General features: G+C 69.7%; 52 protein-coding genes, 2 pseudogenes and 1 riboswitch (2 of these 55 running past the window's edge). Of the genes and pseudogenes, 25 read left to right on the top strand and 29 right to left on the bottom strand.

Translation table 11 applies throughout. The features are described 5' to 3' along the window. Nucleotides 1–11, bottom strand: partial view of a hypothetical protein gene (locus tag AB0E90_RS28220; protein ID WP_360412029.1) — the 5' end (the start) only. It extends 181 nt beyond the left edge of the window; 11 of the gene's 192 nt are visible here — the first part of the coding sequence; the start codon lies at nt 9–11; the stop codon falls past the left edge of the window. Nucleotides 12–146: 135 nt separating this feature from the next. Here AB0E90_RS28220 and AB0E90_RS28215 point away from each other — a divergent pair, with 135 nt between their 5' ends. Further along, nucleotides 147–884: a helix-turn-helix transcriptional regulator gene (locus AB0E90_RS28215; protein ID WP_360412026.1), complete on the top strand. Its 738-nt coding sequence runs from the start codon at nt 147–149 to the stop codon at nt 882–884. Here AB0E90_RS28215 and AB0E90_RS28210 read toward each other — a convergent pair. Next, the gene (locus AB0E90_RS28210; protein WP_360412023.1) at nt 876–1922 is read right to left on the bottom strand and encodes a LacI family DNA-binding transcriptional regulator; all 1047 of its coding nucleotides are present in this window, start codon (nt 1920–1922) and stop codon (nt 876–878) included. The two genes, AB0E90_RS28215 and AB0E90_RS28210, sit on opposite strands and share 9 nt — an antisense overlap. A gap of 208 nt (nt 1923–2130) precedes the next feature. On the opposite strand from AB0E90_RS28210, the gene AB0E90_RS28205 reads away from it, so the two are divergent. Then, nucleotides 2131–3549 (top strand): DUF1996 domain-containing protein, encoded by a 1419-nt coding sequence (locus tag AB0E90_RS28205; protein ID WP_360412020.1) that lies wholly within the window; start codon nt 2131–2133, stop codon nt 3547–3549. Between the two features lie 53 nt (nt 3550–3602). Here AB0E90_RS28205 and AB0E90_RS28200 read toward each other — a convergent pair whose 3' ends face one another. Continuing rightward, nucleotides 3603–4163 (bottom strand): DUF305 domain-containing protein, encoded by a 561-nt coding sequence (locus AB0E90_RS28200; RefSeq protein ID WP_360412017.1) that lies wholly within the window; start codon nt 4161–4163, stop codon nt 3603–3605. A 129-nt stretch (nt 4164–4292) separates the two neighbouring features. Further along, a riboswitch (guanidine-III (ykkC-III) riboswitch) is annotated at nt 4293–4362 on the top strand. A 13-nt stretch (nt 4363–4375) separates the two neighbouring features. Here AB0E90_RS28200 and AB0E90_RS28195 point away from each other — a divergent pair. Beyond that, a complete protein-coding gene (locus tag AB0E90_RS28195; protein WP_360412014.1) occupies nt 4376–4690 on the top strand; it encodes an SMR family transporter in 315 nt (104 codons plus the stop codon). A gap of 13 nt (nt 4691–4703) precedes the next feature. Here AB0E90_RS28195 and AB0E90_RS28190 read toward each other — a convergent pair whose 3' ends face one another. The 3 genes from AB0E90_RS28190 to AB0E90_RS28180 all read right to left on the bottom strand — a co-directional run bounded on the left by AB0E90_RS28190 (nt 4704) and on the right by AB0E90_RS28180 (nt 9251). Beyond that, nucleotides 4704–4967 (bottom strand): hypothetical protein, encoded by a 264-nt coding sequence (locus tag AB0E90_RS28190; protein ID WP_360412011.1) that lies wholly within the window; start codon nt 4965–4967, stop codon nt 4704–4706. A gap of 96 nt (nt 4968–5063) precedes the next feature. Then, nucleotides 5064–5771 (bottom strand): DUF3800 domain-containing protein, encoded by a 708-nt coding sequence (locus tag AB0E90_RS28185; protein ID WP_360412008.1) that lies wholly within the window; start codon nt 5769–5771, stop codon nt 5064–5066. 66 nt (nt 5772–5837) lie between these two features. Next, the gene (locus AB0E90_RS28180) at nt 5838–9251 is read right to left on the bottom strand and encodes a discoidin domain-containing protein (protein ID WP_360412005.1); all 3414 of its coding nucleotides are present in this window, start codon (nt 9249–9251) and stop codon (nt 5838–5840) included. Nucleotides 9252–9653: 402 nt separating this feature from the next. On the opposite strand from AB0E90_RS28180, the gene AB0E90_RS28175 reads away from it, so the two are divergent. From AB0E90_RS28175 to AB0E90_RS28155, 5 genes are read left to right on the top strand one after another with little or no spacing between them, the layout of a single operon-like run. Further along, nucleotides 9654–10004: a YciI family protein gene (locus AB0E90_RS28175; protein WP_360412555.1), complete on the top strand. Its 351-nt coding sequence runs from the start codon at nt 9654–9656 to the stop codon at nt 10002–10004. Between the two features lie 23 nt (nt 10005–10027). Beyond that, entirely contained in the window at nt 10028–11245 is a 1218-nt protein-coding gene (locus tag AB0E90_RS28170; protein WP_360412002.1) for a sigma-70 family RNA polymerase sigma factor, read from the top strand. Between the two features lie 21 nt (nt 11246–11266). Then, nucleotides 11267–11950: a response regulator transcription factor gene (locus tag AB0E90_RS28165; RefSeq protein WP_360411999.1), complete on the top strand. Its 684-nt coding sequence runs from the start codon at nt 11267–11269 to the stop codon at nt 11948–11950. A 4-nt stretch (nt 11951–11954) separates the two neighbouring features. Further along, nucleotides 11955–13295: a HAMP domain-containing sensor histidine kinase gene (locus AB0E90_RS28160; RefSeq protein WP_360411996.1), complete on the top strand. Its 1341-nt coding sequence runs from the start codon at nt 11955–11957 to the stop codon at nt 13293–13295. A 41-nt stretch (nt 13296–13336) separates the two neighbouring features. Continuing rightward, entirely contained in the window at nt 13337–13828 is a 492-nt protein-coding gene (locus AB0E90_RS28155; protein WP_360411993.1) for a hypothetical protein, read from the top strand. 46 nt (nt 13829–13874) lie between these two features. On the opposite strand, the gene AB0E90_RS28150 is transcribed toward AB0E90_RS28155, so the two are convergent. Beyond that, a complete protein-coding gene (locus AB0E90_RS28150) occupies nt 13875–14651 on the bottom strand; it encodes a DUF5995 family protein (RefSeq protein WP_360411990.1) in 777 nt (258 codons plus the stop codon). Nucleotides 14652–14809: 158 nt separating this feature from the next. Further along, nucleotides 14810–17626: an AAA family ATPase gene (locus tag AB0E90_RS28145; protein WP_360411987.1), complete on the bottom strand. Its 2817-nt coding sequence runs from the start codon at nt 17624–17626 to the stop codon at nt 14810–14812. Nucleotides 17627–17803: 177 nt separating this feature from the next. Between AB0E90_RS28145 and AB0E90_RS28140 the strand changes: the two genes are divergently transcribed. From AB0E90_RS28140 to AB0E90_RS28120, 5 genes and pseudogenes are all read left to right on the top strand, one after another. Then, nucleotides 17804–18433: an adenylate/guanylate cyclase domain-containing protein gene (locus tag AB0E90_RS28140; RefSeq protein WP_360411984.1), complete on the top strand. Its 630-nt coding sequence runs from the start codon at nt 17804–17806 to the stop codon at nt 18431–18433. 146 nt (nt 18434–18579) lie between these two features. Next, nucleotides 18580–20631: a DNA topoisomerase IV subunit B gene (locus AB0E90_RS28135; RefSeq protein ID WP_360411981.1), complete on the top strand. Its 2052-nt coding sequence runs from the start codon at nt 18580–18582 to the stop codon at nt 20629–20631. A 13-nt stretch (nt 20632–20644) separates the two neighbouring features. After that, nucleotides 20645–20905: pseudogene (locus tag AB0E90_RS28130) on the top strand (DNA gyrase subunit A); the annotation flags it as partial. A 171-nt stretch (nt 20906–21076) separates the two neighbouring features. Continuing rightward, nucleotides 21077–21706, top strand: a pseudogene (locus AB0E90_RS28125) (LAGLIDADG family homing endonuclease); the annotation flags it as partial. A 39-nt stretch (nt 21707–21745) separates the two neighbouring features. After that, nucleotides 21746–24457: a DNA topoisomerase (ATP-hydrolyzing) gene (locus tag AB0E90_RS28120; protein ID WP_360412552.1), complete on the top strand. Its 2712-nt coding sequence runs from the start codon at nt 21746–21748 to the stop codon at nt 24455–24457. Here the strand turns inward: AB0E90_RS28120 and AB0E90_RS28115 are convergent, their stop codons facing one another. Next, complete coding sequence (locus AB0E90_RS28115) at nt 24458–24799, bottom strand: response regulator (protein ID WP_360411978.1); 342 nt, start codon at nt 24797–24799, stop codon at nt 24458–24460. A 113-nt stretch (nt 24800–24912) separates the two neighbouring features. Between AB0E90_RS28115 and AB0E90_RS28110 the strand changes: the two genes are divergently transcribed. Then, on the top strand, nt 24913–25563 hold the full coding sequence (locus tag AB0E90_RS28110; protein WP_360411975.1) for a zinc ribbon domain-containing protein: 651 nt from the start codon (nt 24913–24915) through the stop codon (nt 25561–25563). Here AB0E90_RS28110 and AB0E90_RS28105 read toward each other — a convergent pair whose 3' ends face one another. Both AB0E90_RS28105 and AB0E90_RS28100 read right to left on the bottom strand, forming a co-directional pair. After that, nucleotides 25564–26214 carry a response regulator transcription factor gene (locus tag AB0E90_RS28105; protein ID WP_360411972.1) on the bottom strand — a complete coding sequence of 217 codons (651 nt, stop codon included), beginning with the start codon at nt 26212–26214 and terminating at the stop codon, nt 25564–25566. It abuts the gene before it with no gap. Further along, nucleotides 26211–27266 (bottom strand): histidine kinase, encoded by a 1056-nt coding sequence (locus tag AB0E90_RS28100; RefSeq protein WP_360411969.1) that lies wholly within the window; start codon nt 27264–27266, stop codon nt 26211–26213. Before AB0E90_RS28100 ends, AB0E90_RS28105 begins: the two co-directional genes overlap by 4 nt. A 9-nt stretch (nt 27267–27275) precedes the next feature. On the opposite strand from AB0E90_RS28100, the gene AB0E90_RS28095 reads away from it, so the two are divergent. Further along, a complete protein-coding gene (locus AB0E90_RS28095) occupies nt 27276–27935 on the top strand; it encodes a hypothetical protein (RefSeq protein ID WP_360411966.1) in 660 nt (219 codons plus the stop codon). On the opposite strand, the gene AB0E90_RS28090 is transcribed toward AB0E90_RS28095, so the two are convergent. Together AB0E90_RS28090 and AB0E90_RS28085 are read right to left on the bottom strand one after the other, a co-directional pair. Continuing rightward, complete coding sequence (locus tag AB0E90_RS28090; protein ID WP_360411963.1) at nt 27868–28413, bottom strand: DinB family protein; 546 nt, start codon at nt 28411–28413, stop codon at nt 27868–27870. The two genes, AB0E90_RS28095 and AB0E90_RS28090, sit on opposite strands and share 68 nt — an antisense overlap. Nucleotides 28414–28445: 32 nt before the next feature. Continuing rightward, nucleotides 28446–29165: an alpha/beta hydrolase gene (locus AB0E90_RS28085; protein ID WP_360411960.1), complete on the bottom strand. Its 720-nt coding sequence runs from the start codon at nt 29163–29165 to the stop codon at nt 28446–28448. A gap of 54 nt (nt 29166–29219) precedes the next feature. Here AB0E90_RS28085 and AB0E90_RS28080 point away from each other — a divergent pair, with 54 nt between their 5' ends. Further along, nucleotides 29220–29633: a MarR family transcriptional regulator gene (locus AB0E90_RS28080; protein WP_360411957.1), complete on the top strand. Its 414-nt coding sequence runs from the start codon at nt 29220–29222 to the stop codon at nt 29631–29633. Between the two features lie 56 nt (nt 29634–29689). On the opposite strand, the gene AB0E90_RS28075 is transcribed toward AB0E90_RS28080, so the two are convergent. Then, complete coding sequence (locus tag AB0E90_RS28075) at nt 29690–29899, bottom strand: hypothetical protein (protein ID WP_360411954.1); 210 nt, start codon at nt 29897–29899, stop codon at nt 29690–29692. Between the two features lie 1104 nt (nt 29900–31003). Here AB0E90_RS28075 and AB0E90_RS28070 point away from each other — a divergent pair. Then, the gene (locus AB0E90_RS28070; protein ID WP_360411951.1) at nt 31004–31585 is read left to right on the top strand and encodes a hypothetical protein; all 582 of its coding nucleotides are present in this window, start codon (nt 31004–31006) and stop codon (nt 31583–31585) included. A 300-nt stretch (nt 31586–31885) separates the two neighbouring features. On the opposite strand, the gene AB0E90_RS28065 is transcribed toward AB0E90_RS28070, so the two are convergent. Beyond that, the gene (locus tag AB0E90_RS28065; protein ID WP_360411948.1) at nt 31886–32716 is read right to left on the bottom strand and encodes a class I SAM-dependent methyltransferase; all 831 of its coding nucleotides are present in this window, start codon (nt 32714–32716) and stop codon (nt 31886–31888) included. Between the two features lie 114 nt (nt 32717–32830). Here AB0E90_RS28065 and AB0E90_RS28060 point away from each other — a divergent pair, with 114 nt between their 5' ends. Beyond that, entirely contained in the window at nt 32831–34036 is a 1206-nt protein-coding gene (locus AB0E90_RS28060; RefSeq protein ID WP_360411945.1) for an ROK family protein, read from the top strand. A 130-nt stretch (nt 34037–34166) separates the two neighbouring features. Here the strand turns inward: AB0E90_RS28060 and AB0E90_RS28055 are convergent, their stop codons facing one another. The 9 genes from AB0E90_RS28055 to AB0E90_RS28015 form a co-directional block, all read right to left on the bottom strand. Then, complete coding sequence (locus AB0E90_RS28055; RefSeq protein WP_360411942.1) at nt 34167–34706, bottom strand: hypothetical protein; 540 nt, start codon at nt 34704–34706, stop codon at nt 34167–34169. A gap of 121 nt (nt 34707–34827) precedes the next feature. Continuing rightward, entirely contained in the window at nt 34828–36228 is a 1401-nt protein-coding gene (locus AB0E90_RS28050; RefSeq protein WP_360411939.1) for a GH1 family beta-glucosidase, read from the bottom strand. A gap of 63 nt (nt 36229–36291) precedes the next feature. Then, nucleotides 36292–37299, bottom strand: a complete 1008-nt coding sequence (locus AB0E90_RS28045) for an ABC transporter ATP-binding protein (protein ID WP_360411936.1) — start codon at nt 37297–37299, stop codon at nt 36292–36294. Further along, the gene (locus AB0E90_RS28040; protein ID WP_360411933.1) at nt 37299–38357 is read right to left on the bottom strand and encodes an ABC transporter permease; all 1059 of its coding nucleotides are present in this window, start codon (nt 38355–38357) and stop codon (nt 37299–37301) included. The genes AB0E90_RS28045 and AB0E90_RS28040 overlap by 1 nt, the downstream gene beginning before the upstream one ends. A gap of 3 nt (nt 38358–38360) precedes the next feature. Beyond that, the gene (locus AB0E90_RS28035; RefSeq protein WP_360411930.1) at nt 38361–39341 is read right to left on the bottom strand and encodes an ABC transporter permease; all 981 of its coding nucleotides are present in this window, start codon (nt 39339–39341) and stop codon (nt 38361–38363) included. After that, on the bottom strand, nt 39338–40384 hold the full coding sequence (locus AB0E90_RS28030; RefSeq protein ID WP_360411927.1) for an ABC transporter ATP-binding protein: 1047 nt from the start codon (nt 40382–40384) through the stop codon (nt 39338–39340). The genes AB0E90_RS28035 and AB0E90_RS28030 overlap by 4 nt, the downstream gene beginning before the upstream one ends. A gap of 73 nt (nt 40385–40457) precedes the next feature. Further along, nucleotides 40458–42143, bottom strand: a complete 1686-nt coding sequence (locus AB0E90_RS28025) for an ABC transporter substrate-binding protein (RefSeq protein ID WP_360411924.1) — start codon at nt 42141–42143, stop codon at nt 40458–40460. 152 nt (nt 42144–42295) lie between these two features. After that, on the bottom strand, nt 42296–43297 hold the full coding sequence (locus AB0E90_RS28020) for a LacI family DNA-binding transcriptional regulator (RefSeq protein ID WP_360411921.1): 1002 nt from the start codon (nt 43295–43297) through the stop codon (nt 42296–42298). A gap of 180 nt (nt 43298–43477) precedes the next feature. Next, the gene (locus AB0E90_RS28015; RefSeq protein ID WP_360411918.1) at nt 43478–44314 is read right to left on the bottom strand and encodes an NAD-dependent protein deacetylase; all 837 of its coding nucleotides are present in this window, start codon (nt 44312–44314) and stop codon (nt 43478–43480) included. A 124-nt stretch (nt 44315–44438) separates the two neighbouring features. Between AB0E90_RS28015 and AB0E90_RS28010 the strand changes: the two genes are divergently transcribed. From AB0E90_RS28010 to AB0E90_RS28000, 3 genes are all read left to right on the top strand, one after another. Beyond that, nucleotides 44439–44831: a hypothetical protein gene (locus AB0E90_RS28010; RefSeq protein WP_360411915.1), complete on the top strand. Its 393-nt coding sequence runs from the start codon at nt 44439–44441 to the stop codon at nt 44829–44831. Between the two features lie 174 nt (nt 44832–45005). After that, a complete protein-coding gene (locus AB0E90_RS28005) occupies nt 45006–45716 on the top strand; it encodes a hypothetical protein (protein WP_360411912.1) in 711 nt (236 codons plus the stop codon). 138 nt (nt 45717–45854) lie between these two features. Beyond that, nucleotides 45855–46856 (top strand): phosphatase domain-containing protein, encoded by a 1002-nt coding sequence (locus tag AB0E90_RS28000; RefSeq protein ID WP_360412549.1) that lies wholly within the window; start codon nt 45855–45857, stop codon nt 46854–46856. Here AB0E90_RS28000 and AB0E90_RS27995 read toward each other — a convergent pair. Then, nucleotides 46830–47009: a hypothetical protein gene (locus tag AB0E90_RS27995; RefSeq protein WP_360411909.1), complete on the bottom strand. Its 180-nt coding sequence runs from the start codon at nt 47007–47009 to the stop codon at nt 46830–46832. The genes AB0E90_RS28000 and AB0E90_RS27995 overlap by 27 nt on opposite strands. Before the next feature lie 17 nt (nt 47010–47026). Between AB0E90_RS27995 and AB0E90_RS27990 the strand changes: the two genes are divergently transcribed. After that, nucleotides 47027–47662 carry a hypothetical protein gene (locus AB0E90_RS27990; RefSeq protein WP_360411906.1) on the top strand — a complete coding sequence of 212 codons (636 nt, stop codon included), beginning with the start codon at nt 47027–47029 and terminating at the stop codon, nt 47660–47662. Nucleotides 47663–47840: 178 nt separating this feature from the next. Here the strand turns inward: AB0E90_RS27990 and AB0E90_RS27985 are convergent, their stop codons facing one another. Further along, complete coding sequence (locus AB0E90_RS27985; RefSeq protein ID WP_360411903.1) at nt 47841–49400, bottom strand: DEAD/DEAH box helicase; 1560 nt, start codon at nt 49398–49400, stop codon at nt 47841–47843. A 179-nt stretch (nt 49401–49579) separates the two neighbouring features. Between AB0E90_RS27985 and AB0E90_RS27980 the strand changes: the two genes are divergently transcribed. Then, complete coding sequence (locus tag AB0E90_RS27980) at nt 49580–50431, top strand: sigma-70 family RNA polymerase sigma factor (protein ID WP_360411900.1); 852 nt, start codon at nt 49580–49582, stop codon at nt 50429–50431. A 59-nt stretch (nt 50432–50490) separates the two neighbouring features. Here AB0E90_RS27980 and AB0E90_RS27975 read toward each other — a convergent pair whose 3' ends face one another. Continuing rightward, on the bottom strand, nt 50491–50997 hold the full coding sequence (locus AB0E90_RS27975; RefSeq protein WP_360411897.1) for a hypothetical protein: 507 nt from the start codon (nt 50995–50997) through the stop codon (nt 50491–50493). A gap of 185 nt (nt 50998–51182) precedes the next feature. On the opposite strand from AB0E90_RS27975, the gene AB0E90_RS27970 reads away from it, so the two are divergent. Further along, nucleotides 51183–53480, top strand: coding sequence for an AAA family ATPase (locus AB0E90_RS27970; RefSeq protein ID WP_360411894.1), 2298 nt, complete (start codon nt 51183–51185; stop codon nt 53478–53480). Between the two features lie 63 nt (nt 53481–53543). Here AB0E90_RS27970 and AB0E90_RS27965 read toward each other — a convergent pair whose 3' ends face one another. Beyond that, entirely contained in the window at nt 53544–54446 is a 903-nt protein-coding gene (locus AB0E90_RS27965) for a FliA/WhiG family RNA polymerase sigma factor (RefSeq protein WP_360411891.1), read from the bottom strand. A 171-nt stretch (nt 54447–54617) separates the two neighbouring features. Between AB0E90_RS27965 and AB0E90_RS27960 the strand changes: the two genes are divergently transcribed. Then, the gene (locus tag AB0E90_RS27960) at nt 54618–55118 is read left to right on the top strand and encodes a DUF456 domain-containing protein (protein WP_360411888.1); all 501 of its coding nucleotides are present in this window, start codon (nt 54618–54620) and stop codon (nt 55116–55118) included. On the opposite strand, the gene AB0E90_RS27955 is transcribed toward AB0E90_RS27960, so the two are convergent. Then, on the bottom strand, nt 55105–56013 hold the 3' portion of the coding sequence (locus tag AB0E90_RS27955) for a D-alanyl-D-alanine carboxypeptidase (protein WP_360412546.1). Its footprint extends 366 nt past the window's final position; 909 of the gene's 1275 nt are visible here — the last part of the coding sequence; its start codon lies off the right edge, out of view — the gene reads right to left on this strand; the stop codon is at nt 55105–55107. The genes AB0E90_RS27960 and AB0E90_RS27955 overlap by 14 nt on opposite strands.

Below are 56013 nucleotides of genomic sequence, written 5' to 3'. Positions count from 1 at the left end.
ATGGGTTCCATTCCGCCACCTCCCTAATGGATAGATACGGGGAACAGAATGTCGCCGGAACGTGGCCGTGTGCGACGGCGTTGAGGGCGACGCTCCGGCGACATTCAGGGCGACATTCCGACGACATTGGGAGTACGCTCACGGCCATGGAGATCCGGCCGAACAACGCGCTGCGCGCCGTTCGCCTCGCCATGCGCCTGAGTCAGGACGAGTTGGCCGAGCGGATGCGGGAGGCGGGCGCCGCCAGCACCACCAAGCGAACGATTCAGCGCTACGAAAGCGGCGAAACCGCCATGCCTCGTCCTGCCAGCGCTCGCGCGCTGGAGGTGGTCACCCGGTTGCCGCTCCAGTCGCTGGGCTTCCCGGCCGAGGCGGGCGCGGTAGTCGTCGATGACGGCCGGGGCGGTCACGACCTGGAGGTGCGGCAGGCGCCGTTGCCGTCGCCGACCCCGAATCGCGCACCCGGCGGCTTCTCGGGCGTGTGGCTGTCCCGCTACGAGTACTTCTCGTCCGGCCGGGACGAGGCGCTGGCGAACACCCACTACGTGGTGGTCCTCCAGCACGGCGATCGGCTCACCGTCCGTAGTGTTCACGGTCCAGAGAAGTCGCTGCTGACGATGGACCTGGTGGTGGACGGCTCCGTCATCACCGGCACGTGGGCCGAGGAGACCGAGGTCGAAAGCTACTACCGGGGTGCCCGCTACCACGGCGCGATACAGCTCCTCGCCGAGCCGACCGGCCGCCGGCTGGCGGGCAAGTGGGTCGGCTTCGGCAAGGAGATGGACGTCAACACCGGGCCATGGGAACTGGTCTTCCAGGACGCCAGCACTACGAAGGCGACCCTGGGGCGCTACGCCGTTCCACCGCAGCCGGCGTCAGGCTGATTGGCGGCGCACCAGCGTCGGCTCGTAGATGACTGAGGAGGCTCGCATCCCGGGGTCCTCGATGCGGGCCAGCAGCAGGCGCGCGGCCTCGGCTGCCATGTCCTCCAGTGGGTGGCGCACGGTGGTCAGCGCGGGTGCGGCCGCGACGGCGGCGCTGCTGTCGTCGAAGCCGACAATGGCGACGTCGTCGGGGACGCGGCGGCCGGCGTCGCGCAGGGTGGCGAGCGCGCCCACCGCCATCAAATCGTTGGCCACGAAGACGCCGTCCAGGTCGGCGTTGTCGGCCAGCAGCGCGCGCATCGCGTCCTCGCCGCTCTCCTTGGTGAAGTTGCCCGCGATGATCGGCACCCAGCCGTGCCCGTGCTTGGCCATCGCCCGGCGGAACCCCGAGATCCGGTCGTGGCTGGCCGGCACGTCGGCCGGCCCGGAGATCATCGCGATCCGCTGGCAGCCGCGCCCGAGCAGATGCTCGGCGGCGAGGGTCGCGCCGGTCTCGTTGGCCAGGTCGACGTAGTTGATCGGGACCGCCTCGGCCGGGCGCCCGATCATCACGGCCGGCACGCCACCCTCGGTGAGCATGCGGGGGAGGGCATCCACTGCCGGTAACGACAGCACGATCACCCCGTCGGCCTGCCCGTTGCGCAGATCGCCGACGAGTCGCTTGCGCCCGTCGTCGCTGCCGACGATCTGCAGCGCCAACTGTATCCCGGCCTGCCGCAACACGCTCATCAGCCCGCCGACGACCCGCCCGAAGTAAGGGTCTGCGAAGAACCGGCCCATGAACGGATCGTCGTCATGCAACTCAGAATCGGAGACGACCAGAGCAACCGTTCCCGTACGCCGGGTGACCAGCGACCGGGCCATCCGGTTGGGCACGTAACCGGTCTGCCCGACGGCGTCCCAGACGACCTCGTGGATCTGCGGATCCACATTCCGGATCCCGTTGATCACCCGGGACACGGTCGCCCGCGACACTCCGGCCACCCGCGCCACATCCTCGAGCGTGGGCAGCCGCTCCCCAACCGGTCCGCGTTGCATAAGGCTTTATAGCACAAATGGAGAGCGCTCTCCGATCGTGCCCATGGCAAGGGGTCAGCAGCCCGGCAGAGCGGACAAACGTGGTTCCGGAACCCGAACGCATTGACGGCTGCGACATCCTGGCGTAACACTTCGGAAAGCGCTCTCCACCCTTGGCCGCTCGGCGTTCCCCGCGCCGGCGAACTCGTCTAATCCCCTGGAGATCCGAGTGAAGACTCCCACCGAACAACGCCATCGCCGCGGCCTGCGGCGAATCGTGGCGCCTCTCGCGGTCACCGCCGTCGCGGGAACACTCACCATCGCCGGCCTCCAGTCGGCGCATGCGGCGGACGCCTTGCTCTCGCAGGGCAGACCCACCCTCGCCTCGTCGAGCGAGAGCGGTGGCGCCCCGGCCGCCGCGGCCGTCGACGGCAACGCCACCACCCGCTGGGGCAGCGCCTGGAGCGACCCGCAGTGGTTGCGCGTCGACCTGGGCGGCACGGCCACCATCACCTCGGTGCAGTTGCAGTGGGAAACCGCGTACGCGAAGGCGTACCAGATCCAGACCTCGGCCGACGGCAATGCCTGGACCACCATCTCGTCCAAGGCCAACGGCGCCGGCGGCACCGAGACGCTCACGGTGAGTGGTTCCGGGCGCTATGTGCGGATGTACGGCACACAGCGCGCCACCGGCTACGGCTACTCGCTGTTCGAGTTCAAGGTCTACGGCACGCTGGCCAATCCGCCGGCCTCCGACGGCCCCGGTTATGTGATGGCGAACCCGCCGGTCACCGGCGTGGTTCCGTCGACCGCGACGCCGCCGGACACCAACCCGCCGACCACTCACCACGAGTTCCAGGCGAACTGTTCGGTGAGCCGGACCAACCTCAACGACGACCCGATCGTCTTCCCGAACATGCCGGGCGCCTCGCACTCGCACACATTCATGGGAAACACGACGACCAACGCGGCCACCACCCTGGCCAGCCTCCAGGCGGGCGGCACGGCGTGCATCACACCGGGCGACAAGACCGGTTACTGGATGCCGACCCTGCTCAACAACGGAGTCGCGGTTCAGCCGGTCGGCCGGCAGGTCATCTACTACAAGAGTGGCGTCATCGACTACCGCAGCGTGCGGCCTTTCCCGGCCGGTCTGCGCTATGTGGTGGGCAGCCCGCAGGCGACGATCGACGATTTCCGGAACAGCCCGGGCGCGGTCGAGGGATTCGAATGCGGGGACAGCTCGTTCAACTGGGACATCCCGGCTAACTGTCCGGCCGGCACTCAGCTGAATGCGCGCATGCAGGCCCCGAGCTGCTGGGACGGGCTGCACCTGGACACTCCGGATCACAAGAGCCACATGGCGTACCCGGTGCTCGGGGTCTGCCCGAACGACCACCCGGTCGCGGTTCCGATGATCGAGTTCAAGATGGCGTGGCCGGTGAGCGGAAACATGAGCAACGTCGCGTTCGCCAGCGGGCGCGGCTACAGCTTCCACTACGACGTCTACAACGCGTGGGACGCGCCGACGCTGGCCGCTCTCACCACCCACTGCATCAACGGCGGGCTGCAGTGTGACCCGCGCGGTTTCGACCTCTACAAGCCGGACCGCGGCGCCGCCCTGAACGAGAACTACGTGCTCCCGTAACAAACCAAGAAAGTGGGGCGCCGTCCGGGACGGCGCCCCACTTTTCGGCTAATTCAGGAAGCCTCTTTGGACGCGCTATTCAAAGTGGACTCGGCCAGCGTGCGAGTGCGCAGAATCTGTTCGGCCAAGGAGCGGGTCTGCGGTTCGACTCCCGATTTCTCTTCACTCTCGGCCAGGCTTTCGCTCTGATCGAGGTGCGCTTCGATCGCCTTGACCACGAGGACGTCGAACTTCTTGCCGGTGAGCGAGGTGGCCTCGGTCATCAGCTCGGGCGTGACCATGCCCGGCATCGGCATGCCCTCGTGCGGGTTTTCCGACGGCAGGGCGGCCTGGTTGTGCAGCGCGCGCAGGGTGCTCAGCTCGGCGGTGGTGAAGCCCTGCACCTGCAGGGCCAGGGCCTGCACTTTGTCGCTGCCACTGCGGTTGCGGACCAACTCGAGCAGGGGCAGCAGTTCCTCGTCCATGGCGATGTTGATCTCGATCCAGGCAAGGTCGGTGCCGCCGAACTGGCTGGCCGCCTGCGCCGCCGGCTTGGACGTCGGATCGGCCCCCGAGTTGGCGCAACCGGTCACCAGCAGCAGGCCGGCCAGCGTGACCCGGGCTATCGCTTTCACGCGGGTTAGTCTGGTCTTTTACCGTTACGTATGTCAACGATTAGATATCGATGGATCGCAACGCTCCCGTAACAATTAATGGGGTTCGATGAAGGCGGCCTCGGCGCGATTATCGAGCTAGCATTGTCGGAGATGCCCGTTTATGCAGGCATCCCGGACGAGGGCGCGTCGTACCCGGCCAGGACAAGACGACCGCGAAGAGGTGACTCGTCGTGGCATGGGCCTTTCTTGTCGTTTCCGGGGTGTTGGAGACCGTCTGGGCGATCGCGCTCGACCGCAGCTCCGGGTTCAGCCGGTTGCTTCCGAGCGTGGTCTTCGTGGTCGCGCTGGCACTCAGCATGATCGGGCTCGGCTACGCGCTGCGTACCGTCCCGATCGGCACCGGTTACGCGGTGTGGGTGGGCATCGGCGCGGTCGGCACGGCCACCGTGGGGATGGTTGCGCTCGGTGAGCCGGCCACCCTCGTACGCCTCATGTGTCTTTTGATGATCGTGGCCGGGGTGATCGGCCTGAAGGTCTTCCATTAAAGGACGGGCCAGCTCACATCGAGATGTCGAGCTTGCTCTGGAAGCCGCTGGTGCTGGCGGTGCGCGTCTCTTCCTTCTCGCGCTGCACGGCCTGCTGGGCCTGGTTGATCATCGTGCGGTCCTCGCTGATGGTGCCCTCGCGGTCCTGCTGGGCGGCTTTCTCGGCGGCCTTGGCGGCGGCCTTCGCGGCCAGGTCGACGGAGAGCTTCGCCTGGTACTTCTCGAGCGTGGACTCCGCGGTGCTGGTGGTTACGGCGTTAACGGCGCTGACCGTCATGGGTGTGCTCCTTTGCCGGTGGTGACGTGGACGCCCGGTTACATCGTCCGTTCCGGCCCCGGGTTGCGAATTCCCGGCCAAGAAGTCGCCGGGAGGTTATGACGCCAGGTACGGCGGCAGGAGACCCGCCAATGCGGCGTCGCCGGACTCGGTGATCGCCCGTACCGTTCCGGCGAGAATGTCGGCTATCTGGATCTCCGGGTGGGCTTCGGCTTCCAGGAACCGGATGTCCCGCATCGGGCAGCGTTCCTTGAGGATTTCGATGCGGCGGGGCGGCAGTTGGGTCTGCCGGTCGTGGGCGATGGTGACCGGCCCCCAATGCGTGACCGCGGCGACGATCGCCGGCACCAGCGGATCGAGGACGGATCGGCCGATCGGGTCCGCGCGCAGCCATTCCCGGAAGGCGGCCGCCTTCGCGCGGGCGGGTGGCGGCAGCAGCGTGAGGTCGGGGTCCGATTTGATCCGGAGAAGGTCGTTGGCGAACTGGTCGTCCGGGATCTCGGCGCCGAAATGTGCGGCGGCCTGATCGCGCACGAAAGCCGGCTTGTCGAGCAGAAACACGTGGCCGCGGCCGTGGACCGGGCCGGTCTCGCCGAGAAACCAGCGCAACGTGCCGCGATGCTGCGGCCGGAGCAGATGGTTGGCCTTGTACTGGGTGGCCGGCGACTTGATCCGGGCGCGCAACTCGGTCAGCACGGCGGCCGGGTCCGGCACGTCGACCGAGGCGTGTGCGAAATAGCGGGTCGTCGAGCCGATGAGCTTCTCACCCTCGTACCCGGATTCGTCGCACGCGATCTCCCGCATCGGCCATGTCTATCGGCAAATGCGCCGGGGCGCCCCCCGAATAACCGGGAGCGCCCCGAGCGGGAGTCAGGAGCGGTAGACCCCGAACTCCCAGAGCGAATAGCCGTACGTGGTGGCCCGGCCGGTTCCGTTGACCCGCACGTAGCGGCCGGAGCCGCTGATGTTCAGGTCGTCGAAACCGCCGTCACCACTGCTCGTGCTGTAGACGCTCGTCCAGGTCGAGCCGTCGTTCGACGTCTGCACCTGGTAACCGGTCGCGTAGGCGGCCTCCCAGGCGAGCTGCACGTGGTTGAACGACTGCACCGAGCCGAGGTCGACCTGCAGCCACGCCGTGTCCACCCATTCGCTCGCCCACCGCGTGCCGTAATCGCCGTCGGTCGCGAACTGCGGAACCTGCGGCCCGTTGGTGCCGGTCGGCTGATAGGTCGACGCCGTGGTGGTCTTTCCCTTGGCGAGATTCGTACCGGGCACGGTTGGCGGCACCACCTTTATCGACTTCTGCTCGATGCCGACGTTGCCCTGCCCGTCGTACGCGTAGACGTAGACCTTCCAGACGCCCAGCTGTTGCGGCGCCGTCGCGGTGAACGACCCGTTGCCGTTGTCGGTGAAGCGGACATTGGTCAGCCCGGTCCCGCCGCTGATGTGCTTGTCCGAGTACATCAGGTTGTAGCGGATCAGATCGCCCTGCGGATCGCTCGCCGTCGCATTGACGGTGAACGTGCCACCCGCCGGAACCGCGGTCTGGTTCGGCACCGACATCGAGGAGATGACCGGGGGAGTGTTCGCCGCCGCCTGTCCCGAATAGGCCTGCGCCAGCGCGTAATAGCCGAGCCGCCGCCATCCGCCGGTGAAGGTGTTCAGCCACACCCCGCCGAAGTCGTTCTCCAGTCCGTAGTGGAATTCGGTCACCCCGAGCGCCACTCCCGGATGCGCGTTGATGGTGTTCACGCTGTTGGTGTAGCCGTCCCGCTTCTGCACGTCGGTCGGTTCGGTCGGCACGCCGTTGACGTCGTTCGGCACCTCCCATTCACCGGCCGGTCCGCCCTCGGTGACGATGTACGGCTTGGTGTAACCGCCGGCCACCCAGTCGTTGTAGACGTTGCCGATCGCGCCGTACGAGTTGACCGCGAGCAGATCCAGATCCGGCGCGTACTGCTTGTAGTACGGCCAGGCGCCGGTATAGGCGTCGGTCGAGGTGACCGGGTGATTCGGGTCGGCCGCGTGAATGGCCTGCGCCAGCTGGTTGACGAACTTCGCGTACCCGACCCGCCGCGCTTCGACGTCGGCGGCGGACAGGCCGTGATCCTGCATGGTGAGGATGACCTCGTTGCCGACGTCCCACATCAGCACGCCCGGGTTGTTCTTCAGCGCGTTGACCCGGTTGACCACCTCGGTCTTCACCGAGTTCAGGTAGGCCGTGTCGTTGACGTAGTCGGCGCCCTGGTTGAGCCAGTGCCCGACGACCACCTTGAGGCCCTGCTGGGCTGCCCGGTTGAGCAGCGCCGGGGTGTTCGCGTCGTCCACGCCCCAGATCCGGATCGTGTTGACGCCCATGCTCTTCAGATCGCGCAGGTAACCGTCCGCGGCCGCCTGCGGCGGACCATAGGTCAACCCCTTCAGCCGGTACGCGGCGCCATTGACCTGCAGCTGCCAGTTGCCCTGCGTGCCGGTCACCTTCACCACGCTCGGTCCGGCCGGGGTGGCCGGGTCGGTCATCGCGGCCGGCGTCGTGCCGGTCGCCCGGGACACGGTCACCGAGTCGATGCTGAGCACGCCGCCGGACGTGGTGTCGGCGGTCGGGGTGGTGCGGCCGGCGATCGAGTTCGGCAGCGAGCCGCCGATCCCCAGGTCGAAGCGCAGGAAGAAACCGTGGTGCACCGCCGCGTTCCAGGCGGTCACGCCGACCTGCGACTCCCGGACCACCCAGGTCTGCCGCCCGTCGAGGTAGAACCGGATCTCCTCGTCGGTCTTGGTCCGGTCGACCACCTGCGAGTACTCGTGGAAGCCGGTCTGGCAACCGGTGCAGCCGGCGAAACCGGAGGAGCGCCCGTTGTACTCCGCGCACGGCCCGTCCGGCGCGGTGCCGCAGTGCAGCGTCTGAGCCAGCTGATTGCGGCCGTTGACGTCGGTCATGATGTCGGTCTCGCCGACGCCCGGCCAGTTGTTGTAGTTGCCGCGGTAGGCCGCGCCGGTCGCCCGGAAGCCCGGCCAGTAACCGAGCGCTCCGGCCACGTCGGGCTGCTTGAGCACCGCGGTGAACTTGGTCTGGGTGCCGGCCAGCGGCTCGAAGTCGGTCCGCTGTGTCTCGAGCCGGCCGGAGGTCCAGTTGCCGGCGCCGTCCCGGATCGCCTTGATGTTGAGCTTGCCGGCGCCGTCGAGGTAGACGTTCGCGGTGCTCGCGGACGCGGTCTCGACCTCACCGGTGCCCCAGTTGGCGGCGCCGCCCGGGTAGGCGGTGCCGGTGCGCAGCAGCCAGTTGGCGCCGGACGGCGACGTGTTGGCGGCACCGTCGAAAGTGTCCGACCAGATCGGCGTGAAGCTGTCCGTAGGGGGAGGCGTGGTCACCGATCCGCCTACGAGCACCTTGAACTCGTACAGCGAGTAGCCGTAGCCGCCGGGGCGCGCCGTGCCGTACATCCGGATGTAGCGTCCGTTGCCACTGACGGTGAGCGTCTCGGTGCCGCCGGCGCCGGTGGTGGTGGCGTAGATGTTGGTCCAGGTGGTGCCGTCCGGCGAGGTCTGGATCTGGTACGCCTTGCCGTAGGCGCTCTCCCACTGCAGGACGACCTGGCAGATCGCCTGAGTGGCGCCGAGGTCGACGCTGAGCCACTGCGGGTCGCTGAACGTGCTCGACCAGCGGGTGCCGGCGTTGCCGTCGGTGGCGTTGGCGGCCGCGGTGTCGGCGCCCTCGGACGAGGAGGCGGTGGTCGGTTTGCCCTGGGCGGCGTTCGTGGTGCCACAGGCGGTCGGCGTGCTGCCGGCCGACCCGTACACCTTGAACTCGTACAGCGAGTAGCCGTAGCCGCCGGGGCGCGCCGTGCCGTACATCCGGATGTAGCGTCCGTTGCCAGTGACGGTGAGCGTCTCGGTGCCGCCGGCGCCGGTGGTGGTCGCGTAGATGTTGGTCCAGGTGGTGCCGTCCGGCGAGGTCTGGATCTGGTAAGCCTTGCCGTAAGCGCTCTCCCACTGCAGGACCACCGAGGTGATCGTGGCGGTGGCGCCCAGGTCGACCTGGATCCACTGCGGGTCGCTGAACGTGCTCGACCAGCGGGTGCCGGCGTTGCCGTCGGTGGCGTTGGCGGCCAGCGTGTCGGCGCCCTCGGAAGACGAGGCGGTGGTCGGTTTGCCCTGCGAGAGAAGGGTGTCGGCGGCATGCGCCCCGATCTGCGCGACGGCGAGATAGGCGGCGACGAGAGCCAGAACGAGGATGGGGATGAGGCGCCGCCAGACAAGCCGGGGCGGCGAAGAAGCCGTGTTCACGGAAACTCCAGGGGATAGAGCGGCCAAGGCACCGGGGAATGTGTGCTGAGCGCCGGGGAAAGCGCTCTCCGTCCGTCGCGAAGTGTTACGCCGCGCTTTCCTTCGTGTCAATACCACGGGTCCATTCCTGCCCGGTCGGCCGCCACAAGCCCCACAAATCCGGACACGCACTTGACTGATGCGGCGTTGGAAGGGCACGGTGGTCCCAGTTTGGAGAGCGCTTTCCAACGAGGTGGCCGGCGGCCACGCACCCTGTCGCCGGCCACCGGAACTCGACACCTTCGTGGTGTCGTCGTCGAAAAAGTTCGCCCGGGATGTCGAATGGTGCGGACGGGCTACGACTACGGGCCGACAGCGGCCGCGAGGTCGCGCCGACGACACGAGGAGCTTGACGTGAAGTACATGCTGATGATGTTCGGGGACGCCACCGACATGATGGAGGCACGCTCGACCGAGTGGGTGCGGGACATGATCGCGTTCATGGGTGACTTCAACGCCGAGCTGGTGAAGGCCGGCGAGATGGTCGACGCGCAGGGGCTCGAGTTCCCCTCCACCGCCAAGACCGTCAGCCTCGTCGACGGGCAGGTCGTCGTTTCGGACGGGCCGTTCGCGGAGTCGAAGGAATCCCTGGCCGGCTACTGGATCTTCGACGTCAAGGACGAGGCGCGCGCCGTCGAGCTGGCCGGCCAGGTCGTGGTCTGGGCCGAGCGCGTCGAACTGCGTAAGGTCGCGGACGCCCCGCCGGAGGTCTGACACAACGGGGCGGAGGGGGAGCGGTGAGCGAGATCGAAGTGTTTCTGCGGGAGCTCGCGCCTCAGGTTCTGGGCGGCCTGGTCCGGCGGTACGGACAGTTCGACGCCGCCGAGGACGCCGTGCAGGAGGCGCTCCTGGCCGCCTCCCTCCAATGGCCCCGCGAGGGCATCCCCGACAATCCGCGCGGATGGCTGGCGTCCGTGGCGTCCCGGCGCCTGATCGACGAGTTCCGCAGCGAGAACGCGCGCCGCCGCCGCGAGCTCGACGTCACGATGACGGAAACCGGCACCGAGCCCGGCGCCGAGATCAGTGAGCGGGACGACACCCTCGACCTGCTCTTCCTGTGCGCCCATCCGGCGCTCTCCGGCCCCTCCCAGCTGGCGCTCACTCTGCGAGCGGTCGGCGGCCTGACGACCGCGGAGATTGCGCAGGCTTTCCTCGTACCGGAAAGCACGATGGCTCAGCGCATCAGCCGCGCCAAGCAGATGATCAAGCGAAGCGGGCGGGGTTTCGAGCCGCCGCCTGCGGCGGAGCGCGGCGAGCGGCTGCGCGTGGTCCGGCAGGTTCTCTACCTGATCTTCAACGAGGGGTACACCGCGTCGGGCGGGCCGGCGCTGCAGCGGGCCGAGCTGACCGCCGAGGCCATCCGGCTGACGCGCATGCTGCGCCGGGTTCTCCCGAGTGACACCGAGACCTCCGGTCTGCTCGCGCTGATGCTGCTGACCGATGCGCGAACCAGCGCCCGCACCGACGGTGACGGCAACCTGATCCCGCTGGACAGCCAGGACCGGACGCAATGGAGCAAGGAGCAGATCACCGAGGGGGTCGCCCTGGTCTCGGCGGCGCTCGGCCGGGGACCGCTCGGGCCGTACCAGATCCAGGCGGCGATCGCGGCCCTGCACGACGAGGCGCCGAGCGACGCGGAAACGGACTGGGCGCAGATTCTGGCGCTCTACGACGTACTGGAAAAGATCTCGCCGGGGCCGGTGGTGACGCTCAACCGGGCGGTGGCGGTGGCCCGGACCCATGGTCCGCTCGCCGGGCTGGCGGTGCTCGCCGACCTGGACGGCGACGCCCGGATGGAGGGCAACCACCGGGTCGAGGCGGTGCGTGCGCACCTGCTGGAGCGGGCCGGTTTCCGCACCGAGGCGCACGCCGCGTTCATCCGGGCCGCGACGCTGACGGCGAGTGTCCCGGAGCGCCGTTACCTCGAGGGCAAAGCCCTTACATTGCTCGAATGAGGAAACGGGCATGATGAACCGGTGACCGAAGCCAAGGGCCTGGTCCTCGTGGTCGAGGACGAACGGCCGATCGCCGATCTGGTGCGGCTCTACCTGAGCCGGGACGGCTTCGGCGTGCACGTCGAGCACGACGGCACCGCCGGTCTCGCCGCGGCGCGACGGCTGCGCCCGGTCGCCTGCATCCTCGACATCGCGCTGCCCGGCCTGGAAGGCACCGAGATCGTGCGGCGGCTGCGTGCGGAGGGCGACTGGACGCCGGTCATCTTCCTCACCGCCCGTGACGACGAGGTGGACCGGATCCTCGGCCTGGAGATGGGCGGCGACGACTACGTGACGAAGCCGTTCAGCCCGCGGGAGCTGGTCACCCGGGTCAAGACGCTGCTGCGCCGGGCGGCCGGGCCGCCGGAGGGCGACAAGATCAAGAAGCTCGGCCCGGTCCTGCTCGATCCGGGCCGCCGCCTGGTCACCGTCGACGGCGCCCCGCTGGCCCTCACCCCGACCGAGTTCGACCTGCTCGGGCACCTGCTCGGCCGTCCGGGCCGGGTGTTCACCCGGGAGGAGCTGCTGGCCAGCGTCTGGGGGTACGCCTCGGCCGCCGGCACCCGCACGGTGGACGTGCACGTGGCCCAGGTGCGGGCCAAGCTGGGCGAGGCCGCGGCGTTGATCCGCACGGTGCGCGGGGTGGGTTACACCGCCGATGCTTAACCGGGTGGTGAGGACGCTGACCGGCCGGGTCGTGCTGGTCACCGCGGCGACCGCGGTGATCGCCGTGATCGTGACGGCGCTGGTCGCGATCCCGGTGGCGATCCGCTCGGTCAACACCCAGGCCCGCGCGCAACTGGTGGAGCAGAGCAAACTCGCCGTCGAGCTGCTGGCCTCCGAGCGCCCGGCCGCCCGCGAGAACATCGTCACCGAGCTGCGCGCGCAGAAGGTCGAGGTCTACCTGATCCGCGGCGGCGCGGTCGACAAGACCGGCCTGCCGAAGCGGGTGGTGCAGCAGGTCGCGGCGGGCCAGATGATCAACACCAGGTCGCCGGTCAACGGCCGGCCGTCGTTCATCGTGGGCCGCCCGCTGACCGGCCGCAACGCCGGCGTCGTGCTCACCCGGGCGGTCTCGGTCGGCACCGGCGGCAAGGTGCTGGGCAGCATCTGGATCGCCCTGCTCGCCGGGCTCGCCTGCGGCATCGCGGCGGGCGCGCTGCTGGCCCGCTTCATCGCCCGGCCGATCCGCCGGGCGGCGGCCGCGGCCGGCAAGCTCTCCGCGGGCGACCGCTCGGTGCGCATCTCCCGGCAGGGCCCGGCCGAGGCCGGCGAGCTGGCCGACGCGATCAACCACCTCGCCGGCGCCCTGCAGGTCAGCGAGGGCCGCGAGCGAGACTTCCTGCTGTCGGTCTCGCACGAATTGCGCACGCCGCTGGCGACGATCCGGGGGTACGCCGAGGCGCTTGCCGACGGCGTGGTCGGCCCCGACGGCGCGGAGAAGGCGGGTGCCACCATGCTCAACGAGGCCGATCGCCTGGACCGGCTGATCTCCGACCTGCTGGTCCTGTCCCGCCTCGAGGCCGCCGACCTGCCGCTCGACGTGGTCCTGGTGGATGTGGTCGACCTGATCCGCGCGGCCGGCGACGCTTGGGCGGCCCGCTGCGCCCCGGACGGACCGCTGCTGAGTGTGGAGCTGCCACCGTCGCCGCTGGTGGTGCGGACCGATCCGGGCCGGATCCGGCAGGTGATCGACGGTCTCTGCGAGAACGCGCTACGCGTCGTCCCGGGCGGGGCGCCGCTGGTGCTGGCGGCCCGGGCCGGTGACGGCGCCGCGGTGATCGAGGTGCGCGACGGCGGGCCGGGCTTCACCGACGAGGATCTGCTGGTGGCGTTCGAGCGGGGGGCGCTCAACCAGCGTTACCGGGGGATCCGCAAGGTCGGCAGCGGCCTCGGCCTGGCTCTGGCGGCGCGGCTGGTCGGCCGGCTCGGCGGCCGGATCAGCGCCGGGCACGCGCCGGAAGGCGGCGCGATGTTCACGGTGGAACTCCCTTACGCATCCCGTACATAGCTCTGACCATCGTCTGTCGTGCCCGGCGCAGGATTCCGTTCATGAAACGAACCCTTCTGGCCCTGAGCCTCACCGCCGCGCTGGCTCTGGCCGGCTGCGGCGCCGCTGCCGCCTCGACCCCGGCGTCGACCTCCGACGATGTGTCCGATGCGGCCGTCGCGCTTCAGCAGGTCGGCTTCGAGACCGGGCTGGCCGACACCGCGTCGGCCGCGACCGGCGAGGCCCCGCGCAAGACGCTCCGCAAGTACCTGCGCCGCAACACCCTGCACGGCGAGGTGGTCATCGACACCAAGAAGAACGGCAAGCAGACCGTCGTGGTGCAGCGCGGCTCGGTGACGGCGGTGACGGCCGACAGCGTCTCGGTGAAGTCGACCGATGGGTTCGCGCTGACCTGGAAGTTCGGCGACAAGCTGCGCCTCGTGCAGGACCGGAAGACGATTTCGGCGTCGGCGCTGAAGACCGGCGCCGAGATCGGGATCGCCGGCACCAAGGACGGTAGCGTCGCGTCGGCCCGGCTGATCGCCGTCAAGTGAGTAAGGTGCCGCGGCCCGCCTCCCCCGGGGAGGGCCGCGGCGGCTCCTACTGAAGAAACTCGCCCAGCGGGGAGAGCAGCAGCCGGCCCAGATCGGACGCGACCCGGTCGAGGTGGGCGCGTTCCTTGTCGGTGGCGCCCATGTCGTGCCGCAGTCCCCACAGCTTCTGCGCGTTACGCCAGGCGACATTCCTCGTGTATTCCACCGCCTCGCCCTGCCACCAGTCGTCGAGGCAACCGTTCATCGTGTCGATGAGCAGCTGCCACTTGTCCAGGTAGCCACGGCGCAGGCCGGGGATCGACGTCGCGAAGATCTCGTTGATCTGCAGGTAGTCGTGGTGCTGATCGCTGTCGTCGATCGGGTCGGTGCCCAGGTGGTCGAACGTCGTCACCAGCGCGAACGGCAGATCGAAGTTGATGTGCGCGTTCACCCCGGCGCACGCCGACGGCAGCGGACGGCAGTCCGGCCCGGGAATCCGCTGGAACAAGCCGGACCAGACACGCGGGCAGCGCGGGCTGTTGTCCGGACCGGCCCACGCGCGCAGCGCGTCGAAATAGCGCGCCGCGAACTCCACGTCGAGGCGCGAGAGAAAAGCCGGATCCTTGAACTTGCCCGCATAGAGGCGTTCGAGTACACCCTCGGTGATCGTCAGATAGAGCTTGTTGAAGTCGCAGAGCGGGTTTCCGGCCAGCAGGGGTGGCACGCGGCCCAGGATGTCCTGCAGCTTCGTCAGCTGATCAACCACGGCGGGTACGTCGTCGGGGTGCGATTGCAGCAGGTCGAACATCTCCTGCCGCACCGGGCCCCAGACCGACTGGGTCATCGGTTCCTCCAGGTGCTTCTCACACGGAGGGCCCCCAGCACCGGCCCGGCGACGGTAGCCGCCGGGCCGGTGCTCCCCCGTGGGAAACACCCTTCCAGCAGCGGCCTACGCAGGGATCGGTAGATCTACGTATTCCGAGTACGTAAGTAACGAAAAGGTCACGCCGCGGTGAGGAAAACCCGGCTGGCCTGCACCCGGGTGCGTACCTGGAGCTTGTCGAAAATATGACCGACGTGTACGCCGACCGTGCGCTCCGAGATGAACAGCTTCTCGCCGATCTCGCGGTTGGTCAGGCCGTCGGCCAGCGCGGCCAGGACCTCCCGCTCGCGCGAAGTGAGAATGCCCAGCTCATCGCCCGGCGCGGGGTCGGGCGGGTTGATCGGCTGAGTGTCGACGTCATCGGCCAGCGCCACCCGGAACCGGTGCGCGGTCGCGACGATCTCGGCGGCGAGCGGACGTGCCCCCATCGCGATCGTCATCGTGTACGCCTCGCGCAGCGCGACGACCGCGGTGGCCTTGCGGGTCTTGCGGGTCAGCGCCGCCTCGGCGCGGCGCAGCCGGGCGTACGCCGCCGGGTAGGGCTGACTGCGGCGGTCCCAGGCGCTCGCGGCGCGCAGCCACGGCTCCGGGTCGTGCCGCTGGTCGATCCGGCTGATCTCGGCGTTGCACAGGTCGATGTAGCCGTCGATGACCGCCCGCACCGGGGTCGCGGCGTTGCCGACGCCCTCGGCCATCCGCTCGACGACGGTCTTGAGCCGGCGCAGCGCGCCCGGGTCGATCGCTTCGCCGTCGCTGAGCGCCTCGGCCTCGGCGCGCAGGCCGTGCCAGGCCAGGATGCCCAGCAGCATCAGGTCGTCGGAGCGGGTCTCGGTCAGGCCGCGCTGGACGGCCGCGCGGGCCTGGGCGTGCCGGCGCTGCCACATCGCCAGGCCGGCGCGCAGCGTCAGCATCGGCAGCACGTGCCGGGCGCCGCCGCCGGCCAGCAGGGTGGCGACCGCGTCCAGGTCACGGTGGGCGGCGTCGATGTCGCCGAAGCCGACCCAGAGACGGCAGCGGGCCAGCAGCAACTCGACCGCGTCGGCGCCGGACGGCCGGTGCCGCATCGCGGTCTCGAGCACCTGGTCGGCCTCGGCCCACTGGCCGACCCGGAACAGGCCGTTGCCGGCGATGGCCAGCAGCCGGGTCTGGTAGGAGCGGCCGACCCCGAGCGAGGCGAGCCGGGCCGCGCCGCGGCGGGCCACCAGCACCCCCTCCTCGACCTTGTTGAGCGGGCCGGTCAGCAGCTCGGCGAGGTGCAGATAGGCCACGCCGAGGTCGTCCGGGTGGCCGGAGCGCTCGGCGATCTCAACCGCCTGGCGGATGACGGCGAGGCCGGTGTCCGGGTCTTCCCGGAACGCGGAGCTGAAACCGAGCGCGGCGCTGGCCCGCACCAGGTCGGCGGTGGTGCCGTTTTCGGCGGCGAGGTCGAGCGCCTCGGACGCGCGGGCGTAGGCATCGGCATAACGGCAGAGATGAACAAGCAGCTCGGCCAGGTACGCCGCGGCTGACGCCCGCTGGCGCGGGGTGCAGTCGGGCGCCTGGAGCGCCAGCTCGTATTCCACCTCGGCGGTCGCCGAGCGGCCCGCCGCGGCCAGGTAACGCGCCCGACGCAGGTGCAGCTCGCAGCGGCCCGGCGCGTCCGGCCGCCCGGCCAGGTCGGCCAGCCGGGACAGGGCGCGCTGGTGCTCGCCGCACAGGTGGGCCGACTCGGCCGCGTGCGCGAGCAGCTCGGTGCGCTCCGGCGCGTCGTCGGTCGTCAGGTCGAGCGCCAGTGACCAGTAGCGGTGCGCCTCGGTGAAGCCGTAGAGCTTTTCGGCGGACCGTGCCGCCGCGACCACCGACGGCAGCGCCCGGGCTGGTTCGCCGGCCTGCTGCCAGTGGTGCGCCAGCCGGGCGTGGTCGATCGCGCCGCCGGCCTCCATCGCCTCGGCGTACCGGCGGTGCAGCGAGGCCGCCTCGGCCGGCAGGACCTCGCCCTCGAGGATCTCGGCGACGAGGCGGTGCCGCAGGCGGTAGCCCTCGGGAGCGCTGGACACGAACCGGTGCGCCACCGACGCCCGGATCGCCTCGATCAGCTCGTCCTCCTCCAGCCGGGTGACCCGGGCCAGCACGGAGTGCTCGATCGGCTCGACGCCGGCCGCGATCGCGTGCACCACCAGGTGCGCTTTCTGCGGTAGTTCGTCCACCCGGGACAGGAAGATCTCGCGCAGCGTGTCGGACAGCTCGATCCGGCCGTCGCGCAGGTCGCGGGCCAGCTCCTCGACCACGAACGGGTTGCCGCCGGAACGCTTGAAGACCCGGTCGGAGTCTTCCGGCTCGATGCCGCCTCCGGCGATCGCGTTGACCAGCTCGAGGGTCTGATCGCGGTCGAGCGGCGCCAGGTCGACGACCTTGACCGAGCGAAGGCGGCGCAGCTCCGCCAGCACCCGGCGCAGTGGGTGGGCGCCGTGCAGCGCCTCGGCCCGCACGGCCGCCAGCACCGACAACCGGACGCCGCCGAGACCGGCCAATAGGTAGAGCAACAACTGCCGGGTGCTGCGGTCGGCCCACTGCAGGTCGTCGAGGACCAGGAGCAGGTGCCGGTCGCCGGCCACCGCGCGCAGGTCACGGGAGACCCGGTCGAGCAGGGCGCCCGGATCGTCGGCGCCGGTGGGCTGAAGGTCGTGGGGATCCGCCTGCCGCAAAGCCTGCAGAACCGGATGCAAAGGTGACGCATCGCCGATATCAAGACAGGTTCCGGACAGCACAGCGACGCCCGCGGCATTCATCGCCCGGGCGGTCTCCCGCAACAGCCGGCTCTTCCCGACACCACTCTCACCGGTGACGAAAACCGCGGCGGTGCCACCAGGGCCGACATTGCGCAGGTCGGACTGGACTCCGGCAAGCGTGTCGGTTCGACCGACAAGCGGACCGTCGCCCCCATCGTCGCTGGCCATGCTGGGCAGCCTAGTGCGAATCGACCTATCACGTTGTCGGCGGTTCGGTCTGTTTTGCGTCACAAAAATGACGGGGCGGCGCTCTGTCAGAGATACGTCGTTCTGACGATCCCGAACCAGACGGCGGCTGGCACCGTTCTCTTCCGGGGCAAGCAGTGATCTGGGGGAGCGTGAGACATGACCGCAATCGCTATGGCGGAGCAGGAGCGGCGTCAAACCGTCACCGTCTTTTTCATCGACATAGTGGGCTTCACCTCGCTGGTCGACGACCTGGACTGTGCGGTGGTCCGCGCGTTGCAACGGGACTACTTCTCGACGGTGTCCGAGGTGGTCCGCGACGGGGGCGGAGTAGTGGAGAAGTACGTGGGGGACGCGGTCATGGCCGTGTTCGGAACCGGATCGGGGGGATTCGGTCCAGAGTCGGCCGCTTCGGCGGTGCGGGTGGGCCTGTCGGTCCAGGAGGCGTTGAGGGGGCAACTCCTGGCCGGCAGGTTCGCTGTCCGCACCCGGGTGGGTCTCGCGACCGGCGACGTGATCGTCGATCTCGCGGCCGCCCGGGATTTCGGCCACGGGATGGTCAGCGGAAGCGTGGTCAGCACGGCCGCGCGTCTTCAGGCGTACGCGCCGCACGACACGGTCGTCGTGTGCGCCTCGACCCAGGCGGTCACCGACAAGTTGATCGCCTATCAGGAGCTGCCGCCGGTCCGGGTGGCCGGCAAGCCGTACCCGCTTGATCTGTGGCGTGCATTGCAGCCGCAGCGGGTCCCGGCCGGCGTGGGGCAGCTCTGCGGGGTGGGCGCCGAGTAATCCGGCGCACCTCACAGGCGGGCGCCGACCAGGGCATCGGCGCCCGCCTACCGCCGTGTCACCCGGCATTGAACGGAAGTTGTCGGACGCTCCCGGTAGGCTCGCGCCCATCTTGACCACCTAGGGCCGATCGGGAGTGCTAGCTCGTGACCGCGGAAATCCTGTACGGGGCTGACGACCTCACGCACCTCGAAGGGCTCGATGCTGTCCGCAAGCGCCCGGGCATGTACATCGGCTCGACCGACAGCCGCGGCGTCAATCACCTGGCCAACGAGATCATCGACAACTCGACCGACGAGGGTGTGGCCGGTCACGCCACCAAGGTGACGGTGATCCTGCACGACGACGGTTCGGTGCAGGTCGACGACGACGGCCGCGGCATCCCGACCGACGTCAACGCCAAGTCCGGTCTCAACGGCGTCGAGCTGGTGATGACCCGGCTGCACGCCGGCGGCAAGTTCGGCGGCGCCGGCTACAAGACCTCCGGCGGCCTGCACGGCGTCGGCGCCTCTGCGGTCAACGCGCTGTCCCTGCGCTTCGACGTCACCGTCAAGCGCGACGGCAAGGTGCACGAGATCTCGTTCCACCGCGGCCAGCCGGGTCACTTCGCCGGCCCCGGCCCGAAGGCGCACTTCACCCCCGAGTCCGGCCTGCGGGTCGTGCGGCGGATGAAGCGCGGCGAGCCGAGCGGCACCTCGATTCGGTACTGGTATGACGCGCGTTACTTCGAGACCGGCGCCCGGCTCGACCCCGACATCGTCCGGGCCAAGCTGCGCAACACCGCGTTCCTCGTCCCCGGCGTGATGTATGAGATGCGCGACGAGAACGCGGAAGAGATCACCACCGAGACCTTTCACTTCCCGCACGGTCTCAGTGACATGGTCGACTTCCTCACCCACGCGGGTGACAAGCCGGTCTCCGGCATCCTGCTGGTCAACGGCGAGGGCACCTACAAGGAAAACGCCGCCGACGCCAACGGCGTGATGCAGTCCAACGTCGAGCGCCGCGCCGAGGTCGAGATCGCGTTCCGCTGGGGCACCGGTTACGAGCGCACCGTCGAGGCCTTCACCAACACGATCCGCAACGTGCACGGCGGCACCCACCGCAAGGGCTTCGAGCGGGCCCTGGTGCGCTCGCTCACCGACGCGATCCGCAACACCCGCGGCCTGCTGCGCCCCAAGGAAGACCCGCCGGTCCTCGACGACCTGCTCGAGGGCATGACCGCGGTCATCCACGTGCGGGTCCCCGAGCCGCAGTTCACCTCGCAGACCAAGGACGAGTTGTCCACGGCCGGCATCACCCGCGTGGTGCAGAGCCTGGTGGAGTCGTTCGTCAAGGAGTGGGTCGACGGCCGCAAGACGAAGGCCGAGGCGCGCACCGTCCTGCAAAAGGTGGTCGACGCGGCCCGCGTCCGCCTCACCCAGAAGCAGCAGAAAGACGCGGCCCGGCGCAAGACCGCGCTCGAGGGCGCGTCGATGCCGCCGAAACTGGTCGACTGCCGGGCCACCGGGATCGCCCGCTCCGAGCTCTACATCGTCGAGGGTGACAGCGCGCTCGGCACCGCCCGGATGGCCCGCAGCTCGGAATACCAGGCGCTGCTGCCGATCCGCGGCAAGATCCTCAACGTGCAGAAGGCGTCGCTGCAGCAGGTGCTCGACAACGCCGAGTGCTCGGCGATCGTGCAGGTGCTCGGGGCCGGCTCGGGGCGCACGTTCGAGCTCAGCTCGCTGCGGTACGGCCGTGTCATGATCATGGCGGACGCCGACGTCGACGGCTCACACATCCGCACGCTGCTGATCACGCTGTTCGCGAAGTACATGCGACCGGTGATCGAAAATGGCCGGCTGTTCGCCGCGATGCCGCCGCTGCACAAGGTGGTCACCAAGGGGCGCAACTCCGAGACGATCTTCACGTACACACAGCAGGAGATGGAGTCCACGGTCGCCCGCATCGAGCGGTCCGGCCGCTCGGTGCAGAAACCGGTGCCCCGGTTCAAGGGCCTCGGTGAGATGGACGCCGACGAGCTGTGGGACACCACGATGAACCCGGCCACCCGCACCGTCCGGCGCATCACGATGGACGACGCCGAGCGCGCCGAGGAGACGCTCGAACTGCTCATGGGTGAGCGGGTCGAGCCCCGGAAGAACTGGCTGATCGAGGCGGCGGGCCGCATCGACCAAGAGACGATTGACGCCTGAGAGGCCCTGGTTCATGGCACGCCGCAAGAACACCGACAATCGCGTCGATCTGTCCGCCTTCGACCAGGCCGGCGCTCACGTCATCGACAACCCGCTGACCACCGAGGTGGAGGACTCCTACCTGGAGTACGCCTACTCGGTGATCCACTCGCGGGCCCTGCCGGACGCACGTGACGGCCTCAAGCCGGTGCACCGCCGCATCCTGTGGTCGATGTATGAACAGGGTCACCGCCCCGACCGCGGATACGTGAAGTCCGCCCGCGTAGTCGGTGACTGCTTTGTCCAAGGAACCCTTGTATCCACCCCGGAGGGTCTGCGGCCGATCGAGGGCTTCAACGTGGGTGACCTCGTCCTCGATCCGGCGGGACGGGCCGTCCCGGTGACGGCTGTCTATCAGAATCCGGTGTCATCGCTGGTCAAGGTCCGGTGGACCAATGGGCACACGATGATCGTCACTCCAGGCCAGAGGTTCCGGGTGGTCACCGACGACTACCGGGCCGAATGGGTCGATGCCACCGATTTACCCGGCCGCCTGGTCCTCACCGCGGGCGCGGCAAGTCGCGCCGTCCTCAGCCCGTCCAACCGCGATCCCTATGCGTACGTTCGCGGCCTTGTCGTGGCCGAGGGGTTCGCCGTTGACCGGGCTCGTTCAGCTGACGGGCGCGTCCGTATCCATATGTGCGACGTCGAACCGCTGGACTTCGTGCACGGCTGGGCCATCGAGGCCGGCTTGGACGTCTCGCGTGGCAAGCGGAAGGCCGCCAAGCCCACGCATCGTGACCAGCATATTGTGACCTTCGCGAGGCATGCGGGGCTGTTGGAGGCCGGCTCTCCGCTCAGCGACCAGAAGTTCGTTCCCGCTGACGTCATGGCTGATCGGACCGCTTGGCTGCCGTTCTTGGCGGGCTTCTTCGACGGCGACGGATACGTACGCAAGAGCCGGCGGGAAGTGGTTCTTGTCAGCACCAGCGAGAAGCTGCGCGCACAGCTCTATTCCATGCTGGTCGACCTGGGCATCATCGGTCACTTCTGGTGCAGTGGCATCGAGTCAGATCGCAAGACCCTGTTCGGGTTGTCCATCTCCGGGGAGGACGCGCAGGCGCTGGCGGCCGCCATGCTGCCCTTCGTCCGGATCGGCTACAAGCAGGACGGCCTTCGTGCCATCCTCGCGGTGACCTATGCGTACGGGAAGAAGCAGGGCGGCGACCGCCTGCCCGGGCGACAGCTCTTCGATGCGTTCAGCGCCGCGCACACCGGCGGGGGCTGGTTCCGTGGCGCCGACGGCAAGGCCTTCCGGGCCGGCGTCGCGGTGCGCTACGGCAAGGATCGTCACGGAACGGCACTGGCCGAGCGGCCGTTCTCCCTGAGAATGGCCGAGCGCGATGGGTGGATCGAGAAGCTCGATCGGATCGGCTCGCCCCTGGCTGCACGGTTGGCCGACCTTTCCGGATACACGTTCCTCAAGGTCGAATCGGTCGAACCAATCCCGTCCGGCCCGACCTACGACATCCAGATCGGCACCGAAGAGCACGCCTTCGTCGCCGAAGGCAGCGTCGTCCACAACTGCATGGGTAAATATCATCCGCACGGTGACGTGGCCATTTACGACGCCATGGTGCGGCTCGCGCAGGACTTCTCGCTCAATGCGCCGCTGATCGACGGGCACGGCAACTTTGGAAGCCCAGACGATGGACCGGCAGCAAGCAGGTACACCGAAGCGCGCATGTCCAACGAGGCGATGCTGCTGGTCGGCGAGCTGGGCGAAGGCACGGTCGACTTCAAGCCGACCTACGACGGCGACGCCCTCGAGCCCAAGGTGCTGCCGGCCGCGTTCCCCAACCTGCTGGTCAACGGCACCTCCGGCATCGCGGTCGGCATGGCCACCAACATGATCCCGCACAACCTGGGCGAGGTGGTCGCGGCCGCCCGGCACCTGATCACCAACCCGGAGGCGTCGCTCGACGACCTGATGCGCTTCGTGCCCGGCCCCGACCTCCCCACCGGCGGTCAGCTGCTCGGCCTCGACGAGGTGCGCCGCGCCTACGAGACCGGGCGCGGCGTGGTGCGCATGCGGGCCCGCGCGCAGACCGGCCTGCTCGAGGGCGGGCGCGGCCGGCAGGCGATCACGGTCACCGAACTGCCGTACGGCATCGGCACCGAGAAGATCATCGAGGCGATCACCGACGAGGTGAAGGGCAAACTGATCACGTCGGGCCCGCGGCGCGGCCAGCGGCAGGCGGCCCGGCTGGCGGGCATCGCCGACGTCAAGGACCTCACCGACCGTGAGCACGGCACCCGGCTTGTCGTCGAGTGCAAGGTCGGCGTCAACCCGCAGGCCCTGCTCGCCGACCTTTACCGCCTGACCCCGCTGGAGAGCTCGTTCGGCATCAACAACCTGGTGCTGCTCGACGGCCAGCCGCAGACACTCGGCCTCAAGCCGCTGCTCGAAGTTTTCGTCAACCACCGCTACGACGTGGTGACCCGGCGCACGATGTTCCGCCGGACCAAGCGCGAAGACCGGCTGCACCTGGTCGACGGCCTGCTGATCGCGCTGATCGACATCGACCGGGTGGTCGCCATCATCCGGGGCAGCGACGACGCGGCCGCGGCCAAGGCGTCCCTGATGAGCGAGTTCTCGCTCTCCGACATCCAGGCGACCTACATCCTCGACACCCCGCTGCGGCGGCTCACCCGCTTCGACCGCATCGAGCTGGAGAACGAGCAGGAAAAGCTGCGCAACGAGATCGCCGAGCTGTCCCGCATCCTCGACAACGAAGACGTGCTCAAGCAGGTCGTCTCCGAGGAGCTGGCCGCCGTCGCGACCGAGTTCGGCGCGCCCCGGCGCACCACGCTGATCGACGGCGATCTCAAGGAGGTCCTCGCGGCCTCGGCGCCGGCCGGCCCGCTCGAGGTGGCCGACGACCCGTGCCAGGTGATCCTGTCGGCGACGGGGCTGATCGCGCGTACGGCAGCGGAGAGCGAGGAGGCCACCGAGGCCCGCCGCCGCTCCGGCCGGGTCAAGCACGACGCCGTCCGCGCGGTGATCCACTCGACCGCGCGTGGCCGCATTCTGCTGATCACCAACCGCGGCCGGGCGTTCAAGACCGACGTGCTGCCGCTGCCGGTGCTGCCCGAGCAGTCCGGCACGGTGTCGGTGCGTGGCGGCATGTCCGCCGCCGAGCTGGTCCCGCTGGAGAAGGGCGAGAAGGTCGTCGGCCTGGCCCCGCTGACCGAGACCAAGAGCCCCGGCGTCGCGATCGGCACCCGGCACGGCGTGGTCAAGGTCTGCGCGCCGGAGTGGCCGGTCCGGTCCGACGAGTTCGAGGTGATCACGCTGAAGGAGGGCGACGAGGTCCTGCAGGCCACCTCGCTCACCGACGGCAGCGAGACCCTGGCGTTCGTCACGTCGGACGCGTCGATGCTGCGCTTCCCGGCCAAGCTGGTGCGCCCACAGGGCCTCAAGGGCGGCGGCATGGCCGGCATCAGCCTGACGGCCGAGGCCGAGGTGGTCTCGTTCAACGTGGTGGTGACCGCCGACTCCGAGCACGGCGAGCCGATGGTGGTGACCTCCACCGGCACCCAGGTCAAGGTGACGCCGTTGAAGCAATATCCGGCAAAGGGCCGGGCCACCGGCGGCGTCCGCGTGCAGCGGTTCCTCAAGGGCGAGACCCGGCTCGCGGTCGCCTGGGTCGGACCGCGGCCGGTCGGCGCGAGCAGCACCGGTGACCCGGTCGAGCTGCCCGAGCCGGACACCCGCCGGGACGGCTCCGGCACCGCCGTGATCATGGGCCCGCAGATCGTGGGCCACCTGATCGAGCGGGGCTAGTCAAACCAGTTGGCCGCGCAGGACGCTGGACAGCAGGTCGGCGTCCACCGGTTTCTGCAGGTAGGGCGCGTCGGGAGGAACCAGGCCGGTGCTCAGCGCGATGTGCCGCGGAATGCCGGTGGCGTAAACGATCTTGATGGCCGGAAACTCCGTGGCGATGGTCCGGGTGTAGCGGTTCTGCTCACCCGGAAGGGAGAGGTCGGCGACTACCGCGTCGATCTCCCCCTGATGCTGGCGGCAGAGGTCCACCGCCACGGCGCCGTTGCTCGCGCCGAGCACCTCGAAACCTCGCCGGCGCAGTGCGTGCTCGGTGGTCTCCAGGATGTCGACGTCGTCGTCCACGACCAGGATTCTCGGTTGGTGCATGGTCACCCCCAACCCGGACGGTACGGATGAGCAGCACTGATCGTCTCGGGATCTCGATAAGTCTGATGAATTGGCGTAGCGTCACGGCCGTGTTCGGCTTCACAGACAACTATCAAGACCGCTCCACGCACGAGGGCTACCAGTTCGAGTTCTTCTGCGAGCGCTGCGGCAACGGTCATACTTCTTCGTTCCGCCGCTCGGCCGTGAATTTCGGCGGCAAGCTGCTGCGCATGGGCGGCGACCTGCTCGGCGGGGAGTGGGGGCGGCGCGCTTCCGAAATCGGTTACGACGCCACCTGGATGCGGGACGGCACGCGCGGCCCGGCCTGGGACAAGGCGTTGCAGAACGCGGTCGAGGAGATCCGCCCGCAGTTCAACCAGTGCCACCGGTGCGGCGAGTGGGTCTGCCACCAGGTGTGCTGGAACGATCAACGCGGGGTCTGCGTCAACTGCGCGCCCAAGCTCGACCAGGAAATCGTCGGGATCCAGGCGGCCGCCCAGGTCGAGCAGCTCAACGACCGGATCCGCCAGGTCGACTGGACCCAGGGCACGACGTACGGCACGCCGGCCGTCGGGCGCTGCCCGTCCTGCGCCAACGACAGCGGCGGCGGCAAGTATTGCCAGCACTGCGGCACCCCGCTGGCGGCCGCCCCGGAGGCGAACCGGTTCTGCGGCCAGTGCGGCACGCAGCTCAACCCGGGCGCGATGTTCTGCACCGGCTGCGGCACCTCGAGCGTCTGATCACGCCAGCCCGGACTGATAAGCGAAGACGACCAGCTGGGCGCGATCTCGCGCGCCCAGCTTGATCATCGAGCGGCTCACGTGGGTGCGGGCGGTGGCCGGGCTGACGACCAGTTGCGCCGCGATCTCGTGGTTGCTCAGGCCGAGGGCCACCAGGGAAACGATCTCGCGTTCCCGGTCGGTGAGCCGGCCCAGGTGCGGGTGCGGGGTGGTCGGCCGTGGGGCCAGGCCGGTGAACTCGCGGATCAGGGTCTTGGTCACCGACGGTGAGAGCAGCGCGCCGCCGTCGAAGACCGTGCGGACCGCCTCGAGCAGGAGCGCCGGTTTGGTGTTCTTCAGCAGGAAGCCGCTGGCGCCGACCCGGAGCGCGTCGAAGACGTACTCGTCGCGCTCGAAGGTGGTCAGCACGATGACCCGGGTGCCGGCCAGGCCGGGATCGGCCACGATCCGGCGGGTGGCTTCCAGGCCGTCGATGCCGGGCATCCGGATGTCCATCAGCACCACGTCGGGCCGGGCGCGGCGGGCCTGCTCCACGGCGGCCAGCCCGTCGGCCGCCTGGGCGACGACCGTGAAGCCCTCCTCGTTGTCGAACAGGGCGCACAACCCGAGGCGTACGAGATCCTGGTCGTCGACAAGCAGCACGCTGATCACGCCGGCTCCCGGGGGATGACGGCGGTCACGGCGAAGGTGCCTTCGCCCGGGCCTGCGGTGAAGGTGCCACCCACGTGCTCCACGCGCCGGCGCATGCCGGTGATGCCGAAGCCGTCGGCGTGGCCGGTGCCGAGCGCCTGGTTGGTGACCCGCAGGTCGACGCCGAGCGGCCGGTGGCGGATCGTCACCCGGGCGTGCGGGCGCGCCGCATGCCGTACGACATTGGTGAGCGCCTCCTGCAGCACCCGGTAGGCGGCCAGATCGGCGGCCGCCGGCAGCGGCTGCGGCGTGCCGTCGACGCTGAGGTCCACCGCCACCCCGGCTGTCCGCACCCGCTCGCAGAGTTCGCCCACCCGGGCCAGGGCCGGCGTCGGCGCCGGGTCACCCGGCACCACGGCGGCCAGGGTGGCGCGCAGCTCGTCGAGCGCCTCGGCGCTGGCCGCGCTGATCGCGGTCAGCGCCTCGTGGGCCATCTCCGGCCGGGTGTGCCGCAGGTGCAGCGCGATGTCGGCCTGCATCTGGATCGCCGCCAGCCCGTGCCCGACCACGTCATGCACCTCCTGGGCGAGACGCAGCCGCTCGGCGTCGACGATGCGCCGCTCGGTCTCGGCGCGTTCGCGCTGCTGCGCCTCGACGACCAGCCGGCGGGCCACGCCGAGCGTGCCCGGCACGATCACCCAGGCCGTGCCGGGGATCAGCCCGACCAGCCCCGGCCCGCCGGTCAGCAGATGGCTGAGCAGCACGAGCAGCGCGGCTGTGGACCAGGTGATCGCCCAGCGCAGTCGGTGGTGGCGGGCCACCGCATACACACTGACGGCGACCGAGAGAAGGATCGGGCCGTACGGATACCCGATGATCAGATAGCCCGCGGCGCTCGCGGTCGTCACCAGCAACGCCGGAACCGGCCAGCGGTGGCGCGCCGCGGTCGCCGCCCCGGCCACCACGACCAGCACGGCGGCGAGAGCGTCGACCGGCCGGTCCACGGTGGAATAGCGGTCGATCAGCGGCAGCACGGCCAGACCCAGGACGATGAGGGCGGCGGGCAGGCGCATGGTTACACGGTGCCGCATCGAGCCGGCCGGCACATCCGCGCGGGGGCGTATCTCGCGTACGTCGGTGGGCGTAGCACCGGAGCCGCCCGCCGCCCGATGACCCGCGGCCGACCGGCCCGCATGCTGACCGCCATGCGACCGAAGACCCGCAAGCTGTGGCTGGTGCTGCACGTCCTGTCGTCGAGCGCCTGGATCGGCATCGACGTGCTGGTCGCGGTGCTGGTGGCGGTCCGCCTGCTCGCCGGCAGCCCGGCCCGGCGCGGGCTGGCCTATCAGGCCCTCGGCACGTTCGTGTGGTGGCCGATGCTCACGTCCGCACTGATCTGCCTGGTCACCGGGCTGGTGCTCGGCTGGGGCACCAAGTGGGGCCTGATCCGCTACTGGTGGGTGCTCGTCAAGCTCGTGCTCAACGTCATCCTGTGCACGCTGATCCTGCTGGCGCTACGCCCCACGATGCCGGCGGCGATCGCTTACGGCGTGACGGTGGCCGCCGGCGAACCGGCGACGATCGACGCGAACGGCCTGTTCATGCCCCCGATCGTCTCGCTGACGGCGCTGAGCCTGGCCACCGTCCTGTCGGTCTACAAGCCCTGGGGCCGGATCAGACGCGCCCGTACAGGTCTCGCAGCACCCCGATCTCGCCGCCGTGATGCATTACCTCGCGGTTGACGTGCACGATGAGCGCGGCCATCGAGTCCTTCGCGAAGAACGCGCCCTTCGGGCCGAGCGGGCGGCTCATCACTTCCTCGTCCATGGCGGCGATGTGGTCGTGCCATTCCCGGTAGCAGGTCTCGATGAACCGGACCCCGTCCGCCGCGGTTCCCGGAATCGCGGCCGGCCAGTGCCGCCGATCGAACATGTCGGCGTCGCTGTCGTCATTGCCGAAGAACGTGCTGGTCCGGGTGGACATGGCGGTGCCGGCGTGGACGATCCGCCAGGCGATGGTGGTGAACGGCGCCGGCGACGGGTTCTGCTGATAACCGTCGTAGGTGAAGCCGCCCCGGCCGTCCGGCCGCACGCTCCAGCAGCCCTCGACCGGTTCCCAGAGGTATTCGTCATCGGTGAGCCCGGCCAGCCGGGGCCGAAGGTGAACGTCCCAGTAGAACTCCAACTGCGACACGACCAGCGAAGCCCAGTCGACCGTCATCAGTGTGCCCCCGTCCGTGGCCGTCAAAGCTGTCATTCTGCCGTGGCTGCGAACTCCCGGACCGCGGCCAGCAGCAACTCGGGGGACTCGAGCTGGGGCAGGTGGCCGGTGTTGGGCAGCGGCCGGAACTCGGCCCCTGGAATGGCGGCGGCGAACTCGCGGCCATAGTCCACGTCGACGATGCGGTCGGCCTCGCCCCAGACGACCAGGGTCGGGTGGGTGATGGCGGACAGGCGCGGCCGCAGGGTCGGGTCGATCATCGACGGGTCACCGGCGTACATCTGCAGGGTCTTGCGGTTTGCCGCCATTGTCTGCGGGTCGGCCGGCGGTGGGGTGAAGCGGGTCGGATCGGCCCAGCTCAGCTCGACGACCTGGGGCATCGTCAGGTTGAAGAAGTCGGCGGCCGGGTGGTCGGGCACGTCGATGCCGACCGCGTCGACCAGGATGAATCGGCCGGCCCGCCGGGGGTGCAGCAGCGCCAGCTCGGCGGCGATCCAGCCGCCGATCGAGTTGCCGATCACGGTGACGTCGTCGAGGTCCAGCTTGTCGAGCAGCTCCGCATAGAGCGCGGCCAGCTGCGGGATCGTCGTCACCTCGGTGGGCGTGCCGTTGAAGCCCGGATGGGTCGGGGTGATCACTCGCGCCGGCCCGGAGGCGGCGAGGCGGTCGGCGAAGGCGGTGACCGATGCCGGGCCGGCGCCGCCGTGCAGGAGCAGGAAGGGGCGGCCAGTGCCGCGTTCGTCGAAGAGCATGACCGTACGCTATATCAACATGTTGATATCAACAAGCTGATGTAGCGTAAGGGCATGACTCGGCCCCTCGCGCAGATCGGTCTCGCCGTCAAACGGCTCCAGCATCGGCACCACAAGGCGGCCGATGCGGCTCTCGCCGGCTACGGCATCTCGCTGGTGCAATGGGATGCGCTGCGGCACATCGCGGAAAATCCGGGCGCTTCGCTGCACGACCTGGCGCAGCTGACTTTCCAGAGCGACCAGGGTTTCGGCACGCTCGCCAACCGGATGGGCGAGCGGGGTTTCATCACGCGCGTCTCCGGGCCCGGCCGCGCCGTGCGCCACCAGCTCACCGAGCGGGGCGAGCTGCTGCGCGCCGAGGCACAGAAGGTGCTCGACGGCGTACTGACCGAGTCGTTCGCTCCGCTCGATGACGACGAGCTGGCATCGTTCGACGCTCTGTTACGGAAGCTGATTCCCCAAGGTTAAGAGGGCGGCGGCAGAGGGGGTGGGTCCTGCGCCGCCGCCCGGCTCACACGGGGGTATTACTTGCTGGGTGCCGGAACGTCACACTTGATCTTCGGGTTGACGCCGAGCCAGTTCAGCGGACCGGCCACGATGGTCACCATGACCGTGCCGGCCTCAGCGCAGCTGGTGTCGCCGTCGTCCTTGAAGTAGCCGCGCTCATAAGCGGCCACGCTGCCCAGAAGCAGCCAGATGATCACAATTACGGCGCCGATCGAACCTGATCGCATCCGGGGTCTCCTCGGTCGTGGGGATGACCGGGGATACCCAGGCGGCGTCGATCTCCAAACGCCCCGCACCAACCCGACAAAATTCAACCAACCAAACCGGACAGTACGCCGCCGACCGCCCCCAACCGCACCACCAACGAACCCACCGCAGCGACAGCCCCCTGCAACACCGGACCGTCGCGACGACCGCCCCGGCGACCGGCCAGGCTCCCGCCCCGCGCTCGCGCCGTGCTCGCCCCGTGCTCGCCCCGTGCTCGCCCCGTGCTCGCGCTGTGCGCCGTGCTCGCGCTGTGCGTCGTGCTTGCGCTGCGTTCCGGCTGTGCGTCGTGCTTGCGCTGCGTTCCGGCTGTGCGTCGTGCTTGCGCTGCGTTCCGGCTGTGCGTCGTGCTTGCGCTGCGTTTCCGCTGTGCGCCGCGCTTCCGCCGTGCCCAGCAAGCGAGCGGCGTTTCCGGTCGCGGCGTTCCCTGATGCCGCTGAGTTTCCCAGCCGCGGGCAGCGGCATTTGTCAAAGATCCGGAGAGAGTTGGCAGGAGTGTCCGCAATGGCAGAAATCGTCGCTCCTTCGCCTGGCGGTACCTCGCCGGCCAGCTGAAATCTCGGCCTCCGGCAGCGGCCATGGGCGCCTTCTTATGATCGGTTGTAATAGTCGTTTGATTGGTCACGCAAATGCCCTGCCTGCTTTCTCGAATTGGCATGATCATCGCTTATAGGTGCCCTCCTCGGCGCGAGATAATTTATTCATGCGGCACCCAGGCGGTCAGGTGATCGGCGTTCGGCAGCTCCAGTTCTTCACCAACTGCGAGCTGGCTGCTATGCGTGACCGAACGAAAGCTCGCAATTATTCGCCGGAGGCTGACGAGTTTCGCCGTGAGCACGCGCGTCATCGGCGGTGGGGGCTTGCACGGCGCCATGCCCGGAAGCTGTGCCGGTCGAACGGTTGCTCGGCCGAGTGCGCCGCGGTGGGCCTGCATGACGACTTCGAAGAGATTCCGCCGCTGATCTGGGACGACGAGACGACGGCCGTGCGTCCCCCGCAGCGCGTGCCGGATGACGAGGCCCCGGTCTCGCGGGATGTGTCGGCGAGTGGCGAGCGACAGTCCGGTCGTGCTGCTGTCACTGATCAGGAACCACCTGTTCGTCCGCCCGATCGGGCGGCGCCGGCCGAACCTGCACGCCGGACCGAAGGAGCCGGCCAGCCGTCATCAGCGGCTCAGGTCCAGGCAGCCGACCAGGCGGAAGCGGCAGAGCACCTGCCGGCGGCAGGCCGCGTGCCGGCGGCAGGCCGCGTGGCGGGTGCAGGCCGCGTGCCGGCGGCAGGCCGCGTGCCGGCGGCAGACCGCGTGCCGGCGGCAGGCCGCGTGCCGGCGGCAGGCCGCGTGGCGGGTGCAGGCCGCGTCCCGGCGGCAGGCCGAGTGCCGGCGGCAGGCCGCGTGCCGGCGGCAGGCCGCGTGGCGGGTGCAGGCCGCGTGCCGACGGCAGACCATGTGCCGACGATCGGCGAGGCGCCGGCGGCAGGCCGAGGACAGGCGGCCGACCAAGCGGAAGCAGTCGGCGGTGCGTCAGTTGCCGTCCGACTCCGGCATCGCGTCCGACGGCGGCATCGCGTCGGACAAGCGCCATCTGCTGCACCGCGTCCCCGAACATCGCCCCGTAAGCCCGGGCGGACGCGCCGTGCTGTCGGCCTGAACGGCAATCGAAGAAATGCGCGCCCGCCGCCCGCCACAAGAATGCATAAATGACTATTACGCGGGCCTCATGCAATACTGCGGAATCGTATAAGAGCAGCGAAAATAAGCTGCGCGGATGTTTGTCGCGGCATCGGCGGAGTTCGCCTTGCGGGCGGGCGAGTCGCGCGATGTCAGGCCGGTTGGAATGCGGTGGGAGAGAGCTCCGCGGTGAGCCGGCGGCGTCCGCTGCCGTTACTCAAGACCGGGGGAGGGGCGGGGCCAACAGGCGGCGGCGCCTCTCCACGTTGTTGCGCTGCGGTCAGGAGGCCGTGTTTCGGATGGCCTGGAGGGTGTAGGTGTGGGGGAGGCGGTCGGGGTTGTCGATCAGTTGCCATTCGCCGTCGCCGACCTCGCGCATGCGGCCGGGCAGCGCCTCCCACGGCACCGACTGATGCTCCACCAGGCCGGTCACGGTCATGCCGGCATCCAGAACGGCGGTGATGATTTCGCCCAGGCCGTGGTTCCACTCGTGGGTGGTGTTGTGGGCGAACTCGACCTCCGTCTCCACATAGGTGCCCCCGGTGGTGAAGGTCAGGGGCTCGGAGCGTTCGAAGTACGGGTACTTCACCACCAGGTCGGTGCCGGGGGCCTCCTCGTCCAGCGTCCAGAGCATCGGGTGGCCCTCGCGGATGAACAGGCGGCCGCCGGGGCGCAGCAGCGCCGCCACCGTGCGGGCCCATCGGGCGACGTCGGGGAGCCAGATCAGGGCGCCGACGCCGGTGTAGACGAAGTCGTAGCCGGAGCCGGCTACCTCGGCGGCGGCGTAGACGTCCGACTGGATGAAGCGCACGCCCGCCCCGGCCAGCTCGGCGACCCGCCGCGCCTCCTCGAGGGATTTGCCGGAAAAATCCAACCCGGTCATGTCCGCGCCCAGGCGGGCCAGCGACACCGTGTCGGTGCCGATGTGACATTGCAGGTGGATGCCGCGCTGATTGGTTAGGGACCCCAGCAGCGGGAGGTCGAATCGCACGACCTCGCTCAGGTGCGACGGGTCCGCGGCAAGCTTTGACACGGGGTAGCCGGGTGAGGCGAAGTGCGCGGCCGCGCGGTCGTCCCAGTTGGCCCGATTGACGTCGAGGTAGTCGGTCACGAGGGCACCATAGAGGCCGCACGGCCCGGAGCGCCGTAGAGTTTCCGGGGCAGGAGCAGGACACGACGAAAGGCGGGGTGCGGGTTGGAGAGCAGGCGTACGACGGTGCGGGATGTGCGCCGTGCCAATCGGTCCAGCCTGCTGACCGATCTGTTCCACGACGGGTTGCAGTCCCGGCAGCAGCTGGCCGCGACGACCGCCCTCAGTCAGGCCAGCGTCAGCAACCTGATCGGCGAGATGCTCGAGGAGGGGCTGGTCGAGGAGGCCGGCCTGGTCGGCTCCGACGGCGGGCGGCCGCGGGTGCTGCTGCGGGTGCGGCCCGGGTTCCGTTACGTGGTCGGGGCCGACGTGGCCGAGACCCGGGTGCTGGTCGAGCTCTACGACCTGGCGATGAACCGTCTCGCCGCCGCCGAGCTGGCCCACGACGACGATCCGCCGCAGGTGGCCGCTCAGCTGATCAAGGGTCTGAACGCGGTGCTCGCCGAGGCCGGGGTCAGCGCCGGCGAGGTCCTCGGCTTCGGGGTGGGCGTGCCCGGCGTCGTCGACCAGGACGGCGTGGTGGACGCGCAGTCGACCGGCTGGGACGCGGTGCCGCTGGGCCCGATGCTCCGCGCCGCCACCGAGGTGCCGATCTTCGTGGACAACGGCGCCAAGACCTTCGGCCAGGCGGAGATGTGGTTCGGCGCCGGCCGGGGCGCGCGGCACGCGGTCATCATCATGATCGGCACGGGTGTCGGTGCGGCGGTGGTGATGGACGGCCGCAATTACCGGGGCGCCAACAGCAACGCCGGCGAGTGGGGCCACACCACGCTGATCTACGACGGCGAGGTGTGCCGCTGCGGCGCCCGCGGGTGCCTGGAGGCCTACGTCGGCGCCGACGGCATCGCCCGCCGCCTGGCCGCCGCAACCGGCGAGCCGTTCGGCCCCGAGCTGCTCGCCGCCCAGCTCGCCGCCGACCCGATCCGGCCGGAGGCGGCCGAGGTCTTCACCGAGACCGCGGGCTACCTGGGCGCCGGCATCGCCGACCTGATCAACCTGTTCAGCCCCGAGCGCATCGTCATCGGCGGCATCGCGGGCTCGATATTCGGAGAGCGTTTTCTCACCGAGATCCGCAACGCCGCCGCCAGCCACGCGCTCCGCCGCCCGTACTCCCAGACCAGCATCGAGCTGTGCTCGCTGGGCATCGACGCGGTGGCCAAGGGCGCGGCCACCCTGCCGATCGCCCAGCTCCTGGCCGACGGCGGCCTCCCCGAACCCGACGAGCCCATGATGGCCATGCCACCCCGCCCGCGTCGCCCCCCGGAACGCTCCCGCCGCTGAAGATCAAATTCCCACCGCGGAGATACGGCGTCGGGACCCCCAACCGCACGAGCGCGAACCCTTCGCAGCGACGGCCTCGCTGCCACCACAGGCCGTCCCGGGCCGACGGCCCCGGAAACGGAAAAACCGCTCAGCCCGCGACCGAGAAGAAGTGCCGCAGGTTGTCGTTCCGGCGCACGTCCGGGGCGCCGACCGCCTCGACGATCACCGGCACCTGCAGGAGGTCCTCGCTGATCCGGCCGTTGCCGCCCAGCGAAACGGGCTGCCAGCCCTTCTGCCGGGTCACGGCGAGCGCGAGCCGCACGAGCCGGGCCGCGATCTGGTCGAGGACCGGCGAACCGCCGGCGGGCATCGTGGTGATCAGCCAGAGAATGCGCCGGACCGTCTCGGCCGCCTGGTCGCCGGTCATCAGCGGCTGGCCGAGATAGGTGTAGACCAGGCCACGGGTGAGGTATTCGGCCACGTTGATCAGCTGGCCGGGGGCGATGTCATCCTCGTACAGCCGCATGCCGTTGTTCCAGCCCAGGCGGCCGCCGTCGGTGCCCTCCAGCTGACCGGGCGGCCACTCGGCCCGGATCCGATCGTCGTTCGACCAGTCGACGGCCGGTGCGGCCGGTGGGGCGGCGAGGGAGCCGGGCAACGGCTGACTCTGTTGGCGGAACAGCGGCATGAATGTCACCCTCCTGGAGCAGAGTGGTTCATAACTACCCCCGCGTGTGGGCCGCCTCATCAACCGTTTCGGCAGAACCCCCGGATGCGACCGTACGGAAACGGCCGCATCCGGGCAATACTCACTCGCCTCGAATGCGGCCGATCGTGTCCCGGAACCACAGGGCGCTCTGCTTCGGCGTACGCCTCAGGGTCTGGTAATCGACGTGGACGATGCCGAACCGCTTGGCGTAGCCCTCCGCCCACTCGAAGTTGTCCATCAATGACCAGGCGAAATATCCGCGCACGTCGGCGCCCTGGGCGCGGGCGTCGGCCACCGCCGCCAGGTGCGCGGCCAGGTAGGCGGTCCGGTCGTCGTCGGTGACGAATCCGGCCGGGTCCGGCTGGTCGTCGAAGGCGGCGCCGTTCTCGGTGACGACCATCGGCAGGCCGGGGTAATCCTGGTGCAGGCGGACCAGCAGTTTGGTGAAGCGTTCCGGCGTGATCGGCCAGTCCATCGCGGTGCGCGGGGTGTCCGGCAGCACGGCCCGCACGACCGGCTCACCCGACGGCTCGTGCGTGTTGCCGTCGAGGTCGGTGCCGGCGAAATCCTGCCCGAAATAGAAATTGACGCCGAGCACCTCGAACGGCGCCGAGATGACCTCGAGGTCGTTGTCCTGAACCGGGAAGGCGGACCCCCGGGCGGCAAGTTCCTCGACCATGTCGGCGGGGTAGCGGCCGTGACGCAGCGGGTCCAGGTAGATACGCAGGCCCATGCCGTCGGCCCGGCGGGCGGCCTCGCGGTCGGCGGCGGTGTCGGCGGCCGGGTCGGCCGTGCCCATGTTGAGCGTGATGCCGAAGGTGTGCGCCCCCGATGACGCCGCACGCATTCGCTGGGTGGCCAGGCCGTGCCCGAGCAGCAGGTGGTGCACGGCGGCGATCGAGTCGTCGAAATCGCGCCGCCCGGGCGCGTGCACGCCGACGTGGTAGCCCAGCCACGCCGAGCACCACGGCTCATTGAGCGTCGTGAACGTCTTGACCCGGTCCTGGAGCCGATCGAAGACCAGCATCGCGTAGTCGCCGAACCGGTAGGCGGTGTCCCGCACCGGCCAGCCCCCGGCGTCCTCGAGCTCCTGCGGCAGATCCCAGTGGTAGAGCGTCACCCACGGATCGATACCGGCGGCGAGCAGTTCGTCCACGAGCCGGTCGTAGAAGGCGAGCCCGGCCGCGTTCGCCGGCCCGCGACCGCCGGGCTGCACCCGCGGCCAGGACACCGAGAACCGGTAGGAGTCGACGCCGAGGCTCTTGATCAGCGCCACGTCCTCGGGGACCCGGTGGTAGTGGTCGCAGGCCACATCGCCGTTGTCGGCGTTGTGCACAGCGCCGGGCCGGCGGCAGAACGTGTCCCAGATGGACGGTGTCCGGCCGTCCTCGGCGGCGGCGCCCTCGATCTGATAGGCGGAGGTCGCCACGCCCCAGGTGAACGAGGCGGGCAGCCCGGTGACCGGGGGAAGGGCGATGCTCGGTGCGGTGGTGGGGTTCATGTCTCTCCAGGTGGGGGATTTAAAAGGGGGCCGGCTTCCCGGAGGAAAGCCGGCCCCGCATCGTCATCCGACGGGTTGCTCGGCCGGATGCAGCCAGCACGCGACGGAACGGCCGGCTCCATCCGGAGTTTCCGGACGGCCGAGCACCGGGATGGCGGTGGAGCAAGGCTCGAATGCCTTGGGGCAACGGGGGTGGAACGAGCACCCCGCGGGCATGCCCGCGAGATCCGGCGGGGAGCCGGGAATGCCGGTGAGCTCACGCCGGGGGCCACGCAGGGCCGGGAAAGAGCCGAGCAGACCTTTGGAGTACGGGTGCAGAGCGTCCCGATAGATCGAGCCGGCCGGCGCCTCCTCGACGATCCGGCCGCCGTACATGATGGCGATCCGGTTGGAGAACTCGACCAGCAGCGACAGGTCGTGGGTGATGAAGACGACCGAGAAGCCCAGCTTCTCCCGCAGCTCGATCAGCTGGCCGAGGATCTGCCGCTGCATCACCACGTCGAGCGCCGTGGTCGGCTCGTCCATGATCACCACCTGCGGCTGCAGGATCAGCGCCATGCCGATCATGACGCGCTGCCGCATGCCGCCGGAGAGCTGGTGCGGGTAGGCGTCCATCCGGTCGGCGGAGATGCCGACCAGCTTGAGCATCTCCCGGGCGCGGGCGCTGCGGCTGTGCTCGCTCATCTTCGGCTCGTGCGCCCGGAGCACGTCGGTCAGCTGGGTGGAGATCTTGTGCACCGGGTTCAGCGAGTTCATCGCGCCCTGGAACACGATCGCCGTCTCGGCCCACCGCCACGCGCGCAGCTCGTTGTCGGTCAGCCCGAGCACGTCGTACGCGGGGCCATCGGTGGGGTGGTAGACGACCTCGCCGCCGGTGATCACGCCGGGCGGGGCGAGCAGCCGGGTCAGGCCGTAGGCGAGGGTCGACTTGCCGGAGCCGCTTTCCCCGGCGAGGCCGAGCACCTCACCGCGGTGCAGGGTCAGGTTGACGTCGCGGACGGCATGCACGGCCCGATCGCCGAGGCCGTAGTCGACGTTGAGATTGCGGATCTCGAGAACCGGTTCGGCCATCACTTGGCCTCTCTCATCACGGGCGTCGCGACGACCCTGGCGTGCGTGTGCGGCTCGGCGGAGTTCGACAGCACCGGCGTGAAGCCGATCCGCATGCGCACGGTTCCACCGGAGGCCGTCTTGAGCTTGGTCTTGCCGGCGCTGCGCAGGCGGGGGCTGACGAATTCGTCGATGCCGAAGTTGATCAGCGACAGGGACGTGCCGAGCAGGGCGATGGCGAGACCGGCCGGCACGAACCACCACCAGGCGTCCTGGCCGAGCGCCTGCTGGCCCTGGGCCCAGAACAGGATGGTGCCCCAGTTCCAGCCGGAGTTCGAGACGACGCCGATGAACGCCAGGGTGATCTCGGAGAGCACCGCGAAGATGACGGTGCCGACGAAACCGGAGGCGATCACCGCGGTGAGGTTGGGCATCAGCTCGAACACGATGATCCGCCAGGTGCGCTCGCCGCTGGCCCGCGACGCCTCGACGAAGTCCCGCCGGCGCAGCGACAGGGTCTGCGCGCGCAGCACCCGGGCGTTCCATGACCACGAGGTCAGGCCGATGACCAGGGCGATCAGCGTGTCGCTGGCGTTGTTCAGCACCGAGGTGATGATGATCATCAACGGTACCGCCGGGATGACCAGCACCACGTTGGTCAGCATGGAGAGGCTGTCGTCGGTCTTGCCGCCGAGATAGCCGGCGGTGACGCCGATCAGCACCGACAGCGTGGTGGCGATGGCGCCGGCCAGGAAGCCGACCAGCATGACGCTGCGGGTGCCGTCCAGGATCTGGCTGAAGACGTCCTGACCGAGGTGAGTGGTGCCGAACCAGTGCGCGGACGAGGGGCCCTGCACCAGGTCGTTGCTGCGGGCGCTCGGGTCGTACGGCGCGATCCACGGCCCGATGATCGCGATCAGCACGTAGACGCCGAGGATGACCAGCCCGGTGGCGGCCTTCTTGTTGCGCACGAACAGGAACCGCTGCCGCTTGGCCCGGCCGGGCTTGGCCGCCTCGGGCTGAGCCATCGAGCCCTGCCCGGGGATGACCTGTTCGATGCTGGAGGTGGGGATCGTCATCGCTCAGCCCTCCTTGCGGGTGCGCGGGTCGAGGAGCAGGTAGGCGATGTCGGCCAGCAGGTTGGCCACCAGCACCGAGATCGTGATGACCAGGAAGACGCCCTGCATCAGCGGGTAGTCCTTGGCGCCCAGGCCCTGAAGCAGGGTGTAGCCGAGACCCGGGTACGAGAAGACGATCTCCACCAGCAGCGTGCCGCCGACGATGAAGCCGAGCGCCAGCGCGAAGCCGGAGATGTTCGGCAGCAGCGCGTTGCGCGCGGCGTAGGAGACCGCCACCCGCCGCTCGGGCAGGCCCTTGGCGTGCGCAACGGTGATGTAGTCCTCGGACGAGACCGTGACCATCATGTTGCGCATGCTCAGGATCCAGCCGCTGACCGACGAGATCAGGATGGTCAGCGCGGGCAGCAGGCTGTGCTTGACGGCGCTCGGGATGAAGTACTGGTCCCAGGCGGGCACCAGGCCGGAGTCGAAGCCGCCGGACGACGGGAAGAAGCTGTCCGGCCCGGCCAGCAGGTAGATCGCGATGATGCCGAGCCAGAAGTACGGCACCGAGGAGAAGAACGTGGTGACCGGCAGCAGCCCGTCGACCCAGGAGCCGCGCCGCCAGCCGGCGAGCACGCCGAGGCTGGTGCCGAGCAGGAAGCTGATCACCGTGGTGATGCCGACCAGCAGCAGCGTCCACGGCAGCGCCTGGCCGATGACGGTCGAGACCGGGGTCGGGAAGAACGTGAACGACAGGCCCAGATCGCCGTGGAACAACTGCTTCCAGTAATCGACGTACTGGCTCCAGAGGCTCTGGTTCTTGTCCAGTCCGAACAGGACGTAGAGCGACTGGATCGACTTGGTGCTCAGCTGGCCCTGGTACTTGGTGATCAGCGACTGCACCGGGTCGCCGGGCACGAGCCGCGGGATGAAGAAGTTGAGCGTGATCGCGGCCCACGCGGTGAACAGATAGAACGCGATGCGCTGCAGGAAGTACTTCACTGGGCACCTGCCTTGTCGTACAGCCAGCACGCGGCCCAGTGGCCGGGCGCGTCGCCGATCTCGAGCGGAACCGGCAGGTCGGTGCGGCAGCGTGCCATCGCGGCCGGGCAACGCGGGTGGAACCGGCAACCGGACGGCGGGTCGATCAGGCTGGGCGGCTCGCCGTTGCCCCGGTCGGCCGCGGCTGCGTCGACCGCGCCGGTGAGCCGGTCCGGGTCCGGCGCGGACTCGATCAGCAGCCGGGTGTACGGGTGGGCCGGCGTCTGGGTGACGGTCTCGCTGTCGCCGCCCTCGACCATCCGGCCGGCGTACATCACCATCGTCTCGTCGGCGAAGTAGCGCGCCGACGCGATGTCGTGGGTGATGTAGAGGATTGCCAGGTTGAGGCGTTCCTTGAGGTCGCGCAGCAGGTTCAGCACGCCGAGCCGGATCGAGACGTCCAACATGGACACCGGCTCGTCGGCGAGCAGGGCCTCGGGCTGGGCGCCGAGCGCACGGGCGATCGCCACCCGCTGGCGCTGGCCGCCGGAGAGCTCGTGCGGGAACTTGTCGAGGTAGCGCTCGGGCGGCGTGAGGCTGACCCGGGTGAGCAGCTCGGCCAGCGCGGCCTCGAGGTCGTCCCCGGCGTTGTGGTGGATCTTCAGCGCCCGGGTGAGGTGGTAACGGATCGTGTGCACCGGGTTCAGCGACGCGAACGGGTCCTGGAAGATCATCTGGACCCGGGCGGCGTAACCACGGAAGGCGCTGCCGCCCTTGACCGTGGTGGATTCGCCGTGCAGCTGGATGTCGCCGCCGGTGCGCGGGTAGAGCTGGGCGAGCAGGCGGGCCACCGTGGACTTGCCGGAGCCGGACTCGCCGACGAGCGCGACGACGTGGCCGCGCCGCAGGGTCAGGTTCACGTCATCGACGGCGTGGACCGCTTTTTTCTCGGAAGAGCTGACGAGATCGCGCAGTCGCCGGCGGACAGGGAAGTGCTTGGTCAGGCCAACAGCCTCAAGCACCACCTCGCCTGCCGGGGCCTTGGCGTCCTGGAGAGACGTCATCTGCCGGGTTCCTTTTGCGAGGGGTGATGCCGCCCCCGCACGAGGGTGCCGTGCGGGGGCGGCGGGGCGGCGATCAGGAGTTGGCGGCCTTGAGGTGCAGGACGACATCGAGCGCGTACGGCTGGGTCGGCTGCATGCCCGCGTACGGGTCGGCGTCGCCGGGCCAGCCGGTCCAGTTCTTGGTGCTGTAGGCGCCACCGACGTTGTCGGAGCCGACCGGCAGCATCGGGACCTGCTCGACGAAGACCTTCTGGATCTGGTTCATCGCGGTGGTGCGGTCGGCGTCGCTGATGGCGTTGGCGTACGCCTTGAGCGCCGCGGTCGCCTCGGTGCTCTTGAACCGGCCGAAGTTACCCTGCTGGGCGGCGGTGCCGATCGGCTTCATCAGGTCACCGTCCATGACGGTCTGGTAGATGTCGTACGGCGTCGCGCCGCCGTTCGTCCACCGCATCGTGGCCCCGAAGTCGCCCTTCTGGACGTTCTGGTCCCACTTGTCCTGGTTGGCCTTATCGACCGTGGCCGCGATGCCGATCTCGGCCAGGTTGGTCTTGATGATCTCCAGCGTGGTCTGGTAGTCGGACCACGGCGCCGGGTCGGTCAGCGTGATCTTGACCGGCTTGCCGGCGGGGTCGCTGAGCGTGGTGCCGTTCAGCTTGTAGCCCGCGCTCTGCAGCAGCGCCTTGGCGCCCGCCACGTCGGGAGTGAGCTTCTTGTCCTTGTATTCCGGCGCGATGAACGCATCGCCGGCGCCGTTGGGCAGGCCGGTCACGCTGTCGATCTGCGGGTGGAAGTAGCCGGCCTCGGCCTGGGTGAAGATGTCCGCCCGGTTGATCACCATGTTCATCGCCTGACGCAGCTTGGCGTCGTCGAACGGCTTGACCGTGGTGTTGATGTAGAGGCCGTGGATGCCGAGCACGCCGGGCGCCCAGATCTTGTGGTTGGCCGGGTCCTTGGAGACGAACGTGGCCTGGTAGTTCGGGATGAAGACGAAGCTCCACTCCGATTCGCCGTTGGCCAGGGCGGTGGTCTGCGCGCTGTTGTCCGCGTAGGACGTGTAGCGCAGCTCCTTGACCTTGGGCAGGTCCTGCCAGTAACCGTCGGTGCGCACGTCGAGGATGACGCCGGCCTGGCTGAACGACTTGAGCGTGTACGGGCCGGAGCCGATCGGGTTCTTGTTGGTGTCGGTCGCCGGGTCGGCGATCTTCTCCCAGACGTGCTTGGGCACGATCGTCGTGTTCGCCATGATCTTGTTCTGGTTGACGAACTGCGGCGCCGTGAACGTCACGTGCACGGTATCGCCGTTGACCGTGATGTCACCGAACGGGATCGCGTACTGGTTCAGCGCCTCGTTGCCCTTGAGCAGGGTGAATGTGTAGGCCACGTCGTCGGCGGTGACCTTCTGGCCGTCCGACCAGGTGGCGTTGTCGCGCATCGTGATGTCCGCCGACTTGTAGTCAGCGGCCCACTTGACCTCTTTGGCGAGCCACGGCTTGGCCGGGTCGGCCGGCTTGACCGGGTTCCACATGGTCAGCGGCTCGTAGATCATCCACTTGTAGCCGAGCGCGTTCGCCGACGACGTACCCGCGAAGGGGTTGTGGTTCTCGGTCTGCGTGCCGTTCGGCATGCCGATCCGCAGGTAGTCGACGCCGCTCTTGTTGGCGTTCGCGTTGTTGGCGTTGGGCGAGTCGCTGCACGCGGCAATGCCGCCCGTGGCGAGGGCGCCCGCCAGGACGGCTGCGAACAGAGTCCTTCTCTGCATCGGGGTGCTCCTGAGAGGTGTTGGGTGAAGAGGGGTGCACGCCATCGCGGCGCCGGCCTGACGGTCGACTCCGTGGAAGAGGGCGCGTTTTCGGTGACCGATCAGAGATCGGGGGTGCTCACCGTGGTTCGAGCCGTGCCTTATTCGAGCTGTTATTCGAGGGAAGAGCCTCGCTTGACGAAGCTCGCGGGAATGACGGTCGGACGATCGGGCAAGGGTGTGCCCTCGAAGTGGGCGAGCAGCGTACGAGCCGCGGCTTCGCCCATCTCGCGCAGCGGTTGATGCACGGTGCTGAGTGGCGGCTGGGTGTGTGCCGCCGTCGGGATGTCGTCGAAGCCGACGATCGCCACGTCCTGCGGGATGCGGCGGCCGGCGTCCATCAGCGCCTGCATGGCGCCGAGCGCGGACAGGTCGTTGTGGGCGAAGACCGCGTCGAACTCCACATCGGAGTCGAGCGCGGTCTGCACGGCGGCGGCGCCGCACGCCACGGTGAAGTCGCCGAGCCAGGTGCGCTCGGCCGGGATCGGCCGGCCCGCGTCGGCGAAGACCGAGGCGAAACCGGCGTTGCGCTCGCGGGTGCAACCGAAGCGCTCCGGACCGGTGATCACCAGCGGGCTACGCCGGCCGATCTCGAGCAGGTGACGGGCCGCCGAGCCGGCGCCGTCGTGATTGGTGGTGCTGACGCTCGGGATCTCGCCCGAGGTCTGGTCGCGGTCGTCGATGAGAACCATCGGCAGGCCGCGGCGATGCAGGGTGGCGATGTAATCAAGGGTGCCCTCGGGCTCGATGACCAGGAGCCCGTCGAACGACTTGGCGGAAACCTGGGCGCCGAACTGGCGCATCGACTCCTCACCACGATTGCAGGTGAAGAGCAACAAGCCGTACCGCTCGGTCTCCAGGACGTCGACGGCGCCCTGGATGACCTCGCCGATCCAGGGCCAGGTCAGCGACGGAACCAGCATGCCCACCACCCGGGTGCGGCCGCGGGCGAGCCCGACGGCACGGGAGCTGGGCACATAACCGAGTTCGTCGATCACCGCGCGGACCCGGGCGGCGGTGGATTCGTCCAGCTCACCCTTGCCGTTCAGCACCCGGGACACGGTCGTCTTGCTGACCTTCGCCCGGGCCGCCACGTCGGCGATGGTGATCGGCACTGGTCCTCCTGTGTCCATCCTCGCGACTGTCTCCGCAGGGCGGAGATCATGTTGCGGTGACATTGCGGAACCGGTTTCGGGACCGGTTCCGGCAGTTAACGCCAGTGGTCCCCGTCACGTCAATGAGAAGGAAACTTTATTTGTGTATCGCTACGGTAACCACGCCGAAATCATCCCGATTTATGCGGCTGGGAGCGCTACCAAATGAGGAAGGACAATGCCCAAAGGGGCATCGATGAAGAGCCCCGCGTACGGCTCGCCGCGCGTCACTCCACGATTGACGATCGCCACTCGGATGCCGAGCTTCGCGGCCCGCAGCACGAACCGGCGGCCCGACATGACGGTCAGCGAGGAACCGAGAACCAGCAGCGTGCGGGCGTTCTCGACGAGCTCGAAGCTGCGTGCGACCCGCTCCGGCGGCACCGTCTCACCGAAGTAGACGACGTCCGGCTTGAGCATGCCGCCGCAGCTCCGGCAATCCACCGTGGTGAATCCGTCGAGATGGTCGTCGGCCAGTTCGGCGTCGCCGTCCGCGTTGAACTCGATCGCGACGCCGGCGAATGCCGGATTGGCCGCGTCGAGGCGATCGCTCAGCGCCACCCGGGAGGTCAGCTCGCCGCAGGCCAGGCAGGCGATCCGGGTCAGGTTGCCGTGCAGCTCCACCACGTCGCGGGCGCCGGCCGCCTGGTGCAGGCCGTCCACGTTCTGCGTGACGATCCCGCCGACCACACCCTGTTGCTGCAGGGCGGCCACCGCACGGTGACCGTCGTTCGGGTGGGCCTCACCGATCGTGCGCCATCCGAGGTGACTGCGCGCCCAGTAGCGCCGGCGGGCGATCGGGTCGCGGGTAAAGGTCTGGTAGGTCATCGGGGTGCTCCGGCGGGCCGAGCCGGACGGCCCGCGATAGTCCGGAATCCCGGAGTCCGTCGACAATCCCGCGCCACTGAGCACCACCACGCCACCCTCGGCGATCCACTCGCCGAGGACGGCCACCTGCTCCACCACCTGAAGTTCCACCGCTCCATGGTCCCTCGCGCGCGGCGCGGTCGGGTGATCATCCCTTTGAGGCGGAACACACCCGAAATGACCACAACGAGTCGGACCCGTGCACGTTGCGGGGGGAAACGGTAAGTTGATCCGCGTGACAGCTGTGGCGCGTGTGCTTCCCCGTAACTGGGACGGCCATCGCCTGCTGCGCTTCATCGCCGGCCTCGCGATGCTGGCGCTGGCCTTCACCACGCCGGCCCTGGCGGAGCCGGCTGCGCCGATCCCGGTGGCCGCGATCCCGGTGACCGCGATCCCGGTGGCCGCGGTTCCGGTGACCTCGGTCGCGGTTGGCGAGACGGTCGCGGAGACCTCGGTCGCGGAGACCTCGGTCGCGGTGAGTGAGCCCGCGCCGGTCCTTCCCGCCGTCCGCATCTGGGCCGCGACCCGCCCGGCCGAAATCCTCGTCATCCTCGCCCTCGAGGCGCTGGTGGTCCTGATCGGCGCAACTGCCCGGACCCGCGGTCAGCGGGCGCCGCCGGCGATCTGATCCGGTAACGCGGCCCTCATCAGCGCCGCGGCCTGCTTTGAAGCCGGTTTCGCGGTTCGGCCGCACCGGCAGGCGTGATTCCCACCGCGTACGGGAAAAGAACGCCGCGTGCCGAAAGGCGCGCCACGCAGCGCAACCTCCGCACGAAGATCGCGTCTCCGAGTGAGGTGTTCCGTGGAAACTGCCATGCACAGCTTCCTCGTCTCCGTTCCGCAGGCCGCTGCCCTCTGGGTGGTGATGCTCGGCGGCGTGCTGCTTGCCGCCGCCGCCATCGCCCGGGTGCAGCAGCCCAAGCGACCGGTGGCCGAGGCGTTCGACGATGATCTCCGATTTGCCGGCGAGGTCGCCGTGGCGGCCGAGCGGGCCGCCACGACCGCCGCTCGCCGCCGCGCCGAGTGGACCGCCTCGCAGGAGCGGCTCGATGCCGCCTGGCTCGCCTACGACGTGGCCGACCGGGCGGCCCGGCAGGCCGCCCGGGCGTGCGCCTACCCGCTGATCAGCAAGCGCCGTAAGCCGGGTGAGAACGTCGAGCGCGAGCGTTATCTCCATCACGCCGCCAGTGCCGCCTGCCGCAACCGGGAGCTCTCCATCGCCCAGCTGAACGACGTCTTCGCGCACCGTGGCTGGAACCCGCGGCTGCATCCGGTGGTGCAGGAGTCGATGCTGCGGCAGGCGGTTCGCGCGCATCGCTTCGACGAGTACCAGAAGGCGATGGGCGCGGAACGGGCGGCCTGGCAGGAGTCCGAGTCGGCGGCCGAGGCGCTGCGCAGTCTGCGGCTCGAGGTGACCGCCGCCGTCACGCGCGCGGGCGCGCAGCAACCGGCCGCCGATGAACACTGGTTTGCCGACCAGTGGACCACCGCCGAGCTTCCGGCGGCAGCTTGAGAGTCCTGAGTGGAGGGGGCCTCCATTCGCCCGCAAGTGTCAGATCAGCCGGGTACCGTAACGGCACGGAATGACCGCCGGTTAGGAGGCCACAGCGTGACGCAGACTCCGGAAGGGGCCTCCAAAGCCGTGGCTCGGATGCACCGGGCTGCGCTGGTGGAGGATGCCCTTCACGACATCGTCGAGCGCCGGTTGCGCCATCGGGGCTGGCAGCCCGTGATCACGGCGTACACGGGATATGGCGCCCCCGGCTGGGCCCGGGTGATGGCCCGGGTGGTGCTGACCCGCGGCTCCTCGTCGCACAAGCGGCTGGAAAAGGTGCGCGGCTGGCGCAGCTTCCTGTCCTCGCCGGTCAGCAACATGGTGGTGCGCATCCAGATGGGCGACAGCATCACCGAGACCCGCACCGACCGCAGTGGTTATGTCGACTGCCGGGTCAAGGGCGATCTCGAGCCGGGCTGGGGCAAGGTGCGGCTGTCCGCCGAGGGCGCCGCCCCGGTCGACGCGCCGATCCGGGTGGTCGATCCGGATTGCAAGTTCGGTCTGGTCTCCGACATCGACGACACGGTCATGGTGACGGCACTGCCCCGCCCGCTGCTGGCCGCGTGGAACACGTTCGTCCTCGACGAGCACGCCCGGATGGCGGTGCCGGGCATGGCGGTGCTCTACGAGCGGCTCATCACGGCCAACTCCGGCGCCCCGGTGTTCTACCTGTCGACCGGCGCGTGGAACGTCGGGCCGACGCTGACCCGGTTCCTCTCCCGGCACCTCTACCCGGCCGGCCCGCTGCTGCTCACCGACTGGGGGCCGACCCCCGACCGCTGGTTCCGCAGCGGCCAGGAGCACAAGCGCAACACGCTGCGCCGGCTGGCGAGCGAGTTCCCGCACATCCGGTGGCTGCTGATCGGCGACGACGGCCAGCACGACCAGGAGATCTATTCGGAATTCGCGCACGCCCACCCGGAAAACGTGGCGGCCGTGGCGATCCGCCGGCTGTCGCCCACCCAGGCGGTGCTGGCCGGCGCCATCCCGGGCCCGGCCGGCACACCCGAGGCGGTCGGCTCACACGGCAAGACATGGTTTTCCGCGCCGGACGGCGCCGGGCTATGGTCGCTACTCCGTGACACCGATGTCGTCTGAGCGGGTGGTGATCTCCGCCGCCCGCTCGTGCAGGCGCTGCCTGACCTCGTCCGGGGTGTACGCCCGGCGCTTGCGCTCCGACCGGGCCACCACGGCACCGGTCGCCGCGACTCCCGCTAATCCGGCCAGACCCACTACTTTCCACCAACGCATCACCCGAGGATAGACACGTGGACGCCGCTATCAGCCTGGACCAGGCGATCGACCTGACGCGCACCGGTGACATCTGGCTCTTCCGGGGCCGCTCCGGCCCTGATCGGGCCATTCAGACCCTCACCAACAGCCCCGTCAATCACGTCGGCATGTCGCTGGTCATCGAGGACATGCCGCCGCTCATGTGGCACGCCGAGCTCGGCAAGTCGCTGCCCGACCTGTGGTCCGGCACCTTCCAGCGCGGCGTCCAGCTGCACGATCTGCGCGACGCGGTCACGGTCTGGGCCCAGCGCTACGGCCAGCGGGGCTGGCTGCGGCAGCTGGAGCCGGGCGTGTCCCGGACGATGGAGGACAAGGCGCTCAAGACGGTGGCCCGGCTCGACGGCACGCCGTTCCCCTCGTCGGCCCAGCTGGCCTGGCGGTGGGCGCGCGGGCGGGTGCCGCCGATCCGCCATCGCGGCGGTGACGCCGGGCTCGAGACCGCCTATTGCGCCGAGGTCGTCGCGGTGACCTACGAGGACATGGGCCTGCTGCCACGCCGGGCCAACCCGAGTTGGTACGACCCGGGCCGCTTCTGGAGCGGCGACGAACTGGAGCTGTGCGCCGGCTACGACCTGGGCGACGAGATCGAGGTCGACGTCCCGGCGAGCTAGAGCCCGACCCGGCGCGCCGAGCCGAGCCGAGGCACCGATTTCCTGGATCTCGGTGCCAGGACGGCGAGTTGAGGCCCCGGAGTCCTGAAAATCGGGAGTGGAACTCGCCGGTCGGAGCGGTCCCGGATTTCGGAAAGGCAGCCGGCGGACCGGGCCGTGCTGGCCCGGTCCGTTGTTGTCAGCGACGGCCGCCGACGCGGCTCGACGAGGAGAAGGCGGCGGCGCCGCCCTTTCCGGCCGTCGCCTGCGTCGCGGGAGCGCCCCGCCGGCCGCGGCTCGCGCCGCCGGTGGAACTGCCGGGCCGGGCGGTGGCCGCCGACGACTCGGAGGTGTGCACGACCGGCGAGCGACCGCCGCGGCCACGGGCCGCCCGGGACGGCTGACCGGCCTGGCCGCCACTCGCCTGACCGCCACGGCCCGCTTGGCCGCCGCGCCCGTTCGACTGGCCCGTGCGGCTCGGCTGGCCCGCACGGCTCGGCTGGCCGGTGCGGCCGCCGGACTGACCGCCGGCGCGCGGCTGCCGGGCCGGGCGCGTGCCGGTCGGCTGGGCCACCGGGGTCGCGGCCGGCTCGATGAAGCGGCGCTCGCCGGGCGCCAATTCCGACAGGAGCGGGTCGCCGGGACGGGTGCGGCTCGTGGTCGGCCGGACGCCGGCCTTGCGGGTGAGGTCGCGCACCTCGGCCTGCTGGTCGTCGGTCATCAGGGTGATCACCGTGCCCTGGGCGCCGGCCCGGGCGGTGCGGCCGGAGCGGTGCAGGTAGGCCTTGTGCTCCACCGGCGGGTCGGCGTGGATCACCAGGGCGACGTCGTCGACGTGGATGCCACGGGCGGCGATGTCGGTGGCGACGAGGGTCTCGGCGCTGCCGTCGGAGAACGCCGCCATGTTGCGGTTGCGGGCGTTCTGCGCCAGGTTGCCGTGCAGCTCGACGGCCGGCACACCGGCCGCGATCAGCTGCTTGGTCAGCACCTTGGCGCGCCGCTTGGTGCGGGTGAAGACCACCGAGCGGCCGGGCGCCGACAGCAGGTCGACCAGGACGCCGAAGCGGTCGTCGCCGCGCACGTGCAGCACGTGGTGGGACATCTCGACCGGGGCGTCGGCGGCCGAGTCGACCGCGTGCGTCACCGGCTTGTGCATGAAGCGCTTGACCAGCACGTCCACGCCGTTGTCGAGGGTCGCGGAGAACAGCAGCCGCTGGCCGTCGCGCGGGGTCTGCTCCATCAGGCGGCGCACCACCGGCAGGAAGCCGAGGTCGGCCATGTGGTCAGCCTCGTCCAGCACGGTCACCTCGACCGCGTCGAGCGACGCGTAGCCGTTGCGCAGGTGGTCGTCGAGCCGGCCCGGGCAGGCCACCAGCACGTCGACCCCGGCGGCCAGGCCCTTGATCTGCGGGCCGGCGCCGACGCCACCGAAGACGGTGAGCGTGCGCAGCCCCAGGGTCGCGGCGAGCGGCGCGAGGGTGGCATCGATCTGGGTCGCCAGCTCGCGGGTGGGCGCCAGGATCAGCGCACGCGGCTTGCCGGGACGTCGCGGCTTGCGGGAAGCAGCGAGGCGGGCCAGCAACGGCAGCGCGAACGCGTACGTCTTGCCGGAGCCGGTGCGGCCGCGGCCGAGGACATCCCGGCCGGCGAGCGTGTCCGGCAATGTGGCGGCCTGGATCGGAAACGGGGTGTTGATGCCGAGGCCGGCGAGCGCCTGCGTCAGGGCGGCGGGCACGCCAAGCTCGGTAAAGGTCATCATGTAGTGGGAACTCCAAAGGTGGTTAGGGGATACCCCAGCGATCAACTCTACCCGCTGGCCGGGGAAGCAACCGTGCTGCACCCGCATGGGACCTGATTCGCACTCAGCCGTCGTCACCGTTCTCCTCAGTGCCCGGGACACCCCCAACCCAGGCGTTACCGCGAGGAGATCCCCCCACCATGAGCGGTGCCCCCGTTGTTGTTGACCGCCGCAAGCAGGACATCGTCCAGGAGCACATGCCGCTGGTCGGCCATCTGGTCCGCGAGATGCTCGCCCGCGTTCCCGCGCACGTGAACCGCGACGACCTGATGTCCGCCGGTTATGCGGCTCTGGTGCACGCGGCCCGCGGCTTCGACGCCGACCGCGGTGTTCCGTTCGGTCGCTTCGCCGCCGCCCGGGTGCGCGGCGCCCTGCTGGACGAGCTGCGTGGCCTCGACTGGGCCAGCCGCTCGGTGCGGCAGCGGGCCCGGCGGACCGACACGGCACGCCAGGAACTGACCGCCGAGCTGGGCCGCACGCCGACCGTTCAGGAGGTCGCCGACCGGATGGGAGTCACGGTCGAGGACATCTCGACCGCCGACGACGACGTGCACCGCGCGGTCGTGTTCAGCCTGCAGGGCTTCGCCACGGCGGCGGCCGACGACATGGTCACCGAGCCGAGCGCCGGCCCGGAGGAGATGCTGATCCGCCGGGAGCGGTTCGGCTACCTGAAGCACGCCGTGGACGCGCTGCCGGAGCGGCTGCGCGCGGTGGTGCAGGGCTACTTCTTCGAGGAGCGGCCGATGGCCCGCATCGCCGAGGAGCTGGGCGTCACCGAGTCGCGGGTTTCGCAGCTGCGCGCCGAGGCGCTGGGACTGCTGCGTGACGGCCTCAACACCCACCTGGACCCGGCTCTGGCCCAGGAGGCCCCGGCGAAGGAGGGCTGTGTGGCCCGCCGCCGGGCTGCCTACTACGAGCAGATCGGGGTGCGCGGCACCCTGCATTCCCGGCTGGCGATGACCAGCCCGGACGGACTGCCCGCGGCCGCCTGACCGCCCGCACGACGGTGCCCGCCGCAACTCGCGGCGGGCACCGTTTGCTGGGCGGGCCGCTACCCGGCGCAGGTGCCGGCCTTTTTCTGGGCGGCGATCGCCTTGACCGCACCCATCTTGTAGAGGGCGAGACCCTCCTTGGCCGGCTCCAGCTTCCACGAGTTGGCCTCGTACACCATCGTGTACGACTGCGCGGCCACCAGCTGCTTGGCGATCACGATCGCCCGGTCCGCGCCCTCCATCCGGGCGCTGGTGAGCTGGATCGCCAGGCCCTTGCGGGAGCAGGCCTGGTTCAGCTTGACGTAGTCGTCCTTGCTGATCGCCGCCTTGCCGGCCGCGGTGTACATGTCCCAGGCGCCGGCGAAGTCGCCGCCGGCGAACCGGTCGAAGACGGTCTGCGCGGCCGCCTTGGCGCCTTCGATGTTCTTCACCTCGGGGCCGGCGGGGGCTGCCGCGGCGGCGTTGCCGGCCGGCTCCTCGTCGCTGGAGCACGCCGTGACGAGGGTGAGAGCGGCGGCCGCGGTGAGGGCGAGCGCGCCAAAGCGTCGGATGGGGTCGTGGGTCATGCCGGTACTAATGCGGATCGCCGGTCGCGCGTAACGGCTCGCCGAAGAACTTGACGGATTGCTGACACTTGCGCCCGATGCCGTTACCCAAGGAAGACTGGTGGGAGCACGCCGGTCGATGGGCTATTCTGGGCGATTGTTGAGCAACAAAAAAGACGCTCAAGAAATGAGCGTCAACGCGACGAATGATAGCACAAAGGGGAGTGGCATTGTCAAGTTTCGCCTCGGAGCAGGCGTACCTCACCACCCTCTACGACCGGCTGGACAGCCTGCGTGAGCAGGCCGACCAGCGCCTCAAGGCGATTCTGCTGGAGTCCGGCGGCACCCCGCAGGGCCGTGCCCAGCGGGAGGCGAACCGCAGTCATTACGCCGATCAGTTGGCGCAGATGAATGCGGTGGAAAACGCCCTGTGTTTCGGCCGGCTGGATTTCGCCGACGGGGCTTCGCGTTACATCGGCCGGCTCGGCTTGTCCGCTCCGGAACACGATCGCGACCCGTTGCTGATCGACTGGCGTGCACCCGCGTCCCGCCCGTTCTACCTGGCCACCGCCGTGTCCCCGGACGGCGTGAAACGCCGCCGGCACATGCGCACCCGGGGTCGCGTGCTGACCGGGATCGATGACGAGGTGCTCGACCTCGAGGCCGGCAGCGCCGGCGGCCGGGAGGACGTCACCGGCGAGGCCGCGTTGCTGTCCGCGCTCACCGCGGAGCGCACCGGTCGGATGCGCGACATCGTCGAGACCATCCAGGCCGAGCAGGACGAGATCATTCGTGCCGGGCTCAACGGCGTCACGGTGGTGCAGGGCGGCCCGGGCACCGGCAAGACCGCGGTCGCGCTGCACCGCGCGGCCTATCTGCTCTACACCTATCGCGCCCAGCTCACCAAGCAGGGCGTGCTGATCCTCGGGCCGAACACCACGTTCCTCCGCTACATCTCCCAAGTGCTGCCGTCACTCGCCGAGACCGGGGTGCTGCTGGCCACGCTCGGCGACATGTTCCCGGGCGTGCGGGCGCGGGGCGTCGAGAAACCGGCCGTCGCCGCGGTCAAGGGCCGGGTGGCCATGCTCGACGTGCTGGCCCAGGCGGTCGCCGACCGGCAGACCGTGCCGGACCACTTCGCCGAGGTCGACCACGACGGTTACCCGCTGCGCATCGAGCGCACCGTGCTGGAGGACGCCCGAGCCGCGGCCCGAGAGACCGGCCGCCCGCACAACGTGGCGCGGGCGGTCTTCGTGACCGAGGCGATCCACGCCCTCTCCCTGCAGATCGCCGAGCGGATCGGCGCCGACCCGCTCGGCGGCGAAAATCTGCTGTCCGAGGCCGACCTCGCCGAGACCCGGCGTGAGCTGCGCGAGGACGTCGACGTGCAGCAGACGCTGTTCGACTTCTGGCCGGTGCTCACGCCGCGCCAGGTGCTGCGCGACCTGCTGAGCGACGCCGATCGCCTGGCGTCGGCCGGCGTCTCCCCGCAAGATCAAGAGTTGCTGCGGAGAGATCGCGACGCCCGCTGGACCCCGGCCGACGTGCCGTTGCTCGACGAACTGGCCGAGCTGCTCGGTGTCGACGAGACCTTGAAGAAGCGGCAGGCGGCGCAGGAGCGGCGTGAGGCGATCGAATACGCGGAAGGCGTCCTCGAGATCGTCGAGGGCTCCCGGTCGCTCGACTTCGAGGACCAGGAGGAGGAGATCCTCTCCGCGATCGACGTGGTCGACGCGAGCGCGTTCGTCGAACGGCACGAGGTGATCGACACCCGTACCGCCGCGGAGCGGGCCGCCGCCGACCGCACCTGGGTCTTCGGCCACGTCATCGTCGACGAGGCGCAGGAACTGTCCCCGATGGCCTGGCGGCTGCTGATGCGCCGGTGCCCGAGCCGCTCGATGACGGTGGTCGGCGACGTCGCGCAGACGTCCGAGCTGGCCGGCACCACCGGCTGGGAGCAGGTCTTCGAGCCCTACGTCGCGCAGCGCTGGAACCTGGTCGAGCTGACCGTCAACTACCGCACGCCGGCCGAGGTGATGGCGGTGGCAGCCGACGTGCTGGCGGCGATCGATCCGGCCTTGCAGCCGCCGCGGTCGGTGCGGTCCGCCGGCGTGGCGCCCTGGTCACTCCGGGTGCCGCGGGCCGCGCTTGCGGCCGAGACAATTGCGGCCGTACGCCTGGAGGCCGCCGAAGTCGGTGACGGCCGCGTCGGGGTGCTCGTGCCGGACGCGCTCGCCGAGGAGCTCGGCCGGCAACTGGTCGAGGCGGTTCCGGGCGCGGCCGTGGGAGAGCAGCCCGACCTGCTCAATCAGATCGTGCTCATGACCGTACGGCAGGCAAAAGGTCTTGAATTTGATTCGGTGGTGGTGGTCGAGCCGGACGAGATCGTCGCGGAGAGCCCGCGCGGCCTGTCCGACCTTTACGTGGCGGTCACCCGGGCGACCCGCCGCCTCGGTGTCCTGCACAGCAGCGACCTGCCCAAGGTGCTGAGCGCGCTGGCCTGAAGGGCTGTTTCGAGAAGAAAGACGAAGGGCCCGGCAACTGCCGGGCCCTTCGTCAGGTGTCGGTTACGCCGCGGTGGCGGGCATGCGCCCGACCCGGCCGTACGTGGTGTGGCCGTGCGCGTTGGTCATCGCGAGCCGGCTGTTCATCGACGTGTTGCTGGCGATGTTGGCGTAGTAGTTGGCACGGCGGCGGGCGGTGATGCCCTCCGGGTTCTCCGGCACCGGGGCGAGATCCGGGTTGAGGTGCGTGTTCATGCCGTCCTTGAGCAGGGACAGCGCCTCGGCACGCAGCTGGCTGATCCGGCTCTCGGTCACGCCGAGGTCGTCGGCGATGTCCGCCATCGGGCGCTCGTTGAGGAAGTACTCGGTGATGACGACCTGCAGCCGCTCCGGCAGCGAGTCGATCGCGTGGTGCAGGTAGCCGATCTGCTCACGGCGCAGCAGCATGTCCTCCGGGCCCGGGGTCTTCTCGGTGACCAGGTCGTCGGCGCTGCTGGTGGTGAAGCCCTGCAGCGACAGCACGGTTGCGCGCTGCACGTCGGTGTCGGTGCGCTGCAGGTCGTTGGTGGTGGTGCCGAGCGCCTGGGCCAGCTCGTCGGCGGACGGCGTGCGGCCGAGCGTCGTGGTCAGCTGCGAGCGGGTGGTGTCGGTGGCGCGGGCCTTGCTGCGCACCGATCGGGTCGCCCAGTCGAGCGAGCGCAGCTCGTCGAGGATGGCGCCGCGAATGCGGGTGGAGGCGAAGCGGTGGAACGGGATGCCGCGGTCCGGGTCCCAGCCGCGGGCCGCGGTCACCAGGGCGTGCAGGCCGGCGCTGGTGAGGTCGTCCCGGTGGATGTGGTTGGGGATGCGGGTGAGCATGTCGCGCACCAGGTGGCCGACCAGCGGCATGTGGGTGCGGATCAGCTCCTCCTGCTCGGCGGCGGAGAGCACCGTGATGGCGGGCGCGGTGTCCACAGCGTTCGTCATGTTGGTGTCCATGTCTTCATCCCCCTGGTTGAACGTCGGGCGGCCCGTCGTGCGGGCTTCCCGGCTGACAGGGAGAGACTTTGGTGGGCCTGGGTTACTCCTTTCGGTCACTCTCCGGTGCGTAACGGTTGCCGTGTTTGGAGATTTGCGGCCACTGGGCACGCTGGTCCCATGGACCTCAGTGACACCGGAACACTCGTGAATGTCATCGCCGGCATCGCGATCGCGCTGGGCGTGGTGGGAGTGGTGATTCCGGTGGTGCCGGGGTTGCTGCTGAGCTGGCTCGGCGTGCTGGCCTGGGCGCTGTTCGGCGACGAGTCCGGCGCGGTCAAGTGGATCGTGCTGGTGATCGCCACGCTCGTGGCCACGCTCGGCGCTCTGATCAAATACCTACTGCCGGGGCGGCGGCTGAAGAGCGCCGGTATCCCCAACTCGGCCCTGCTCCTCGGCGGCGTGATCGGGCTGGTCGGGTTCTTCCTCATCCCGGTGGTCGGGCTGCCCCTCGGCTTCGTGCTCGGGGTGTTCCTGGTCGAGCAGCACCGGCTCGGGCCGGGTCAGGCCTGGCCCTCCACCAAGACCGCGCTCGGCGCGGCCGGGATGGCCATGCTGATCGAGTTCACCGCCGCGCTCGCCATCGCCGTCGTCTGGGTGTTCGGCCTCATCCTCGCGTGAGGGGCCGGCGGCGTCGTCGCTGAGTCAGCAGGAGCAGCAGGGGCGTGCCGGCCAGCACGAGGGCGACCGCACCCGCCGCCATCACCTTCGTCGCGCCCGGGCCGTTGCCGGCGTGGATGCCGGGCGCGGCCTTGTTCGCCGCGGTGGCCGACTCGGGCTGCGCGTCGGCGCTGCCCGTCTCGGTGCGGGCGGCCACCTCCTCCGGGGTGATCAGCTTGCCCACGGACTGGCCCTTGGGCTGCGCGAAGCCCCAGTCGAGCAGGGAAGCGCCCTGTTGCCAGCCGCGCTGCGGGTGCGCCTCGGCGCCGAGCAGGGTCACCACCAGGCGCCGGCCGTTGCGCTGGGCCGCGCCCACGTAGCTGTGCCGGGCCACCGTGGTGAAGCCGGTCTTGCCACCCATGGCGCCCGGGTAATTGAAGATCAGCTTGTTCTCGTTCTGGATCTGGAAGCCTTTTTGCTTCACCTGCGGCTGGGCCGGCATCTGCGTCGCCTTGGTCAGCACGTACGTGCGGAAGTCGGCGTTCGCGAAGTCCTTGCGGGCGATCAGGGCCAGGTCGTACGCGCTGGTGAATTGGCCCTTGCCGTCCAGCCCGCTCGGCGTGACCGCATGCGTCTGGAACGCGCCCAGCCGCTGCGCCTCGGCGTTCATCGCGGCCACCGTGGTGGCCACCCCGTTCGCGCCGCCGCCGGCGGCCATCCGGGCCAGCGCGTTGGCGGCGTCGTTGCCGGAGTTGAGCAGCAGGCCCAGCCAGAGCGTGGAGATCTTGTATTTTCCGCCGACCACGATGCCGACGGCCGAGCTGTTGACCTCGATGTCCAGATCGCTGCGCACCGCGGTGATCGTCTGGTTCGGGTCGAGCTTGTCCATCACCGTGGCAGCCAGGAGGGTCTTCTG

The organism is Actinoplanes sp. NPDC026619 (genome assembly GCF_040638295.1).
Lineage (GTDB): Bacteria > Actinomycetota > Actinomycetes > Mycobacteriales > Micromonosporaceae > Actinoplanes.
This window is presented reverse-complemented; position numbering and strand designations above follow the sequence as displayed.

What these genes read in the sequence shown, in the direction of transcription:
- AB0E90_RS28030 (WP_360411927.1), bottom strand. Translation starts at nt 40,384, where the DNA reads ATGACGTCTCTCCAGGACGCCAAGGCCCCGGCAGGCGAGGTGGTGCTT.
- AB0E90_RS28045 (WP_360411936.1), bottom strand. Translation starts at nt 37,299, where the DNA reads ATGGCCGAACCGGTTCTCGAGATCCGCAATCTCAACGTCGACTACGGC.
- AB0E90_RS28215 (WP_360412026.1), top strand. Translation starts at nt 147, where the DNA reads ATGGAGATCCGGCCGAACAACGCGCTGCGCGCCGTTCGCCTCGCCATG.
- AB0E90_RS28155 (WP_360411993.1), top strand. Translation starts at nt 13,337, where the DNA reads ATGAAACGAACCCTTCTGGCCCTGAGCCTCACCGCCGCGCTGGCTCTG.
- AB0E90_RS28145 (WP_360411987.1), bottom strand. Translation starts at nt 17,626, where the DNA reads ATGGCCAGCGACGATGGGGGCGACGGTCCGCTTGTCGGTCGAACCGAC.
- AB0E90_RS28140 (WP_360411984.1), top strand. Translation starts at nt 17,804, where the DNA reads ATGACCGCAATCGCTATGGCGGAGCAGGAGCGGCGTCAAACCGTCACC.
- AB0E90_RS28100 (WP_360411969.1), bottom strand. Translation starts at nt 27,266, where the DNA reads ATGCGCCTGCCCGCCGCCCTCATCGTCCTGGGTCTGGCCGTGCTGCCG.
- AB0E90_RS28175 (WP_360412555.1), top strand. Translation starts at nt 9,654, where the DNA reads ATGCTGATGATGTTCGGGGACGCCACCGACATGATGGAGGCACGCTCG.
- AB0E90_RS28190 (WP_360412011.1), bottom strand. Translation starts at nt 4,967, where the DNA reads ATGACGGTCAGCGCCGTTAACGCCGTAACCACCAGCACCGCGGAGTCC.
- AB0E90_RS27980 (WP_360411900.1), top strand. Translation starts at nt 49,580, where the DNA reads ATGAGCGGTGCCCCCGTTGTTGTTGACCGCCGCAAGCAGGACATCGTC.
- AB0E90_RS28025 (WP_360411924.1), bottom strand. Translation starts at nt 42,143, where the DNA reads ATGCAGAGAAGGACTCTGTTCGCAGCCGTCCTGGCGGGCGCCCTCGCC.
- AB0E90_RS27995 (WP_360411909.1), bottom strand. Translation starts at nt 47,009, where the DNA reads ATGCGTTGGTGGAAAGTAGTGGGTCTGGCCGGATTAGCGGGAGTCGCG.
- AB0E90_RS27970 (WP_360411894.1), top strand. Translation starts at nt 51,183, where the DNA reads ATGATAGCACAAAGGGGAGTGGCATTGTCAAGTTTCGCCTCGGAGCAG.
- AB0E90_RS28055 (WP_360411942.1), bottom strand. Translation starts at nt 34,706, where the DNA reads ATGCCGCTGTTCCGCCAACAGAGTCAGCCGTTGCCCGGCTCCCTCGCC.
- AB0E90_RS28075 (WP_360411954.1), bottom strand. Translation starts at nt 29,899, where the DNA reads ATGCGATCAGGTTCGATCGGCGCCGTAATTGTGATCATCTGGCTGCTT.
- AB0E90_RS28050 (WP_360411939.1), bottom strand. Translation starts at nt 36,228, where the DNA reads ATGAACCCCACCACCGCACCGAGCATCGCCCTTCCCCCGGTCACCGGG.
- AB0E90_RS27965 (WP_360411891.1), bottom strand. Translation starts at nt 54,446, where the DNA reads ATGACGAACGCTGTGGACACCGCGCCCGCCATCACGGTGCTCTCCGCC.
- AB0E90_RS27985 (WP_360411903.1), bottom strand. Translation starts at nt 49,400, where the DNA reads ATGATGACCTTTACCGAGCTTGGCGTGCCCGCCGCCCTGACGCAGGCG.
- AB0E90_RS28210 (WP_360412023.1), bottom strand. Translation starts at nt 1,922, where the DNA reads ATGCAACGCGGACCGGTTGGGGAGCGGCTGCCCACGCTCGAGGATGTG.
- AB0E90_RS28090 (WP_360411963.1), bottom strand. Translation starts at nt 28,413, where the DNA reads ATGACGGTCGACTGGGCTTCGCTGGTCGTGTCGCAGTTGGAGTTCTAC.
- AB0E90_RS28080 (WP_360411957.1), top strand. Translation starts at nt 29,220, where the DNA reads ATGACTCGGCCCCTCGCGCAGATCGGTCTCGCCGTCAAACGGCTCCAG.
- AB0E90_RS28040 (WP_360411933.1), bottom strand. Translation starts at nt 38,357, where the DNA reads ATGACGATCCCCACCTCCAGCATCGAACAGGTCATCCCCGGGCAGGGC.
- AB0E90_RS27960 (WP_360411888.1), top strand. Translation starts at nt 54,618, where the DNA reads ATGGACCTCAGTGACACCGGAACACTCGTGAATGTCATCGCCGGCATC.
- AB0E90_RS28150 (WP_360411990.1), bottom strand. Translation starts at nt 14,651, where the DNA reads ATGACCCAGTCGGTCTGGGGCCCGGTGCGGCAGGAGATGTTCGACCTG.
- AB0E90_RS28000 (WP_360412549.1), top strand. Translation starts at nt 45,855, where the DNA reads ATGCACCGGGCTGCGCTGGTGGAGGATGCCCTTCACGACATCGTCGAG.
- AB0E90_RS28085 (WP_360411960.1), bottom strand. Translation starts at nt 29,165, where the DNA reads ATGCTCTTCGACGAACGCGGCACTGGCCGCCCCTTCCTGCTCCTGCAC.
- AB0E90_RS28120 (WP_360412552.1), top strand. Translation starts at nt 21,746, where the DNA reads ATGCTGCCCTTCGTCCGGATCGGCTACAAGCAGGACGGCCTTCGTGCC.
- AB0E90_RS28185 (WP_360412008.1), bottom strand. Translation starts at nt 5,771, where the DNA reads ATGCGGGAGATCGCGTGCGACGAATCCGGGTACGAGGGTGAGAAGCTC.
- AB0E90_RS27975 (WP_360411897.1), bottom strand. Translation starts at nt 50,997, where the DNA reads ATGACCCACGACCCCATCCGACGCTTTGGCGCGCTCGCCCTCACCGCG.